Source organism: Mycobacterium senriense (assembly GCF_019668465.1).
In the GTDB taxonomy this organism is placed as follows: domain Bacteria; phylum Actinomycetota; class Actinomycetes; order Mycobacteriales; family Mycobacteriaceae; genus Mycobacterium; species Mycobacterium senriense.
This window is the reverse complement of the sequence record NZ_AP024828.1, coordinates 3,478,589-3,536,259: the sequence shown is the minus strand read 5'-3', so window position 1 is coordinate 3,536,259 and position 57,671 is coordinate 3,478,589. Positions and strand designations below refer to the sequence as shown.

Genomic DNA, 57,671 nt, shown 5'->3' with positions numbered 1-57,671 from the left:
ATCGGGGGCCAGTGGCGCAAGCCCGCCAATCCCCAGCAGCTCGCCGTGATCTCGCCGCACTCCGAAGAGCCGGTCGGGCATGTCCAGGTCGCGGGCCCCGAGGACGTCGACGCAGCCGTCGCCGCCGCACGGCACGCCTTCGACCACGGCCCTTGGCCGCGGATGACCCATGCCGACCGGATGGCCAAGGTCGAACAGCTCGCCGGGATCTACGCCGGCCACGCCGACGAGATGGCCGATCTCATCACCGACGAGATGGGGTCGCCACGCAGCTTCAGCCGGATGGGCCAGGGGGCGGCCGCCGCGGCGCTGATCCACCTCTCGCTGGCCGCCGCCCGCGAGTTCCCGTGGGAGGAACGCCGCCAGGGTGTGCTCGGCGAGGTCCATCTGCGCAGGGCCCCGGTCGGGGTGGTCGGGGCGATTGTGCCGTGGAACGTGCCGCAATTTCTGATCATGCCCAAGCTGATCCCGGCGCTGATCGCGGGCTGCACGGTCATCATCAAGCCCGCACCCGAAACGCCGTTGGACGCTTTGTGGTTGGCCGAGATGATCGAGCAGATCGGGCTGCCCGAAGGCGTGGTGTCGGTGCTGCCCGGCGGCCCCGAGATCGGTGAGGCGCTGGTCCGCCATCCCGGGGTGGACAAGGTCGCGTTCACCGGTTCCAGCGCCGTCGGCCGCCGCATCGCCGCCCTGTGCGGCGAGCAGCTGAAACGGGTGAGTTTGGAGCTGGGCGGCAAGTCCGCGGCGATCATCCTCGACGACGCCGACATCGCCAAGACGGTGGCCGGATTGAAGTCCGCGGGGTTGATGAACAACGGCCAGGCCTGCGTCGCACAGACCCGGATCCTGGTCAGCGACCGCAAGCATGACGAGGTGGTCGACGCGCTGGCCGACATGATGTCGGGGCTGAACGTCGGCGACCCGGCCGACGAGTCGACGGACATCGGACCGCTTGTGGCCCAACGACAACAGCGCCGGGTTCAGGATTACATCAAGTCGGGCCGCAGCGAAGGCGCGCGCGTTGTGCTCGGTGGTGAACGGAGCCCGTCCGAGCGCGGCTGGTATGTGCAGCCGACGCTGTTCGCCGGTGCCACCAACGACATGCGCATCGCCCGGGAGGAGATTTTCGGTCCGGTGCTGACGGTGCTGCGCTACCGCGACGAGGACGACGCGATCCGGATCGCCAACGAGACCGACTACGGTCTGGCCGGTTCGGTGTGGACCGCCGACATCGAACACGGCCTGGACGTCGCGGCCGCCGTCCGCACCGGAACCTACGGCATCAACATGTACACCCTGGACATCGGCGCACCGTTCGGCGGCTTCAAGCAGTCCGGCATCGGCCGTGAATTCGGGCCCGAGGGCCTGCACGAGTACGTCGAGCTGCAGACGCTGGTATGCAAGGGTCAGCTGCCGCCGCTATAGGTTCTGCGGTTGTCGGGCACGGCGTCAACTACGCGGTAGGCGGCCGAGCATGTGCGGATTGTTGGATGCCGCAACGCATTTGAGCTTCAATGCTTTGCCGCGGTGATCGGTGCCGCATCAAGCTAGTTGTTTGCCGGTGGTGGTTGGGGTTGGAAGGGTTCGTACCACCACCAGCTGGCGCGCTCGCCGGTAGGTCCCGGGCAAGGCGCCACCGTGGGCGGGGGTTGAGTTGGTGGGCGCGCCAGCGATCCCGGGCTCAGTGATCGGCCGGCGGTGTCGGTGACGATGAGAGAACTCGCGGCACCGCTGATGGTGATGACACCACGATGGTGCGACCGGTGATGGTAGGGACAGAGGAGCACCAGGTTGGCCAACTCCGTGGGGCCGCCGTCTTCCCAGTGCCGGATGTGATGGGCGTGTAGACCGCGGACGGCACCACAGCCCGGCACCGCGCACGTGCGGTCGCGATGCTCCAGCGCGCGGCGAAGCCGCCGGTTGATCAGCCGCGTCGCCCGGCCGGCACCGATGACCTGGCCGTGGCGTTCAAACCAGACTTCACAGGTGGCATCACAGGTCAGGTATCGGCGTTCGGCATCGGTCAGCAGCGGACCCAGATGCAGTGCTGCGGCACGCTTTTTAACGTCGAGGTGCACCACCACGGTGGTGTGCTGCCCGTGTGGCCGGCGGGCCGCCTCGACGTCCCACCCGGCCTCGACCAGGCGCATGAACGCCTCGACAGTGCCCGGCATCGGCGGCAGCTGTTCGCAGGCGCGGTCGCCATTGTCGCGATCGCGCTTCCATTCGGAGATCAGCGCATCACGATGAGATGCCAACGCCGCGTCGAACTTCGCCGCATCGGAATGCGAAAGTTTGATCCGCCAACAGCTGCCTTCATCGTCGGAGGTCTTGGTGATCGAGGCCTCCGGTTCAGGCCGATCTGACCGAGATTTCGGTTCGGGTCGCGGTTCCAGCTTGACCGCGGTGCGCAGCTGGTTAACCGTCGCGACCGCGGCGAGCTCTGCGTAATGCTCATCGGATCCATCGCCCGCCCGCGCCGCGATCACCCCGACCTGATCGGCCGAAAGCCGACCCTCCCGCATGCCCGCCGCGCAGCGCGGGAACTCCTGTAGCCGGCTCGCGATGGTGGCGATCGTGTGCGCGTTCGCCGGCGAGCAGCCGGTCTTCCAGGCCACCAACGCCGGCAGCGACCGCGCGCCGGTGACGCCGCAGAGCTCGTCGCGATCGATCTCGGCCACAATTTCCACGATGCGCCCATCGATTGCGTTGCGCTGACCGGTCAACTCCGCCAACTCCTCGAACAACGCCTCAAGGCGCTCGCCAGGATTCACCAGCACGGCGCCAGCGGATGCGGTCGAAGACATGACGTCATCATCGCAGCCACCACCGACAAAAACGGCCTCCCTCGATCCCCGTCCCAAAGGTGGTGTGCGCAAATCGAGCTTCAGACACTGATATGCAGCGGATAGCTACCGCCCTATGAGATCTCCGGCTCCCACCGCGGGTCGCGGCCAAGCCGTGCCAAAAGCTTTGCCTGCGCATCGGTCTCGTCGCCGACCGGAACCGGCGCACCGAACATCCCGGACGCGGCCAAGGCCTGCGCACCTTCCGGAAGGCCGGCGCAGAACAGCTCACACCAGGCGGGGCCCAGGCCGTCATCGGCGCCCACCGCGCGGGCGAGGTCCCAGGTGTGAACCAGGACATCACGGGTCAGGTTCGGCATCAGCCGGTACTCGGCGAGTTGTGCCGCTCGACCCAATTCAAACGCCGTTGCCAGCGAGTCATAGGTTAATTGCCATCGCATCTGCGGATCGCCACTTGGCCGCTCGGGCTTCAGTTTTAAGGGGCGCAACAGAAGTACGTCATGAAAACCGATCACGTGCTCGAGCACCGCGCGTGCATCCCAAGCGTCGCACGGGGATTGACGGTCCCATTTGCCGTCCGCCGCCCTGACCGCCTCGCCGAACCGTCGGCACACCGCCAAATGGAGTTCGCCTACGTCATCCATCGTGCGGAGTTTCGGGCACTTGCAAGGTCAGCTCGACCGGGCAGCACAGCGCGCCATGCTGATTGGTCACCTGGATTTCGACGTCGACCAGGCAGCGCGGCGGGTCCACCGAGGTGTCCCGGCGCTTCGCCACGGCCCGGCCCCGGCCGATCATCGTGTCGCCGGCATACACCGATCCGGCCAGCCGCATGGACCGGCGCACCACGCGCGACCTCGGACCGGCCCAGTCCGTCGCGACGCGATCGGCGAAACCGGCCAGGTGCATCGTGTTGACGTAGATCGTCGGATTCCCCTGAGCCGCAGCGTATTCCGGATCGAAATGGCCGGGGAAATAGTCCCATGTCGCTCCGGCGTTCTCCACCACCCGCTGGTAGCTGATGTGGTCGACGACTTCGGGTAGCTCGACCGGAACGGTGATCTGACTCCAGTCCAGGCCGTCGCCGCTCACGAAGAGGCCCCCGGAGTGAAGCGGAACAGGGTATTGCGGCAGGTGGCCACCACGGTCCCGTCCTGGCGACGAAAGGTCTCCAGCGTCTCGACGAAATGACCGACGCCCAGCCGCGTCCGCTTTTCCGGTGACACGGAGACCAGCTCGTCGACGACGGTCAACACGTCGCCCTCGACGATGGGCGGGCCGAACTCAACCTCGTTGGCCGCGTTGATGAATGTGGCACCGGGCAGCGGTACTTGCAGGGCGATCAACGAAGCCGTCCCGCGACCCCCGGGTTGCCACGGCGGCGTGATCAGCCAGCCCATCAACAACGCCGGCGGCGCCAGCAGGCCTCCCCACTGTTGCCCGGCGAACTCTGAATCCCAATACGAGCGATTGCCGTCCCGGACCATCGCGGCGAACAACTGGATGCGGGCGGCGCTGACCGCGGTCGCAGCGGTGCGGGGCTCGCCTTTCGTGCCGACCATCCGCAGCGCATCTTCGTAGCTGCCGAAGGCCAGCCGCTGCCTGAAATCCTGATCCACGTATCGGTGTCGCTCACATGACGAGCGGGTGCCGGCTCGGGACCGAATCCCATTCCAGCACGCGGGAAGTGAAGTACCAGCCACCGCGCTCGTAGATCAGCTTGTCCTTGAAGGTGCCGGTGGCCCGCAGCGCGATGTCGCCGAACATACTGGCGAACAAGACGGCGACACAACGCTGGACCGCATCGACCCCGTCGACTTTGATCTCGTGATCAACGGTGATCATGCGCTGTCCATCACCGCCATCGAAAGCCGCGCTCAGATCGTCGAACACCTCGCCGTCGCGGGTGTAGCTGGCGCCGGAATGGCGGAAGGTCGCGATCCAGCGCTTGCGGTTGCCGTCGGAATAGGCCCGATTGTGCCGAGCACTCAGGTCCAGGATGGCAGCGCGCCCGGTGACGGCTTGGAGCATTTGCTGTTCCTGATAAGTCATGGTCATCGCTTTCCAGCCTCTCTCGGAAATGACTGCCAGCAATCGGCTGATGGAACACTAAGGCAACTCAACGACTATTACGTGACATTAACGGAACCTAACGGCTAACGATATACCCCTCATTTTCCCGATCCCACGTTCCCGGATTGACCCCCCGTTCGCGCAATAGGTCTTTGCGGATCCGGCCGATCACATTCTTGGGGAGTTCGCTCACGGTCTCCACGAACCGCGGCACGCAGAAGTAGGGCATGCGCGCCGCGCAGAAGTCAAGGAGTTCCGCGAAATCCAAAGTGGCGCCCGGCTGCAACGTGATGACCACCAGGACGTCGTCCTCTCCCAGGTCGCTGGGCACGCCGATCGCGGCGGCCTCCGCCACGGCGGGATGGCGCATGACAACCCTCTCCAATTCGACCGAAGAGATGTTTTCGCCGCGGCGGCGCAACGCATCCTTGCTTCGATCCACATATGTCAGATTCTGATCGCGATCGAGCCGCCCGAGATCGCCGGTGCGAAACCATTCCGGATGCGGCATTATCTGCGAATCCGCGCCGACGTAACCCTCGCTCATCACGTGCGGATGCCTGGGCCGGCAGGCGATCTCACCCACGGTGTCGGCGGGCAGTGGGTTTCCTGATTCGTCGAGGATGCGCACCTCGAAATCGGGATTCGGCCGCCCCGACGTCCCGGGAACCCCGTCGTCGGCCAGCGCCTTGACCGCGATGGGAAACGCCTCGGTGAGCCCGTACATCGTGACGATCCGGCAGCCGTAACGCTTTTCGATCTCGCGGTATGAGTCCGCATCGATCGGCGCGGCGGAGATGAACCGCAACGGCAGCCGTGCGTCGCCCGGATCCGCGGGCAAATTCCGCAGCATCGACACCATCGCGCCGGCGCCGGCGAATCCGATCGCACCGCGGCCACGTATGTCGTCCCACACCTCACCGGGATGAAAAGCCTTGGCCAGCACCGTCGTTGCGCCAACCAGCATGGGCGCCAATATGCTGGGTGCCGCGCTGAGGTGAAACAGCGGCATCGCCGTCCACAGCACCTCGCCCTCCCGAAATTCCCAGGCCGAAGCGACGGTCGCGGCCACCGAAAACAGGTAGTGCCAGGTCGTGGCGACCGCTTTGGACGGGCCGGTGGTGCCCGACGTGTAGAACAAGCAGCCGAGGTCGCCCGGCGCTCCGGGACCGTCGCCCGGCGCGCGGTTCGTGTCCTGACCCAGCGCCGCGGTCAGTGAATCATCCTGCACCACAATGCTCGTCAGGGAGTCCGCTGCGTCGGCGACCTCGGCCGCGCGGGGGCGGCGCTCGGCGTCGGTCAGCATCACCTTGGCCTGCGACAGCCGCAGGGCGTGCAGCAGGAAGTCGCCCTTGTTCGCGGCGTTGATCGCCGCGCTCACCGCCCCGATCCGCGCGGCGCCCAGCCAGAAGTACACCCATTCCGGGCAGGTGCCGGTGAACAACGCGACGCGATCACCGGCTCCGACACCCAAGTCGGTCAACAGGTTCGCCGCCGCGCAGGAACGCTGGCGCATCTGCTCGAACGTCACATCGACTCCGTCGATCGACATCATCACCCGATCGGGGCACTGCTGCGCGCGCCGATCGAGTACTGCCGGCACGGTGAAACGCTCGACGCCGTAATCGGAGGGCCGCGCGGGCCCGTTGCGGTCAGCGCACATCAGGCGGGTTGGCTGTGATCAAGCTTTGGCGGCCGCCGGGTCGGGCTCGCCGTCGGCGCTGTAACCGAAGTCCGAGGGCGACGGCTCCTGCCCGGGGTAGAAGCGGTGCGCCCACCGGCGCAGGGCCGCGTAGTCGTGCGCCTCCTCGGGAGCCAGGTTCGGTTTTTCCAGGTATTTCATGTTCTCCCAGGTGAAGAAGTCCTGTTTGATGACCTCTTGCTGCAGGGCGAGGAACCGGGCGGCACGGCCGGTGGGCACGTCACCGCTGTCGCCCGGTTCACGTACGGACGCCTGGGTGTAGAAGTAGTCGGTGTAGTCCTCGTCGACCGGCGTCTGGCCGGTGACCTGCACGGTGGCCACCAGCTCGCTGGGAAAGCGCACCACGCCCAGGCCCAGTGAGTAGTTGTCGTAGATGATCTTGGCGTCGACCGGGCCGTTGGGGGTCAGCCACGTCTGCGCCCGGCCGCCACCGAAATGGGCGTTGACGGTGGCGTGTAGGTGATAGCCGGCCACCTCGAACGACGCCGTGGTGGCCGGATTGGCGGCCTTGTGCACGTACTGAACGTGGTAGGGGTCGGCGGCGTTTTCGATGATCATCTGCGGATGCACCTTGACGCGGTTGAGCATCTGGGTGTGCGGGTGCAGCGGGTAGTACTCGTTGGTTTCCAGTTCCGGCAGCACCGGCGGCTCCCAGTACGGCGCCCGGCCGTGGCGCTCGTGCCAGGCCAGAATGAAGCCGTACCACTCCATGCTCGGATAGGTCCGGATGCGGACGTTGTTCTTGCAGCCGATCTTGCTGTAGGGAATCAGGGCGTTGGTTCCGTCGCCACGCCACTGCCAGCCGTGCCAGGGGCAGACGATGTTTTCGCCTTCCACGGTGCCACCGACCCCGAGGTTGGCGCCCAGGTGCTGGCAGTAGGCCTCCATCACGTGGACCTGGCCCGACGCGGTGCGGAAGAGCACCAACTCCTCGCCGAAGTAGTGCGCACGCTTGACCTGTCCGCGAGCCAGGTCGGTTCCGAAGGCGACGATGAACCAGCCCGTCGGGAAACGGTAGGTCGACAGCGCGATGCCGCCCGGACCGAACTCCCGTTCTGAAGGGTCTGATTCTGGAATCGTATTCGTCACGAGAACTCCGTTTCCCACGCGGCCGGGCGCATTTTGGGCCGCTCTTACCTCACCGCGTTTCGACGACTAAAGTCTATTTTTACTATTTTAGACATTGAACGTCAACGCGACGCCGGCCGGCGGTCGCGAGGTGCCTGAGCCAATGGGGGTTCGCATGACGGCCGCTGCGGTGGACCTTTCCGACTTCGCCTTATGGCGTAACGGTTTTCCCGACGAGTTGTTCGCCGACCTGCGGCGCACCATGCCACTTTTCAAGCACGATCTGACACCGGGTGTCGCCGACACCGTCCAGCGCCAGTTCTGGGTGGCTACCAAACACCGGCACGCGGTCCGCTTGCACCGCGACACCGAGTCATTCACCGCGGCCGACGGCCCACTGATTCAGCCGGTCGCCATGTTCTCGTCGTTCCCGACGATCATCACGCTGGACCCGCCGGACCTGAACAAGCGCCGCAAACTGATCTCCAACGCCTTCAACCCGCGTGCGATCGCCAAGCTGGAGAACGGCATCCGGGCGCGCGCGGCGCGGATGATCGACGGCCTGCTGGCCGAGGGTGGTGGGGACTGGATCGAGGACGTCGCCGACGCGTTACCGATGTCGGTGATCGGCGACATCATCGGCATCCCGGAGGAGGACCGGCCGCGAATCTTCGACATCTTCGACCGCATCCTCAAGGCGCTTGCGCCCGAGGCGGGCCCGAGCGGGCAGGTGGAACTCGAGCTGTTCGGCTCGGTCTTCGAATACGCGATGGAGCTCACCGCCGAAAAGCGGCGCGATCCCACAGACGACATCTGGAGCACGCTGGCCTCCGCGGTGATCACCGGTGACGACGGTGAACAGTTCAGCCTGCCCGAGAACGAACTCGAGTTCTTCTTTTTCGTGCTCGCATTCGCCGGCAGCGACACCACCAAGAACGCACTGGCCATCGGGCTGCAGGCGTTCGTCGCCAATCCCGAGCAGATCGACCGCTATCGCGCGGACGAAGCGCTGCGGCCCGGCGCGGTCGAGGAGGTGCTGCGCTGGGCGTCGCCGGTGGCGTACTGGACGCGCACCGCGAAGGTCGACCTCGAGATGGACGGCCAGCGCATCGCCAAGGGCGATCGCGTCGTGTCGACGCTGCGTTCGGCCAACCGCGACGAGGAGGTTTTCGAATCCCCGTTCACCTTCGACATCGGCCGCCAGCCCAATCCCCACGTGGCGTTCGGGGGCGGCGGACCACATCACTGCCTGGGCGCGATGCTGGCCCGCGCCGAACTCCGCGCGGTCCTCGACGAGCTGTTTTTGCGCTGCGATGACATCGAGATCGGCCCGGCGAAGGTGGCCCATCCGAACCTGACCACCAACATGTCGATCTATGACGAGATGGCCATCTCGCTGACCGAGCGGCGCTGAGTCAGTCCTGCAGACGCAACGCGGCCTTGGGACATTGGTCCACTGCGGCGCGCACGTCGATTTCCAGGCGCGGCGGCACGGGGCCGTCCGCGATCTGCACCACGTCTTCGTCACCCAGTTCGAACACTTCCGCCGCGAGCGATTCGCAGAAGCCGTTGGCCTCACACAAGTTCTCGTCGACCGTTACTCGCATCAGATGCCCTCCACTTCTCTAGAGTCCCTTGGGTCGGGTCCCGATCACCCCGCCGGTCGCGAGGCGGGTCAGTTCTTCGTCGGTCAGCCCGCACCGATCGCGCAGGATCTCTTCATTGTGCTCGCCCAGCCTGGGCGGCGGCCGCAGCAGCCACTGGTCCTGACCGGCGAGCCGAGCGAACGGCGGGCAGGGGTACAGGCCGAGGCCGGTACTCGCATGGTGCAATGACTCGAAAAAGCCGCGCTCGCGCAGTTGCGGATTGTCGGTGACCAGCGACGGTGACACCACCGGGGCCGCGGGAACGCCCGCGCCAGCCAACCGCTCCACGGTCAGATCAAGTGGCTGCCCGGCGAACCAGTCCGCCAGCCGTCCATCGATGTCGTCGCCTCGACCGTGCCGCCCGGCGACGGTGGAGAATTCGTCATCGCCGCACCACGCCGGTCGATCCATCACGTCCACCAGCGCCCGCCACTGCGCGTCGTCGCGAACGGTGATCGCGATCCAGTCGTCGGACCCGGCGCAGCGGTAGATGTTCTGGATCGCCGCGCTGTGACCGCGGTTGCCGCGACGGCTCAGCGTCACCCCGAAGACCTCGGACTCGATCGCCTGAATCGCGGTGGCGTTGAGCACGGTTTCGAGCATCGGCAGTTCGACCAGCTGGCCCGTTCCGGTGCGTTCGGCGAAGTTCAGCGCGGCCAGTACGGCGAACGCGGCGTGCACACCGGCCAGCGGATCGCAGGCCCCGCGCGGTGTCACCGGCGGCGCGTCGGGCAGGCCGGTCACCCAGGCCAGGCCGGCGATCTGTTCCATGGTGGGAGCGAAGCCGACGCGTTCCCGCCATGGCCCCTCGACACCGAACGCGGGCATCCGGGCGAACACCAGTTTCGGGTTGACCTCGCGCAGCACGTCGTCGGTGAGCCCGAATTGCTCCATCACCCGCGGCGAGAAGTTCTCGATCACGACGTCGGCGCCGGCGACCAACTCGGTGAACAGACGGCGGCCGTGCTCGGAGCCCAAATCCAGTGTGACCGAACGCTTGTTGGTGTTCATCGCGTGGAACACCCAGCCGTACTCCCACCAGTCGTCCACGTCGGTGCGCATCCCGCCCGAGTATCGGATGCCATCGGGACGCTGGATCGACTCGATCTTGACGACGTCGGCGCCGAAGGCGGCCAGCAGATGGGTCGCGGCCGGCCCAGCCCAGAACGCGGTGAGGTCGACGATGCGGACACCGGCCAACGGCAGCCCGTCCAGTTCCGGCTCGGCGGCGGATTCCACACGGCGCCAAGGGGACTCGTTGTCAGCCTCACCACAATGGGGTGTGTCACCCACGGCTGCGGGCGCACACACCGACATCAGCCAGGGCGGCCGGGGCTGATCGAACCCGGCTGGGTTGCGGGTGAAGACCTCTCGCTCGCGCACGTATTCCAGCTCCCGGATGGTGGAGCCGTTGCCCAGCGCGGCGATCGGCAGCCGGAACAGTTGTCCGAGTTCGACGATTTCGGCGACGGTGCGCTCGGCCAGCCACGGACGGATCTGCTCGCGGATCAAGTCGCGATATTGCCACCGGCCGATCTGAAACCGCAGTTGTTCGATCTCCTCCAGTTGCGGGCATCCGACCATCGCGGCGAAGTCGAGCCACTGCTGACCGGTGACCATGGTGATCCCGACGTAGCCGTCCTTGGCGGGTTCGATCGACGGGACCTCGGTGGTGCGCCGGATCGGTGGGACGTGCAGCAGCTGCGAGTGCAGCCATTCGCTGCTCTGCATCGTGGTCAACGCCTCCAGCATGGACAGGTCCAGGTGCTCGCCGGCGCCGCCCTGCTCGACACGACGGCGCAGCGCCAGGGCGCCGAACGCGGCGAACACGCCGCCCATGTACTCCCCAAGTTCGCCGCCGATGGAGATCGGCGGCCCGGCCGGATCGCCGCGGAAGCCGGGCGAGCCCGCCCACGCCTGCAGGGTGAATTCGGTGGCGGCCCGGTCCGCGTAGGGTCCGGTCCAGCCGAAGTCGGAGATGCTGACGATGATCGCCCGCGGCGAGTGTTCCAGCAACTGTTGTGGGTCGATGCCCAGCGCCGCGGCGCGCGCCCGCCCTGCCGTCACGACGACGACGTCGGCGCCGGCCAGTTCGTCGCGGTAGCGCTGCGAGTCGGGGGCGAAAGTCATGCTGCGCTTGCCCGCGTTGAGGTAACTGAAAAGCGGCGCGCTGCGTTCCTGGGCAAGCGAGGAACCGGTTGCGGTATAGCGCCGCAACCAATCCCCTTGCGGCGGTTCGATTTTATGCACCTGCGCGCCGGCGTCGCGGAGCAGCTTCCCGCAGTAGCTGCCCGCTATCCGGTCACTGATCTCGACGACACGCAAGTCGTGTAGCGGTGTCGGCCGGCTTTCGGACCGCTCGCTCAATTGCACCCGCCCTTCCGATCGACATGCGACCAGAGAAGCTATTTATATCATTACTGCTAAAATAGCTAAGCCAGCGAGTTGCATTTGTTTCGAGGATCGGATGACCGCCTTGGGAATTGGCCCCGACGCCCGGCGCCGGTTGTCGGCGCCGCGGATCGCCGAAATCGTAGCCGACGAGTTGCGCCGTCAGATCATCGACGGCGAGCTCGCGGACGGTGATCTCTTGCCACGCCAAGAGGTGCTCGTCGAACAGTTCAACGTGAGTTTGGTCTCGCTGCGCGAGGCCTTGCGGATTCTGGAAACCGAGGGGCTGGTTTCGGTGCGGCGGGGCAACCGTGGTGGCGCCGTCGTGCACGCCCCGGCAAAGTCCAGCGCCGCCTACATGCTCGGCTTGCTGCTGCAGAGCGAGGCCGTCGAGGCCGCCGATCTCGGCATGGCGTTGCAGGAACTCGAGCCCGCCTGCGCCGCGTTGGCCGCCCGCCGGCCCGACCGGGCGGAGACGCTGATACCGGAGCTCACCCGAATCAACGAGGCGATGGCCGAAAACCTGGACGACGGACGGCTTTTCACAGAGATCGGGCGCGAATTCCACGATCAGGTCGTCCGCGGCTGCGGCAATCACACGATCATTGCGGTGGTGGGCAGCCTGGAGACGCTGTGGACCAGTCACGAACGACAGTGGGCCGACGAGAGCGCATCCCGTGGCACCTACCCCTCACTCACTCAGCGCCGCGCAGCGCTCAGCACACACGTCAAGCTGACCGAGACGATCGCCGAGGGCAACGTCGACCGGGCGCGTCGCATCGCGGGTCGCCATCTGGCCGACACGCAGACCTATGTCCTCTCCGGCCAGCACGACCAACGCATCTATGCGCTCTCCCCGCAGGCGTTGTCGCGGCCGCGGGATATCCGGCACCCCTGACGAGCGGCCTGCAACGGTCATGCGAACCGCATTGGTCACCGGCGGCAGCGGCGGGATCGGAAAAGGGTGCGCGCGCAAGCTGGTTGAGCGTGGCTACGACGTGGTGCTCTCGGCGCGCCGCGAGGCCCCGCTACGCGCCGCCGCCGAGGAGATCGGCGCCCGTCACATCGTGGCCGACGCGTCCGACCCCAGCGGATTCCCCGCTGCGATAAGCAGATTGGAGACGATCGACCTGGTCGTTCACGCGGCCGGTGCCCTCGGGGGGACCTACGCGCGCAAGCAGACCTTCGAGCAGTGGCAGGCCATCATGTCGGCCAACCTGGATTCGTGCTTCGTGGTGACGTCCGCGGTGCTGCCGAAAATGACGGCGGGCTCGCGCCTGGTGTTCATCTCGTCGTCGGCGGCGCACGAGCCGATGCCCGCCCGCACCGCCTACTCCGCGTCCAAGGCCGGCATGAACGCGTTCGCGCGCGCCCTGGCGCTCGAAGTCGACCGCGACGGCATCAGCGTGCACATCGTCACGCCCGGGCCGGTGGCCACCGAAATGCTGCAGGACGTCCCGTTCGAGATGTACGCAATCGCAGTGTCCGACGTCGCCGAGGCGGTTGCCTGGCTGGACACCGTCGATCCGTCGGTCGATCTGCCGGAGATCCGGTTGTCCGCGGTGGAGCGCGGTCCCTTCGCGCGACCGCCGGTGGTGCCGACCGAGGCGCGGCGCCGCGCGCAACGAGGTTGAGGTCTACGCCGCCGGGAAGGCCTTGATCACCGATTCGCCGAACTCGTGCAGGGAATCGGGGGCCGCGAAGTCGGCGAACCACACGTAGAACCGCTCGACCCGCTGGGCGGCCAGACCGCGGAAGTGCCCGATCAGCTCGTCGGCGTCGCCGCAGACCAGCCCGGACCCGAGGTTGCCGAACCGACGGGTGCTCACCTCGCGCACGGTGTCGGGGTCGGCGCCCGACCGCACGAAACCGACCATCTGCTGAATCGACATCCGGGCCGTTCCCGCGGCCGGGGCGAGCTTCGGCAGCCTGTCGAGCTGGTTCGCCGGCAGATTCCACCAATCCGCGTATCTGCGAACGAGTTCCATCATCAGGGGCCCACTTCCACCCAGGACCAGCGGTATCGGGTAGGACCGGCGCGGAGCCTGCGGGGCCGGACCGGATTGGTCGTCATCGTCGCCCCAGTACCGCCTGATCAGTTCCAGGTGGCGACCGAGTTCTTCGACCCTTGCCCGCGGATCTTGTTGGCCGACATCGAATCTCGCGAACTCCGCGGGCCACGATCCCGCCCCGAGTCCCAACTCGAACCTGCCCTCGGACGCCTCGGACAACGTGACGGCCTGTTTCGCGAGCACGGCAGGATGCCGAAATGCGTCACACAGCACCAGGTGACCGATCCGCAGCCGCTCGGTCTTGGCCGCTACCCAGGTCGCAACGCCCACTGCCTCCCAGATGCTTTCGTCGGGCAGCCCGGGCGCCTCGAGGTGATCGATGAAGGCGATCCCGTCGAAGCCGCTGGCCTCGGCGTGACCTGCCCGGTCCGCGATGTCGCCCACCGACAATCGGACCTGCGGCAGGAACAGATACCACTCGGCCATGCGCCACCTCAACGTCGGGTTCCCGTGCGATTGACGGCACGGCTAGTTTATTATCTTTACTATGTTAGAGGTCTTATGGGCGTCGGGCTGAACTCGGAGCAGCTGTCGCTGCGCGACACCGTACGCGACATATTACGTACGGAGTGCCCACCCGACGCCGCACGTCAAGCGATCACCGATCCGGAGCGCTGGCGCGCCCTGTGGAAGACGGTCGTCGACCTCGGCTGGACCGAGCTGGCCACCCCCGGGGCCGGCGACTACGGACCGGTCGAGCTGGCCGTGGTCCTCGAGGAATGCGGTGCGGCCATCGCGCCAATTCCGTTGCTGGGCAGCGTCGGTCTGGCCGCCGGCCTGCTGCGCAACACCGGGCTCGACTCCGTGCTGACCGACATCGCCGGCGGCGCGGTGGCCACCCTGGCCGTCCACGCCCAGGGATCCCGACTGCCGGGGGCGCCGATGACATTGCGCCAGGGACGCCTGCGCGGCAGGGCCGTCGCCGTCCCCAACGTGTCGCGCGCCGAGCTCGTCGTCACCCTGGCCCGCGCCGACGACGGTGACACCGTGGCCGCCGTCGCCCGGTGCGGCGACGGGGTCACCGCGGTGCCGACGGCCGAATCCACCGATCCCGCTCAGCCGTTGGCAGGCGTCGAGATCGACGCGGAGCCCATCGCGGTTGCACCGGTCGACCTCGAATCGGCATTCGTGGCGCCCTGGGTGGCCTCGGCCGCCGACCTCCTCGGCGTGGCGAGCGCGGCGCTGCACCGCTCGGTCGAGTACGCGAAATCCCGACGCCAGTTCGGCCAGCCGATCGGCGCGTTCCAGGGCGTCAAGCACGCGCTGGCCGACAACTACGTCAGCGTCGAGCGTGCCCGCTCCCTGACCTATGCGGCGGCGGCCCGGCTCGCCGACCCAACCGCACCCCCGGCGCATCTGTGGACCGCCGCGGCGCTGGCCAAGGCGGCGGCCAACGACGCGGCGACCGGCTGTGCGCGGACCGCGGTCCAGGTGCACGGCGCCCTCGGGCAGACCTGGGAGCACGACGCCCACCTTTATGTGCGGCGCGCCTGGCAGGGCGCGGCCATGCTGGGCGACAGCCGGTCGGTGTATTACGAGGTGGGCCGCCGATTCTGCGGGGGTGCCGCGTGAGCCGCACCGGCGACGATGCAGAGCGCCGCGATGTCGGGGCACCTCCCGCTTGCGGGGGAGAGGAGCGGTGCCCATGAGCCCCGTGGTGGAGGATTTCGGCGCGTGGTTGGCGGAGTTTCTGCCCGACGACTACTACGCGAACTATCGGCAATACCGCTGGGATCTGGCATTGCGGCGCGATTACCAGCGGGCCTGTTTCGAAGCCGGATGGATACAGCCGACCTGGCCGCGCGAACACGGCGGCCGATCGCTGGGCCTACGCGACGCCATGGAGGTCCGGATCGAGGCGGCGCTGCGCTCAGCACCCAAGCTGCCCAACATTCAGGGTCCTGGCGTCGCCGCACCCGGCATCCGTCAGTTCGGCACGGCGGCCCAGGTCGAGCGTCTGCTCGTTCCGTTGCTGCGCGGCGACGAGTGGTGGGCGCTGGGCATGTCCGAACCCGAGGCCGGGTCGGATTTCGCCGGCCTGCGCACCCGCGCGGTGCGCGACGGCGACGTATTCCGGGTCAACGGCCACAAGATCTGGACCACCCAGGCGCACCTGTCGCGGTGGTGCACCCTGTACGCCCGCACCGATCCGGAAGCCCCGAAACACCGCGGCATCTCCTGCCTCATCCTCGATCTGCACTCCCCCGGGGTCAGGATCGAGCCCATCCGGATGGCGTCGATCTCCGACGAAACGTTCTGCGAGGTCTTCCTCGACGACGTCGAGGTGCCGGCCGAAAACCTGCTGGGTCCGCTCAACGGCGGCTGGAATGTCGCCCTGTCGTCGCTGCACCATGAGCGCCAGATGATCTGGATCATGAACTGGGTCGAGATCAAACGCGGGCTCGCCTCGGTGCGCGAGGCCGACGCCGCGGACTCGAGCCAGGACGTGTATGCCGAACTCGGTTCGCTACTGGCCGACGCCGAAGCGTTGCGGGCCACCGGATATCGCGCTCTGGGCAATGAGCTCGCGGGACGGCCCAGCCCGGAAGCCGACACCATGAAGCTGCTCGGATCGCTTACCTTGCAGCGTGTTTGGGAACTGAGTGCGGCCGCCGCAGGCCCGGATTCGGCCACCGATCCGGATCTACTGTTCGAACGCCAGGACGCGCTGGCCGCAACGATCTACGGCGGAACCTCGGAGGTTCAGCGCAACATCATCGCCGAGCGGCTGCTCGGGTTGCCGAAGGGATGACGACAATGGATTACGACCTCGGCGACGACGCCGGACGACTGCGCGGCCATCTGCGCGAGCTGGTTGCCAACCACATCCCCGCCGACTTTCTAGGTGCCTGCACCGAGAACCCGCAGGACCTCGCCACCACCGAGACGTTCTGCAAACTGCTGGCCGCCGAGGGGCTGCTGGCGCTGGCGTGGCCGAAAGAGCATGGCGGCGGCGGCGGTTCGGTCTGGCAGCAGACGGTGCTGCGCGAGGAGATGTGGGCCCAGCACGAGCCGCGCGGCCCGCAGTACATGGGGATCAACTGGGTCGGGCCCGCGCTGATGCGGTACGGGACGGCCGAACAGAAGGCCAAGCACCTGGCGGCCATCGCCTCGGGAGACGTGATCTGGTGCCAGGGCTTTTCCGAGCCGGAGGCAGGCACCGACCTGGTGTCGTTGCGTACCCGCGCCGTCGCCGACAGTGACGGATGGCGCATCACCGGCCAGAAGGTGTGGACGTCGTACGCGCTGATGGCATCCTGGTGCGTCCTGGCGGCGTGCACCGACCCCGATGCTCCAAAACATAAGCGGCTCACCCTGTTTCTGATCCCGATGGACCGGGCCGGCTTCACCGTCCGGCCGATCCCGTCGATGCTGGGACCGCACCACCTCAACGAGATGTTCCTCGACGACGTGCAGGCGTTCCCCGGTGATGTGCTCGGCGAGGTCGGCGACGGGTGGCGGGTGATGCGCGAAGCCCTGGCCTTCGAGCGGGTGGGCATCGCCCGCTACGCGCGCTGTGAATCGCTGCTCGAACGCATGCGCGCCCAGCTCGGCGACGACTGGGATCAGCTGCCCGAAACGATCCGCACCCGGTGGGTACGGGCGCTCGTCGACCTACGGGTCGCCCGGCTGCTGGCCTATCGCGCGGTCTCACTGCAGGACGACCCGGCGGCGGGAGCGGCCGCCAGTGCCGCGCGCATCATCACTACGACGTGCGACCAACTCGTCGCGGAGTTGCTGTTCGACGTGCTGGGCCCGACGGCGCTGGACAGCGGAACCTCCGCGGCACTGCACGGAGCCATCGAAGACCATTGGCGTTACGCGCAAGCGGCGACCGTGGCATCGGGCACCATCGAGGTGCAACGCATGCTGGTGGCACGAGACGTATTGGGAGAACACAGATGAACACCGATCTACCCCAAGACATCAGCGACTTCGCCGCCGTCGCCGCCAAGCGACTGACCCGCTTGGGCGGACCGCCGGCCGCGCTGCGCGCCGAGACCGACGACGCCATCCGGGATGCCGCGCGCGCCGCTTTGAACGACGTCGGCGCATTCGACCTCGACGTCCGCTCGGCGCCGGATGACCTGCTGGCCGCGGCGGTGCTGTGTCAGGCCGCCGGCGCCACCGTGCTCCCCTACCCGCTGGTGGAGGAGCTGCTCGCGATCGACGGCGCGCGCCTGGCCCTGGTCAATCCGAAAGCCCCGCGCATCGATCACGGCGACCTGGCCGGTGACTGGGTCGCCGCGGACCTGGATGGCAACCGGTACCGGCCGCAGCCGGGCGCGCGTACCGGCGCCAAGCTGGGGCCGTTCCTGGTCCCGGCCACGTTGAGCGCGCCCGAGGGAACCGTGCCCGCCGCCGACGTTAATCTTCATCTCGTGCTGGGATCGTGGCGGATTCTGGGAGCGGTGCAGCAGTCGTTGCGGATTGTCACCGAGCACGTGCGCGCCCGGATTCAGTTCGGCAAGCCGCTCGCGGACTTTCAGGCGGTCAGATTCGCCGTCGCCGATGCGGCCGTCGGGGTCCGCGGACTGCACGAACTCGCGAAGTACACCATCTGCCGCCCGGATTCGCTTCCGGCGCAGATTCATTCGGCCGATGCCCTGATTCTGCGGCTCAAGGCCGCCGACACGGCACGACAGGTGATGCGCTCGTCCCACCAGTTGCTCGGAGCGCTGGGCTTCTGCGACGAGTCCGACGTCAGCGTGCTCGACCGGCACACCCAACCGCTGATGCGGCTGCCGCTGGGCACCGAGGAGTTCGCCTTGCGCCTGATGCCCTGCGTGACCGACGGGTCGTTCGAGACACTGTTCAGTGAGCCGGTATCGGCATGACCGAATCCCCCGCGGCCGCGGTGACGCCGAATCCGTTCGACGAGGGAGTCCCCTTCGGGATCAAACTGCAGCAGCTGGCCGAAGATCGGCGCGACGACCCGGGCGTCACCATTGTCGCGCTCGATGGCACCGCGGAGCCGCTGACTTTCGGCGAACTCGATGCTCGCGCCAACCAGTGGGGACGGGCTCTGGCTGCCAGGGGGGCCCAAACGGGTTCATTTGTCGCGCTTGCTATCCCGAATTCCAGACATCTTGTGCTTGCCACGCTGGGGTGCTGGAAGATCGGCGCGGTTCCGGTCCCCATGCACTGGGATCTGCCCGAGTGGGAGCGCGATCGGGTGCGGGCGGTGATCGATCCCGCCGTCGTCGTCGACGAACAGACCCGCTGGGAACTCGACGCCCGCGCGGCCGCCGAGTCCGCTGACGCCCTACCGGTCGCCGTCTCGCCCACCGCCAACGGAATCTGCAGCAGCGGGTCCACCGGCGTGCCCAAGGTGATCCTCAACCTGGCGCCGTCGCTGTGGATCCCGCAACAGGGCGAACCTTTCCTGTCGAACTGGACGCCGGTGGCCCAGCCGCAAACCATCATGGTGCCCGCGCCGATGTATCACACCAACGGCTTCGCCACCTTCCTGATGATGCTGGGCGGCGACCATCTGGTCATCCTCGAAAAGTTCGACGCGGCACTGGTTCTCGATGTCATCGAACGTTTTCGGATCACCAACTTCACCGCAACGCCCACCATGCTGGCGCGCATCGCGGCCCGGCCCGACGTGCGCGAGCGGGACCTGTCCAGCATCGTGTTCGTCCTGCAGGGCGCCGCGGTGATGCCGCCGTCGCTGCTGCATACCTGGTTCGAATTGCTCAGCCCCGAGCAGATGGTGACGGCATACGGCATGACCGAAAACCTCGGGCTCACGGCGTTGCGCGGCGACGAGTGGCTCGCGCACCCGGGCAGTGTGGGCCGCGGCTTCCGTGACACCGAGATCAGGATCCTGGACGCCGACAAACGACCGCTGGGGCCCGGCGAGGACGGGGACATCTACCTGCGGGCGCCGATGAGCGCGGGCTACCGCTACCTGGGTGGGGCGCCCGCGCTGCCGTCGACCGAGGACGGCTTCCGCTCGGCCGGCGACATCGGCCACCTCGACGAGGACGGCTTCCTCTACATCGTCGATCGCCGTGTCGACATGATCGTCACCGGGGGCGCCAACGTCTTTCCGGCCGAAGTCGAGTCCGCACTCGCAGGCCACCCCGGCATCGCGGACGTCGTCGTGATCGGGCTGGCCGATAAGCAATGGGGACGCCGGGTGCACGCGGTCATCCAGCGCGCCGAAACCGACGGCGCCGCGCCGCTGTCCGAGCAGCAGGTGATCGAGTACGCGAAGAGTCGCCTCGCCCCGTACAAGGCGCCCAAGACCGTCGAGTTCGTCGACGCGATTCCGCGGACCGCGGCGACCAAGGTCAACCGCTCGGCGATGATCGAGGCCCGGGGCGGCTGACGCGCGAAGGTTTGTCGGAGCCGCGCCCTATAGTCGAATGTATGTTCGAAGCGACGACGGGCCGTGCATCGCCACCAGAGGTGATCGCTCGGTTTGACGCCAAGTTCGCGCGTCTATGCCCGGCCGCCACCCCGGAGTCCGTGGCCTTGCTGGATCGGATCTGTTCGTCGTCGCGCGCGGAGAACCAAGCCGCCGGTGAGCGGCTGGTGGCAATTGGCGAACTCGACATGCTGCGGCTGCGCCAATACGGGGAGCGCGAGACCTGGGTGACCGACACGTGGGATTCCATATCCGCAGAGATCGCCGCCGCGCTGGGAATCAGCCAGGCGCTGGCGTCGAGTTTTCTGAACTATTCGCGCGCCATGCGCAACCGGCTGCCAAAAGTGGGCTCCGCGTTGGTCTCCGGTGACATCAGTTATTCGACGTTCCAGACGATCGTGTTCCGCACCGACTTGATCGACGATGCCGATGTGATCGCCGCGGTCGACGCCACGCTCGCGCTACGAGTGAAACGGTGGCCGACGATGACGCGCGGGCGACTGGCCGCTGCGGTGGATCGGGTGGTTGCCCGGGCAGACCGCGACGCGGTCCGGCGACGCCGCGAACACCAGGCGGGTCGCGAATTCTCGATCTGGGACGGCGGCGAAGGCCTGTCAGAGGTTCAGGCGACACTATTCACCACCGATGCCCGCGCTGTGGACGCTCGGCTGAATGCGTTGGCCGGCACTGTTTGTGGAGGTGATCCGCGAACTCTGCAGCAGCGTCGCGCCGATGCGATGGGGGCATTGGCGGCCGGAGCCGAACGGTTGCAGTGTCGCTGCGGGCAGCCGACATGTTCCGCTGGCGCGCGCTCGGTGCCCAGCCCGGTCGTGATCCACGTGGTGGCCAACCAATCCACCGTTGACGGCGCCTCGCCAGATCCCGGTTCGATCATCGGTACCGACGTGCTCGTCCCTGCGGAGTTGGTTGCGCAACTTGCCGACTCGTCGAGACTGCGACCCCTGGTGCATCCCGGGGACGCACCGCCGGAGCGCGGGTACATCGCTTCACAGGCGCTGGCCGACTTCGTGCGCTGCCGCGACTTGACGTGCCGCTTCCCCGGGTGCGACCGCCCCGCAACCGAAGCGGATCTCGACCATACGATCCCGCACTCTCAGGGCGGCGCGACGCACGCGTCCAACCTGAAATGTCTTTGCCGCCAACATCATCTGATCAAGACGTTCTGGGGATGGCAGGACCAGCAACTGTCGGACGGGACGGTAATCTGGCGCTCCCCGTCGGGACACACTCATGTGACTACCCCAGGCAGCGCGCTGCTGTTTCCGTCCTTGTGTGCGCCCACCGGTGAGATAGCCCGGCCTCGGCGGCCCGACCGCCGCACCGATCGTGCCGCGATGATGCCGCAACGGCGGCGAACCCGCGCCAACAGCCGCGCGAAATACATCGCCGGCGAACGCCGGCATAACCGCGCAGCCCGCATCGCCTGCGAAACGAGTCGGGCGGCAGCACCCCTCATCACCACGGGTCATCCGCCCGACCCGGAACCACCGCCCTTCTAGTTCCTGCAATGTGGGGCCGCCAGTCGCGGTAACCTCATTCTCATAGCGCGACCAGCGCGCTATGGAAGGGGACCAACCGCTCATGGCCGATCCCAGCGACGACGTGGAGATCACCCGTGGCGACCGCTTCATCAAGACCGCCGTGGCGATACTGGGCGAGACCGGCCGCACCGACTTCACCGTGCAAGAGGTGGTCGCGCGCTCCAAGACGTCGCTGCGCGCCTTCTACCAACACTTCAGCAGCAAGGATGCACTGCTGCTGGCACTCTTCGACCGAACCATCGCCCAATCGGTGCAGGCGTGGCGCGCCGAAACCACGGGGCTGGACAGCACCTCGGCGCTGAAGTTGCTGATCGACCGGCTCAGCCAGCAACCGGAGTCGAGCACCCAGGACAGCCTCAACCGGGCTTTGACGCTCTACAACCAGCACCTGGCCGAGACCCGGCCCCGCGAATACGCCCGGGTGCTCTCTCCCCTGCACGGCCTGATCCGCGACATCGTCGGGCAGGGCATCACCGAGGGAGTCTTCAGCCCCGGCCTGGACGTCGGCGCGGCGGCCGCCATCGTCATGCAGACGATGATGGGTGCGCAGCGATTGCATTGGCTCGGTTCGGAATTGAACGGATCGCCGGTCGATGCCGGCCAGCTCTATGACTTCTGCAGCCGCGCCCTGGGCATCCGCGACGCCGACGAACAATCGGCCGCCCCGTCGCTGGCCGAGCTGTTCGCTCAGATCGGCATGCGCCCCGGCACCCGCAACGGCGAATTCGCCATGACCATGCCGGTCAGCCCCGCGGTGGTCAACACGTCAGGCGCGCTGCAGGGCGGCCTGATCGCCACGCTCGTCGACGTGGCGGGCGGACAATTCGGGCTGGACTACCTGCGACCAGGCACCACCATGACCACCGCGGACCTGTTCATCCGCTACCTGCGGCCGGTCCGCCAGGGCTCGGCCTTCGCGGTGCCCACGATGCTGCGATCCGGGCGACGAGCGATGGTGATGCAGGTGGACATCTACGGCGACGGCGACGATGAACTGCTCGCGACGGCCACCGTCAACTTCGCCGTGATCGAGGGGACCACACCGAAGCTCCCCAGCTGGCCGGACGAGTGAGCCCATCCGGGGACGCAGATCCGGTACACCTGATTGCGCATAAGTGGTAACGTCGTTACCACACAGCGAGAACTGAGACTTCTGTAAGGAGATCGCCATGCCCTCTCGCGAACTGCCCTTCCCGGTGTTCGACGCAGACAACCACATGTACGAGCCGCAGGAAGCGCTGACCAAGTACCTTCCGGACAAGCGCAAGAACGTCATCGACTACGTGCAGGTTCGCGGTCGCACCAAAATCGTTGTGCGCGGCCACATCAGCGAGTACATCCCCAACCCCACCTTCGAGAAGGTCGCCAAGCCGGGAGCCCAGGAGGACTACTTCCGCAACGGTGCGCAGGGCAAGACCTACCGCGAGATCCTCGGGGAGCCGATGAAGGCCATCCCCGCGTTCCGCGAACCGGGCGCGCGGCTGGAGGTCATGGATGAGCTCGGCATCGACTACGCGCTGATGTTCCCGACGCTGGCCAGCCTGGTCGAGGAGCGCATGAAGGACGACCCGGAGATGACCCACGACGTCATCCACGCGCTCAACGAGTGGATGCACGAGCAGTGGACGTTCAACTACCAGGACCGCATCTTCGCCACCCCGGTGATCACGCTGCCGATCGTCGATCGCGCGCTGGAAGAACTCCAGTGGTGCCTGGAACGCGGCGCCCGCACCGTGCTGGTCCGCCCGGCACCGGTGCCCGGATACAAGGGCAGCCGATCCTTCGGGCTCGAGGAGTTCGACCCGTTCTGGCAGGCCTGCATCGAGGCCGAGATTCCGGTCTCGATGCACGCTTCGGACAGCGGTTACTCCGAATTCGCGAACGTGTGGGAGCCCGGCGACGAGTTCCTCCCGTTCAAGCCGACGCCCTTCCGCAGCTTCGCGATGGGCCACCGGCCGATCCTGGACGCGATGGGCGCGCTGGTGTGCCACGGCGCCCTGTCGCGCAACCCCGAGCTGCGGATCCTGTCCATCGAGAACGGCGCCGACTGGGTACCGGACCTGTTCAAGGGCCTCAAGGGCGTCTACAAGAAGATGCCCCAGTCGTTCAGCGAAGACCCGATCGAAGCGTTCAAGCGGTGCGTCTACATCACTCCGTTCTGGGAGGACCGGTTCACCGAGATCGTCAACATGGTCGGCACCGACCGGGTGATGTTCGGCTCCGACTGGCCCCACCCGGAAGGCCTGAAAGATCCGATCTCGTTCGTCGACGAGCTCACCGATTTCTCCGAATCCGACATCGCCAAGATCATGGGCGGCAACCTGATGAAGCTAATGAAGGTGTCCGCGCCGGCCAAGAAGCCGGTCTCGGCCTGATCGCTTGAACTCTGCCTGACGGCGGTTCGGTGTAGCCGGACCGCCGGAGGGTATTCGTTCGGCATGAGCGTTGACGAGTCGCGCAAGACGCCGGATGGAGCCCAGACAAGCGCGGCATCGCATGGCGGGAAGCCGGTCAGTATCGACGACGACGTCGCGTTTCTCAGCGAGCAGATCGAGGCGCTCCGACAACTCGGACAGCGCGACGACGATATCGACGACGAAGAGGTCTATGACCTGAGCATCAGGTGGGGTACCGCTCTTGCGGGACGGCTGCCGCGCGTGGCGTATTACGATTCGCTGGGCCAACTCGGCGACGAGGATCAGCGGCGGCTCCGATCGCTGTGCGACCAACTTCGCGAGTTGTCGCCGCTGATAGAGCGATTCGACCTGGCTCGGCCGCGGCTTCCAGGATCGACGGACGGTCAGGCTAGCGGGAGGCGTCGTCCCCGGAAGCGTCCGAGTCGTTTGCTGCGTAGGTGAGAAAGTCGGTGTCGCGCAGTCTGATCGCGGTCCGCGGCTTGGGGCAGTCCGGGTTGCGGCAGGTCAGCGCAACCATGTAGGCGTCGGCGTCCTCGTTCAAGAACAGGTAACCGAGGTAGAGGGCGTCGCCGACGGCGAAATCCGTTGCGCCGCAGGCTTCACAGTGCCCGCCCTTCGCCTCGATCTGTTCGAGCACGCGATGATGGGCCACCGTGTCCAAGCTGATCAGCTCGGGTCGTACCCCCACTCCCTCGGTCGCCGTATCGGTCATCTCAGATTTCCACGTCCTTGTCGTAGTACACGCGATCCTCGCGCCAGCCGCCGGTACCCATGCCGATCCCTGCGTAGTCCTCGACGAATTCGATCTGGTTGATCCACTTGGCCATTTTGAAACCCACCTGGGTTTCCACCCGTAGCCGCAATGGTGCACCGTGCTGGATCGGCAGCGGCGCGCCGTTCATTTCATAAGCGAGCAGGGTCTGCGGCTTGTCGGCGAACTCGAGGTCGAGCACCTCATAGAACTGGCCCCCGCCGTGCGACGCCGGCTCGTCGGTGCTGTTGTCCTGCATCGTCAAAAAGCAGATGTAGCGCGCCTGCGGCAGCGGCCGCACCAGGTCCACCAGCTGATGCAGATGAACTCCGGTCCATTGGCCGATGCTGGTCCAGCCCTGGACGCAATTGTGCATCACACATTGCGTTTCGGACTCGGCCAGCGCGCGCAGCGCACCGAGGTCCAGGATCACGGGGTTCTCCACCAACCCGCCGACCCGCAGCCGCCAGTCCACGAAGTTGTGCACCGCCATAACCTTGTATTCCGTGCTGGTGGGCGGCTTTCCGTTGACGCGGTGATGCTTGGAGATTTTGCGCGCCGGATAGTTCTGCCGCGAGTTCAGCGGACGCAGCAGCAGCCGGCGCGCCGCGGTGACCACCGCGCCCAGCACGCGCTGCACCGACCGAGGGTTGCGCAGACTCCAGACCGTCGCCGCGACGTGGACGGCGATGATCGCCGCAATGATCAGCAACGAGATTGTGGTCGCCCAGTACGTGTTACGGACGGCACCGAAAATCATGGACGCGGTGAGTCTCCCCCAGCCCCAGAAGAAAATCATCGATAGATGAATCACTATGAAGACCAAAAACGCGACGAGGCCCAAGAAGTGCAGGCTTCGGGCCCATTGCCGGCCGCCCCACATTTGGACATACCACGGGAACCGCGCCTCGATTGCCGGAGACTGTGCGGCCCCGGTGAGGATCTGAAACGGCGCCAGAACAAAGACGACCCCGGCGTAGGTCAGCTTCTGCATGGCGTCCAACGGCTCACCGGGCAACACCGGCGGCAAATTGAACGTCAGATAGGTGACGACGTCGTCCCACGCTTCGGGGAAGATCGACCACGAAGCGGGCCAGTAGCGATGCCACTGGCCGGTGGCGAACAACAGGATGTAGTACGATAGGCCGAGCAGAATCCAGCCGATGACCACGAAGAAGTGCCAGTGGCGGCCCACGCCGAGCTGCGCGCGGCCGGGCAACGAAATGAACGGGCTGTAATCCTCCTCCTCATCCAGGGTGTCGTAGATCCTGTCGCGCGGCATCACCTTTCGGGTGAAGCGCGCCCACTCGGTGCCCGGCTTGCTGTCGTCGTGCCAATACAACTTCGGGTGGGTGGCCAGAATCTCGATGCCGCTGCGCAGAATCAGCGTCACGAACAAGACGTTCAGCCAATGGTCGATGCGCAGCCACACCGGATAGTCCAACACTGTCATGCCAGCGCTCCGTCAGTCGTACCACTGTTGGCGTCGCGGGTAGGCCACGTTGATGCCCGACAGCACCGTCGTGTGCACGACGATAAACGCCGCCGCGCAAGCCATCCCCAATGTCCCCGGTGCGAAGTCCCATCGGGCGGTCATCGTGGCCAGGCCGGGCAGGCCAACCCAGCGAGTGACCAGATACAGGGCGAGAAATGCCGAGCAGACCAAACTGCCGAGGTACCAACCCGCCTGGGGCACACCAGGTTTGATGCCGGCCACCATGGCGCTCGCTGCGGTCAGGCACGCGGCCGCCAACACCAGCGCATAGGCGATGAAATAGCGGGGCAGGTCGGGCTCGGCGGCCAGCATGTAGACGTGCACCCCCACCAGCCCGGTCAACAGCCCCCCGCCCAACGCGGTCACGGTGCGCGGCAGGTTGAACGCCACCCATCCGTTCAAGGTCAGCACAGGTGAGGACAGGAAACGCCGCCACAGCGCCCTCGTCCGTCGCGCCACGAGATCTGCCACGACTGCGAGGTACCCGCCCCGCACGCCCGCAAACGGGCTGCTCGGCGGTTTGGCGGGCCTCGATTTTCGCAGTCGCCAATTACATTTATCGGTGAATTTGCCGACACTAACGAGACCGGTATCAACCGTTTCAATACGCATGCAAGAACGATTGCTAATCTGAACAACTACGTGTGCAAATAGGTCAGCCCATTTGACCCGGATTTTCGACTCGGCCCCGGTGCGGGCCGCCCGGCGGCTGCTAGGAGGAACGGCCAGATGGTGGCCGAAAAAGACTGGGACAGAACCGTCGGCGCGGCAGACGACGTACGCCGCGTCTTCGAGAATGTCCCCGCGTTGTTGGTCGGGCTCGAGGGGCCCGACCACCGATTTGTCGCGGTCAATGCGGCTTACCGCACACTCAGTCCGCCGATTGACTCCATCGGGCTATTTGTGCGCGACGTCTATCCCGAGCTGGAGAGCCAGGAAATCCTGCACATGTTCGACCGGGTATATCAAACCGGCGAGCCGCAGTCGGGCACGGAATGGCGGGTGCAGGCCGATTTCGAGGGCGAGGGACGAGCGCAGGAACACTTCTTCGACTTCATCGTCACGGCGCGGCGCGCAAAGGACGGCTCGATCGAGGGCGTCCAGCTGGCCTTCGTCGACGTCACCAGCCGGGTGCAGACGCGGATGGCCGCCGAAGCACGCCTCAAGGAGATGTCCGAGCGGTACCGCAACGTCCGCGATTCCGCCACTGTCATGCAGCAGGCGCTACTGGCACCATCGGTGCCCATCATCCCCGGCGCGGACGTGACCGCGCAGTATCTCGTCGCCGCCGAGGACACCGCGGCCGGTGGTGACTGGTTCGACGCGATACCCCTCGGGGACCGGCTGGTGCTCGTCGTCGGGGACGTCGTCGGCCACGGCGTCGAAGCGGCCGCGGTGATGTCGCAGCTGCGCACCGCGCTGCGGATGCAGGTCGTCGCGGGATATCCGATCGCCGAGGCGCTCGAGGCGGTCGACCGCTTCCGCAAGCACGTCCCCGGCTCGAACACGGCCACCATCTGCGTCGGCTCGCTCGACTTCGGCACCGGCGAATTCCGGTACTGCACCGCCGGACACCCGCCGCCGCTTCTGGTGACCGCGGATGCCACCGCACGCTATCTCGAGCCCTCCGGCGGCGGTCCGCTCGGCAGCGGCACCGGCTTTCCGGTGCGCGCCGAATTCCTCGATGTGGGCGACTCGATCCTGCTGTACACCGACGGCCTGATCGAACGACCCGGCCGGCCGCTGGGCGCCAGCACCGCCGAATTCGCCGAGCTGACCGCGAACATCGTCGGCGGCGAGCGCGGCTTCGTCATCGAGTCATCGGTGCGGCCGATCGACCGAATCTGCTCGGAGACACTCGAATTGCTGCTGCGCTCGACGGGCTACAGCGACGACGTGACACTCCTTGCGGCGCAACGCCGGACACCGCCCGCGCCCCTACACCTGACGCTGGACGCGACCATCCGGGCCGCACGCACGGTACGCACCCGCCTGCGGCAGTGGCTGTCGGAGCTCGGCGCCGACGCCGACGACATCTCCGATGTGGTGCACGCGATCTCGGAGTTCGTCGAGAACGCGGTCGAGCACGGTTATGCCGCCGAGGTGCCCGACGGCGTTGTGGTCGAGGCGGCGCTGTCCGGCGACGGCAACCTGCACGTCTCGGTGACCGACCGCGGACGGTGGAAGGACCACCGCGAGGGCGAGACGGGCCGCGGCCGCGGCCTCGCCATGGCCGAGGCCCTGGTGTCGGAGGCGCACGTCAGTCACGGCGCCGAAGGCACGACCGCCAGTGTGACGCACCAACTCTCGCGGCCGGCGAATTTCGTCACCGACTCGGTCGTCAGCCGGGCGGCCGATCGGCGGACGGCCAACGCAGAATTCGTCTCCGAGGTCAGCGAGCCGGGCCGCATCGTGGTCAGTGGCGACGTCGACTCCAACACCGCCTCCATCCTGGACCGTCAGATCGCGGTCGAAAGCCGTTCCGGCGTCGCGCCGTTGACGGTCGATCTCACCGCCGTCACCCAGCTCGGATCGGCGGGCGTCAGCGCGCTGGCCGCCGCCCGCGAGCGGTCGCTCCGACAGGGCAGCGAGTACGTGCTGGTGGCCCCACCGGGTAGCCCGGCGCACCACGTGCTGTCGCTGGTGCAGATCCCGGTGGTCAGCGGCCTGGCCGAGAACGTCGTCGCCGAGGGTTAGGCCCGGTCGGCTCGCTCGCCGTGCCGTACCTGATTGAACGGAACCCCACGATCGGCGGCGTACTCCCGCGGGAAGCCCAGCACCCGCTCGCCGATCACGTTGCGCGCCATCTCCGTTGTGCCGCCGCCGATGGCGACCGTCTGCCGGGATAGATACCGCAGGCCCGTTTCGAGTCCGGCGCCCTGCTCCCCCACCACCCCGGCGCTTCCCGCGATCGCGAGCGCCGTGTCGACGCCGGTGGTCGTGGTCTCGGAGTGGAACAGCCTGATGAGCGTGCCGGCGGCGGGCGGCAGAGCGCCGTCTCTGACGCTGCGGTACACGTGGCCGATCAGTTGCTCGGCCACCGCGCGGTGCACCAGGGCGCGACCGGCCATCTCACGCACGCGCTCGTCGTCGGCTTGCCCCGTCTTCTCCGCAAGCGCCACGTAATCGACCGGAATCGCGTTGCCGCCCTCGCTGCCGCTGCCGCTGGCGAATTCGGACCCCTGCCCCACCGCCCGGCGTTCGTGGTACAGCTGCCGGGACGCCACCGCCCAACCGCCGTTGACCTCGCCGACAACGGCGTCATCTCCGACGTCGACACCGTCGAGGAACTCCTCGCAGAATTCGGTGGAACCGCTCAGCATGGTGATGTGCCGCAACGTGATTCCCGGATGCGCGATGGGTACCAGGAACATCGTCAGGCCCTCGTGCTTGGGCACGTCCCAGTTGGTGCGGGCCAGACACAGGCCATAATCGGCGGCGAACGCGCTCGTGCTCCAGGTCTTGGCGCCGTTGATGATCCAACGGTCGCCGCGCTTCTCGGCGCGGGTGAGGACACCGGCCAGGTCCGATCCACCACTGGGCTCACTCAACAACTGCACCAGCACTTCCTCACCGCGCAGCGCAGCGGCGATGTGTTGCTTCTTCTGGTCTTCGCTACCGGTGTCGAGCAGGGTGGCGCAGCAGATGGTGAATGTCGGTGTGTTGAGAATCAACGGCATCTCATAGTCGAGGGATTCGACGTCGAAGGCCTTCTGGTATTCGTAGTCCAGGCCGAGGCCGCCGTACTCGCGGGGGAAGCAGATACCGGCGAATCCGCCGTCATACAAACGCTTTTGCAGTTCTCTGGCCCTCAGCCAGGATCGTTCCTCGTCACGTGGCGCGGCGGGCGGGGCCTCACTGTCGATGGCAGGCATGTTGTCCGCCAGCCATGCCCTGGCCCGGGCGGCGAACTCCGCAACGGACTCGGTCGACGTCATCTTCCTCATTTCGCCGAACGCCCCGCCTTCTCAAACTCGTACACGCGCAGATTATGCTCTTCCGGGGTCCCAAACATGCCGCGGTACAACGTGATCCGGCGAAGGTACAGGTGCAGGTCGTGCTCCCAGGTGACCCCGATGCCACCGTGCATCTGGACACACGCCTGGACGATCTGACCCGCCATCTCGCCCACGTAGGACTTGGCGATGCTGGCGGACAGATTCGCTTCCGGCGCGCGGGCGGCCACGTCGGCGACCGCCGCCGAGGTGGTGGCGCGACAGGCTTCCAGCCAGAGCTTCATGTCGGCGAACTTGTGCTTGAGCGCCTGATACGACGCCAGCGGGCGACCGAAGGTGTGCCGGTCCAGCGCCCACCGCACGGTGAGGTCGAACACCGTCTGCAGGGCACCGACCACCTCGGCGCACTGCAGCACCTGGGCGATCTGGCTTTGTCGATCGACGAGCGCAGCCGTCTCGCCGGCGCTGCCGACGGCCGCCGACCGTGGCACCACGACGCCGTCGAAGTGCACCCGGCCGTATTGCTTGACCAGATCGACCGACTGCTGGGGCTCGATCCGGACCCCCGGCGCGTCCGTCGGGATCAGGAACTGACGAATCTCGGCGCCCGCGCCGCAGCGCGCCACCACCAGCAGCAGCGCACTCTGGGCGGCCGCCTCGACGCGGTCCTTGACGCCGTCGATGCGGTAACCGGAATCGGTTTCGGTGGCCGTGACCGACGGATCCAGCGGTGCCCAGCCACGGCCGGGCTCACAGACCGCCCACGACGCCACGGATTCACCCGCTACCAGCGCCTCGATGGCGTCGACGTGCTCGTCGGAGTTTGTGCACTCGACAAGTCCGGCCAGCACGGTGCTGACCGGGTACAGCGGTCCGGGCGCCACCGTCTTGCCGAGTTGCTCGGCGACCATCGCGAGATCGGCGAAGCCGTTCTCCGACACGCTTCCGCCGCCCAACTCCTCCGGCACGAGCAGGCCCGTCCAGCCGAGCTCCGCAGCCCGCTGCCACCACGCGGGATCGAATGACGTGCCCGCGGCGTGCAGCTCCCGCACCCGGCGCAGCGGCGCTTCCTTTTCCAGGAACGCCTGGGTGGTCGAGGTGAAAAGGATCTTTTCGGGAGAGTCGAGGGTGGTCATAGTGCCGAGGGGATCCTTCTTGACATTCGATCGCTGCGGCTGCAACGGAATCGGTTTGAGTGTTTGATCATCCGCCCGATCGGTCCTCGGTTGGCTGCCGATTCCGATGTTAGCAACGCTCGATACGGTAAGAGATACCGGAGTTCAGTCGGTAAAAGTAAGTCACGACGGTTGGCGGGGGTCCGGCAAACACGATCGTGCTACATCGCGAACACACGGCGCAGCGCCTGCGCGTGCAACGCCCGATTCTCCTGGGAAACAATCCAATCGGGGACCATCGAGTCGAAGCCGTTGAAGGTCGCGGCGATCACGTGCAATTCGGTGTGGACGTACGCGTGCAACAGCCGGATGGCGTAGTCGACGGCCTCGTCCCGGCACGGATCGATCTCGGAGCAGCTGACGAACGTGGGCGGCAGGCCCTCGAGATTGGCCCGGTGCGCGGGGACGTGCTGACCGTTGGCGCGGGCGTCGCCGAGATAGTGGTTCCACGCCCGGCTCACGGCCGGACCGTTGAGACCCGGGGTGCGCTGGAATTCCCGACGCGACGGCGTGGCATCGGAATCGAGCATCGGCTGGTGCAGGATCTGCATCAGGATCGCCGGACCTTCCTGGTCGAACATGCGTTGGGTCCGACCCGCGACCAGCGCCGCGCCCGCGTCGCGGCCCATTACCGCGATGCGGCTTGCGTCGGCGTCCAGCTCCGCGCTGTTCTCGACGGCGTAACGGAAGGCCGCCTCGACATCGTCGAGCGCCGCGGGACACGGATTTTCGGGGGCCAGTCGGTAGTCCACGGAAACCACCAGACAATCACCGTCACGGGCCAGCTCCACGCAGTGCGCGTGGTCGGTCTCCAGGTTCCCGGTGACGAACCCGCCGCCGTGCGCGTACACCACCAGGGGCGCGGAGGATTCGGTGCGGCCACGATACAAACGCAGGCCCAGCTGCCGGCCCTCCGGACCGGCGATGGATCGTGAATCGACGGAGACGCCAGTGGTATCGGCCGCCGCGGCGCGCTGCGCGGCCAGCAGGTTGGCGTGTTCGCGCTCGGCCGGCAGTGTCTCGGCGCGGAATTCGAAGGCGCCCAACTCCACGGCGGCGTCGCGCAGCACCGGATCGATGCGGCTGAGACCGTGCGGCCGGGCCAGGTTCGTCTGTGTCATATCAACTCATTTTCGGGCTCGTCGTGCGTGCTCATCGGCGGTCCCGGAAGGTCGGCCTTACCGTAAACCACCTTCAAGGTAGACCTGCGCTTTTAAGTGGCGACGCACCAGGTGCTCGGGGCAGCGGTGGAAATGGGAGCCGTATCGAGTGGGCCTTCGCCCACGCCGCGAATGCTTCGCCGGTCGGCCCGGCGAGCACAAGCCATTGGGCTTCGTTGCTATTTATACTATGATAGCTATTTTCCGCTCGGTATACCCGCCGGGATTTCGCGGGCACTCGTCATCCGGTCCGCGTGAACCGCCTTTGTTTCAGGAGGAGCGCTGATGACGCTCAGCACTGGCCCGAACGGTCAACCCGTCGCACCCTTGCTCGATCTCACCGGTGAAACCAGCCCCTACCCGTTTTTTCAACACATGCGTCACACCGACCCGGTGTGGCACGGTTCCCTGGGCGATAACACCCAGTTGCCGGAGGAGCTGCGACCCAGTGACGAGTGGGTCCTGTTCGATTACAACGGTGTATCCCAAGCCTTTCGCGACGACCGGATCTTCACGTCGGCCGCCTACGACAAGACGATCGGGTTGGTGATGGGACACACCATCCTGGCGATGGGCGGCCGGGAACACCACGATCACCGCAACCTGGTGGCCAAGGCGTTCCGTGCGACCGCGTTGCAACGCTGGGAGCCGTCGGTCATCGATCCGGTCTGTGATCGACTGGTCGACGAGGTCAAGAACGACGGTCAAGCCGATCTGGTGAAGGCGGTGACTTTCGAATTTCCCACCCGGATCATCTCGACGCTGCTTGGTCTGCCCGCCGAGGACCTCGACCTCTTCCGGCGACTGTCCCTCGATCTGATCTCGATCCCGACCGACATCGAGGCGGGATTGAATGCCGCCACAGAGCTCTACGATTATTTCCTCAAACAGGTCGAGCAGCGCAGGCGCAAGCTCACCGATGACATCATCGGGGACCTGGTCGCCGCAGAGATCGACGGTGAGAAACTCACCGACGAAGCCATCATCTCCTTCTTGCGGTTGCTGCTCCCGGCCGGCCTGGAGACCACCTACCGCTCATCGGGCAATCTGCTGTACCTGCTGCTGACCCACCCCGAGCAGCTCGCGATGGTCAACCAGGACCGGTCACTGATACCGATGGCGATCGAGGAGGGTCTGCGGTTCGAAACGCCACTGACCACGGTCATGCGGACCACAACCGAAGAAGTCGAAATCGGCGGTAAGACAATCCCTGCCGACGCTCAGATCGATATGTGTATGGGCTCAGCCAACCGTGACGAGTCCCGCTGGACCAATCCCAACACTTTCGACATCCGCCGGCCGCGGCAATCCCACATCGCCTTCGCCGGCGGGATCCACATGTGCCTCGGCATGCACCTGGCCCGGCTGGAAACCCGGGTCATGTTGAACAGCCTCTTAGACCGCGTCGATAATCTGGCATTCATGCCCGACGACGGAACCGGCGAGGAATCCAAGATCGTCGGGCTCACCTTCCGGTCGCCGAACAAGCTTCCGGTGACGTTCGCCCCCGCCGCATGAGAAGCCGCGCAGCGATCCTGCACGACGTCGGCGGGCCATGGTCCGTCGAGGAATTCGAGCTCGATCCCCCCCAGGCCGGCGAGGTCCTGGTGCAGATGGCGGCGGCCGGCTTGTGCCACTCCGACGACCACATCCTCAAAGGTGACATGTCGGCGCCCAACGAGGTGATGCGATCGATGGGGCTGCCGACCATGTTTCCGACGATCGGTGGCCACGAGGGCTCCGGCGTGGTGCGCGAGGTCGGCCCGGGTGTCACCGACTTCGAGCCGGGTGACCACGTGGTGATGTCGTTCGTGGCCGTGTGCGGCCAATGCCGTTGGTGCGCCAGCGGAATCGAGTACCTGTGTGACGTCGGCATCGGCACCATGATCCCGGGGATGCCGACGGACGGCACGTTCCGCCACCACACCGCCGACGGCCGCAGCCTTGGTCACATCGCCAAGATCGGCGCATTCGCCGAACACACTGTGGTATCGACGAATTCACTGGTGAAGATCGAGCAACACCTGCCACTGACATCGAGCGCTCTGCTGTCCTGCGCCATCCCAACAGGTTACGGTTCCGTCGCCAACCGGTCCAACATGCGCGCGGGCGACACGGTCGTGGTGATCGGCGTCGGCGGGATCGGCACGGGCGCGATTCAGGGGGCCCGCATCAACGGCGCCGCGCAGATCGTCGCGGTGGATCCGGTTGACTTCAAACAGAAGTCGGCGCTGCAGTTCGGCGCGACACACAGCGCCGCGACAATCGACGAGGCGCTGGATCTGGTGCGCGGCCTGACCTACGGCGTGATGGCCGACGCGGTGGTGGTCTCGCCCTCGTTGATCACCCCGGAAGACGTCCGCGATGCCGTGAAGCTCACCCGTAAGGGCGGCACCTGCGTGCTCACCGGCATGACGTCGCAGTTGACCCGGTCGGTGAAGATCGACCTGCAGGATTTCATCCTGATGAACAAGACGTTGGCCGGCACCATATTCGGCTCGTGCAACCCGAAGGCGGACATCTCCCGGCTGGCCAGGCTTTATGAGACGGGCCAACTTCAGCTCGACGAGATGATCACCAAGCGCTATCGCCTCGACGAGGTCAACGACGCCTACGACGACCTGCTCAACGGCAAAATCGTCCGGGGCATCATCGATTTCGGGATCGCATGAAAGCTTCGCCTACATCTTGATCGCGGGGATCAGCCTGCTGAGATTCCAGACCCGGTCTCTTCGCGCCGACAGGCAGGAGATCGCCAGTGCGACAGCCGTTATCCCGACCAGCACGATGATGGCCTGCCATAGTCGAGCGTCGATGCCGCCGAGTATCAGCTGCCGGAGTCCGTTGACGCCATAGGTCATCGGATCGAAGCGGTGCAGGACCTGGAATGGCCGTGACGTGGTTTCCACGGGGTACATGCCGCCTGCACTGACGAGCTGCAGCATGAGCAGGGCCATGATCAGCACCCGGCCCACCGCTGGACCAACGAGCGCATTGATCGCCTGCGTCGCGGCTACGAACGCGCCGGAAATCAGCACCATGAAGCCCAGCATCGCCACCGGGTGCACGGCGTGCATACCGAGGGCGAACCGGACCACGCAGTAGAGAACGACGGCTTGGAACACCGCGATCGCGGCGGCAGGTAGGTAGCTGGCGAGCACCACGCGGAGCGCGAGCACCTCCGCGGCGATCGCGCGAGTCTGCAAGGGCCGCAGCACCATCCACAGCACCAGGGCGCCGAAGAACAACGCGAGCGTGAGAAAGAACGGAGCCATCCCGGTGCCGAAGTTGGGCGCGGCGTTCTCGTGTGAAGCCTCGAGTTGCACCGGACCACCGATGGTGTCGGCGACCGCATCCTTTTGCTGGGTCGTCCAGTTGGGTACCTGCTTGGCCCCCTCGGCGAGTTTGGTCGCCAGCTCGGCCGATCCCGTCTTGAGTTGTCGTGCGCCGTCGTCGAGTTTGGCGATGCCGCCCGCCAATTCGGCGTTGCCGGTGGCGACTTGCTGGGCTCCGTCGCGCAGTTGGGTGAGCTTGTTCGTCAGGTCCTGGCCCTTGCTGCCAACCTGGTCGAGCGCCGACGCGAGCGGACTGCCTGGGTTGCGCAACCCCGATGTCATGGCGATCGCCGCGTTTTGCGCGTCGGTGAGCTGCTGGCGGATCTGGGGTGTGAACTGATGACCCCGAAGCTGATCTTGGACGCCGCGCAGGTTATTTGCCAGCGGATCCTGTCGTGCCGAGAGCTGATCGATCACCGATGAAAGCGAGTTTGCGGCCGCATCCTGCGCCGTGGCGATGGTACCGATCTGGTCGTTGACCTGCGCAAGCGCGGTTGCGCCCTGTTGCAGTTGCTGCGTGCTGCCGCCGATTTGCGACACCGCCTTGGTCACCGCGAGCAGCGGGTCGGTGGCCTGGTTGATGCCGTCTGACAGCTGCTTGGCGCCGGCGGCCAGAGTTGCCGAGCCGGACCGCGCGGTGTCCAGACCGGCCGCCAGCTGACCGGCGCCGTCATCGAGTTGAGCGGCACCGTCTGCGGCCTGCTTGATACCCGATCCCGACGAAACCACCACCGACAGCATCTGATTGACGGCCTGCCCCGAGATCCGGCTGGACACGGCGTTCAGTACCTGGCCGATCGCGGTACGCCCGATACTCGTGGAGATGTAGTTGTTGGCGTCGTTGTAGACAGCGATCAGGTTGGCCTTCTTGGGTTGCCCGGTCACCGGCGAAGCGATCGCCGCGCTGAAGTCCGGCGGCAACTCGACCATGAAGTAGTACTTGCCGTGGTCGACTCCGTTGCGTGCCTCCGCTAAGTCCACGACGTGCCAGTCCAGCCCGCCGTCCGCGGTCAGGCTTTTGGCGATCTCCGCGCCGGCGTTGAACTGCTGCCCGGATACGACGGCGCCGCGGTCGGAGTTGACCAGCGCCACCGGCATCTTGTTGGTGTGGCCGAAGGGATCCCAGAACGCCCACAGGTACAGCGCCCCATATACCAGGGGCAGCAGCATCAGCACGACGATGGCCACGCGTGTCAACCGGCTGCGGCCGAAACGTTTGATCTCCGAGCCAAAGGCTAGTCCAGCCAGCATCGTCAGTCCTCTCCGGTCAGGATGCGGTGATCGTGAAGTTCGTGGTCGGGCGCGTCCGCGCCGAGTGGGTTGGTCACCCCGACGACGACGGTGCGCTGTTTCGCAATCACGCCCAGTCGGTCGACCGCGATCGCCCGTCGGGAATTGTCACGAACCTGCTCGAGGTCGCCGACCACCAGGATCGGACGGTTCGATAGCAACGCCAGCGTGATTCGCAGCAAAAACAGTTCCAGGTCTGACAATTCGACGATGTACGTGTCGTGGGACGGCGGGCTCATCTCGCCGAAAACCTCGGTCAGCTCGGCCTGGCCGGCTTGCAGCGGCACAGGTGAGTACCACGGCGCCAGCCATCGGCGTTGCTCGGCGAGAACGGTCTCCACCGTCACCGATTCCTCCAGCTCGTCGATGTCTTCGAAGGCGGCGATCGAGCAGTGCCGGCGGATCGCGCGCGGGGTGGTTTGACCGAGGACGGTCAGCGTGCCGTGGCTCGGCTTGAAACGTCCGGCGAGTGTCAGCAGCAGCGTGGTCTGCCCCGGTCCGCCGGGCATCCGAATCGCGTGAAAACCCGGTGGGAGCGCGAGATCGATATCCGAGAAGAGGGCGCCGTGTTCGCCGTCGACGCCTAAACCGCGGGCGGTGATGATCGGGGCCGCGGCGTCGGGCCCGTCATTTGCATCCATGGCGAGGCTCTCCCTGATCGGCGGAAACCGGGACCGATTCCAGCACCGCGGTGATCAGCTGCGCGAGCAGGTCGGGGTTGATGGTCCCGGGACGCAGGACCTCTTCCATCGCGATGCCGAGGTTGATCGTGACGACGAGCTGGGCGAGGTCGGCCAACTCGCGATCGGGCGCCACGGAGGGGGTCGATTTGACGATCTGCACCGCTTGGTCGGCGGCGGCGGCGCGGCGGCGTTCGATGAGGCCCGCACGCAGCTGGGGATCACGCTGGGCGCGCAGCCAGTATTCGACGAACAGCACGTAAAAGTCGGAATGGTCGCGAACTGAGTCGAGCCATGAGCGGCTCAATTCACGTGCGGCTGCACCTGTGTCGCCACCGCTGCTGTCCAGCACCGTGGCGATCTGCTCGCCGCGGAGCTCGAACTCGCGGTCGAGCAGCGCCAGGAACAGTCCGTCCTTGGATTCGAAGTTCGAGTAGACGGCACCTTTTGTGAAACCCGCGGACTGGCCGATCGCGTCGATGGTGGCGCCGGCGAACCCTTCGGCGGCGAAAACCTTCGACGCCGCGTCCAGGATCCGGTCACGAACCTCGCCGCGGGTGGGGCGGGTTCGATGCGGCTTGACGGGCGACATGGCCACAGCATACTCGACGGTATCGACTGGATACTAGCTAGTATCGAGGGCTGGCAGCAGATGGCCGACATTGAGCTGGTTATCCGCGGCGGGACGGTGTTCGACGGAGCCGGCTCGTCCACGCCGCAGGCGAATTCGCGCCCGGGTTTGTCTAGACGAGCTTGGCCATCGTGTGATCCCACAATTCACGCGCGAGGATGGGATCGCTGGCCGCCCGGTTGGCTTTGGCGGCCTTGCCTTTCGCGTAGTACTCGCCGGCGGCCCAGTCGACACCGGGCACGCTGGTCGCCAGCCAGACCAGCTGATCGGCGCCGTGATCGGCGGTCTTGATCATTCGGCTGACGGGTGTGCGTTGCACGGTGGTCAGGAACCGCGAACCGGACGAGTGACCGATGTTGGTGTTGACGAAGCCTGGGTGGACCACCGCGGCCGCAAGGCCCTCGGCGGAAAAACGCCGGTGTAATTCCTTGGTGAACAAGATGTTTGCCAGCTTCGCCAATGCATAGGCGGTGCTGGGCCGGCGCCGGTCGGTTGCGTCGAAGTCGGCGAGCGTGACTTTGCGCAGCAGCCGCTGCGACGAACTGGATGTATTGACAATCGTGGCCCGCGAACCGACCAGCACGTCCAGCAACAGCGTGGTGAGCAGAAACGGCGCCAGGTAGTTGACCTGAAGGGTGATCTCGTGGCCGTCGGCCGTCCGCCGCGGTTTGGAGAACACTCCCCCGGCATTGTTGCCCAGCACGTCGATGCGCGGATACTCGGACCGGATCTTGTCCGCCAGGGCCCGCACCTGGGACAGGTCGGCGAAGTCGGCGACAAAATAGTCGGCATCGAGCTCCGCGGCCACGGCCGCGGTCTTGCGCTCCGAGCGTCCCACCAGCACCACGTTGTCGCCGCCGCGGCTGATCCGGCGGGCCGCTGCCGCGCCGATGCCGTCGCTGGCACCGGTGATGACCACCGTCCTACCCGCCATTGCCTCGACCTCCACGGGGAGTGTAGCGAGGACCCCGCTCGAAGGGCGCCGCCGCACTCAGGTCAGCGAGTAGTGCACCGGCAGGTGCTTGAGGCCGCCGACGAAAGTGGTGGCAGTCAACCCCGGATCACCGGTCAGCTCAATCGATTTGAGCCTCGGCAATAGCTCGGAAAAGAAACTGCCGACTTCCATGCGGGCCAGCGCCGCACCCATGCAGAAGTGCACGCCATAGCCGAAGGCCAGGTGCTTGTTGGGGTCACGTCCGACGTCGAAGCGGAACGGATCGCCGAAGACCTCCTCGTCGCGGTTGGCCGAAACATAGGACAGCAGGACCGAATCCCCGGCGGCGATCGGCACCCCGCGCACCGTGGTGTCCTCGGCGGCGGTCCGCATGAACGCCTTGACCGGGGTGACCCAGCGGATCATCTCCTCGGTCGCCAGCGGCATCAGGTCGAGGTCGCCGCGCAGGCGCTCGAGCTGATCCGGATTCTCGATGAGCGCTTGCAGCCCCCCGGAGATGGTCGCGCTGGTGGTGTCGTGACCGGCGGTGGCCACGATCAGGTAGTACGAAACCGTGTCGATGTCGGACAGCGGTTCGCCGTCGACGGTGGCGTTGGCGATCGCCGAGGCCAGGTCCTCGGTCGGGTGCTCACGGCGCGCGGCGGTCACGCCGTTGAAGTACTGGAACATGTCGAGCAGCGCGGGCAGCTGATCCTCGTTCGAATCCCCCCGCCTGAATTCGCTGTCTTCGCTTCCGAACAGCTCCTGGGTGAGTTTGAGCATGCGAGGAAAGTCGGCTTCCGGGATGCCCAGCAGCGACATGATCACGAACAGTGGGTAGTTCACCGCGACCTGCTGGACGAAGTCGCATTCGGGCCCGACCGCCAACATCTTGTCTACATAGACCTTGGCCAGCTCGTCGACGCGCATCTTCAACGCGCGCATCGCCTTTGGGCGAAACCAGTCCGAGCCGATCGCCCGCACCACCCGGTGCTGTGGATCATCCAGATGGATCAGCGTGCGCACACCGGCGGCGGCCTGCATCTCGTCGCCCTCGGTGGTGGTCAGCACCGGGCGGGGCCAGTTGGTGAACAACATGTTCTCGCGCTCGATGTCCATGATGTCTGCGTGCTTGGTGATCGCCCAGAACGGCCGGTAGTTCGGAACGTCCACCCAGGACACCGGGGCGTTGGCGCGCAGGTGCGTCAGCGCCGCGTGCAACCGCTGTTCGTCGGTGTACGCCAACGGGTCCGCCAATAGCTTCGCGGCCCCGTCCATCGTGGTTGCGCTCACTGCTGAGACTCCTCGATTTGGGACGCCCCGTCGACCTCAGGACCGGCGGCGTCAGACATGCGGGTAACTTTACAGTAAGCAATCCAGTATGTGACCCCACAGATATGGTCGCGCGACGAATCTCCATGAGGTAGGACATAGGCATGCCGAAAGCCCAGGATTGGGGCGAAACGCTCGAGGATCTCGAGCGGCGCCGTCAGCACGCGCGGGACATGGGCGGCCCGGAGCGGCTCGACAAGCACCGCAACAAGGGCAAGATCGATGCCCGCGCGCGAATCGAGTACCTCGTTGATCCGGGCACATTCCGAGAGCTCGGCACCCTGGTCGGTGGCGAGATCGCTGCCGACGGCCTGATCGTCGGCTCCGGCTCGATCAACGGTGCGCCGGTGATGCTGGGCGCCGAGGACTTCACCACCATGGCGGGCAGCATCGGGCCCGGCGGCAACTCCAAGCGATACCGAATCGCCGAACTGGCGCTGCGCGACAAGATCCCGCTGGTGATGCTGCTCGAAGGCGCCGGCTTTCGTCCCGGCGGCGGGCACTACGGCCGCACCCCCACCGATCTACTGGTCCAGGCGCAGTGCTCGGGCCGCGTCCCGACCGTCGGTGCCGTATTCGGGCCGTCGGCCGGACACGGCGCTCTGGTGGCCCCGGTCTGCGACTTCCGGATCATGAGCAGGCAGGGCGCGATCTTCACCGCCGGGCCACCCGTCGTCAAAGAGTCCACCGGAGAAGACATTTCGAAGGAGGACCTCGGTGGGCCGGATGTCGCGTTGCCCAGCGGGGTGATCCACAATGTCGCCGAAGACGACGCGGCCGTCCTCGACGACGTCAGGCGCTACCTGTCCTACTTTCCATCAAGCGCATGGTCGTACCCCGCATCGTTGCCGCAGGACGAGGACGCCGAGCCACGTGCGACGCCGGAGCTGCTCGACATCGTGTCCCGCGACAACCGCCGCGTTTACGACATGCGCGCCGTGCTCGACGTGGTCTTCGACCGGCCCGACTGGTTCGAGGTGCAGCCGCAGTACGGCAAGGCGATCATTTGCGCGCTGGCCCATCTCGGTGGTCACCCGGTCGCGGTGGTGGCCAACCAGCCTCTGGTGCTCGCCGGCTCCATCGACGCCGCGGCCGCCGATAAGGCGGCGCACTTCATCATGGTGGCCGACTCGTTCCACCTGCCCCTGATCTTCCTCGCCGACAATCCCGGCATGCTGCCCGGCAGCCGCTCCGAGCGCAGCGGTGTGCTGCGCGCCGGCGCAAGAATGTTCGCCGCTCAAACCACGGCCACCACGGTGAAGCTGCACGTGACGCTGCGCAAGGCATACGGGTTCGGCTCCATGGTCATGTCCCTGCTGGGTTTCGACAGCCAGTCCGCGACCTTCGCCTACCCCGGCGCGACGATGGGTGCCATGAGCGCCGCCGCGTTGGGCCGGGCGACGCATGCCGGCGAGGACGTCACCGCGAAGTTGCGTGAGGCCGAGTTGCAGGCGTCCTATCGTTCTGCCGAACACATGGGGTTCGACGAACTCATCGATCCCCGTGAAACGCGTGACGCCCTGCTCGCGTCCTTGAAGCGCGGCCTGTCCAGCAGACAGGCCGCCGCCGAACCGGTCACCCGGACCGTCATCATGCCGTGAGTGGCGCGCCGACCGGCTAAACCTGATCCGCGGCGCGGTAGGCCGCGACGATCGGCTCGAGCTCGTCGGGTGTGGCGCCGTGCATGATGACCGCGTCGGCCCCGTAGTCGAATTCCTTGCGGACGCGATCCACGCACTGCTGCGCCGACCCGGTGGCCGAGGGCTCCAGCCATTCGTCGGGAATCAGCGTCGCGATGTGCTCGATCTGCTCGGCCGTGCCCTTGTGATCAATCCCGCCCGCGATCGAGGTGACCACCGCATCCTCGCGGAACCGTTGCAGCACAGCGGGATCCCAGTTATTGGTGTTGACCAGCAGGTCGCCGTAGCCTTGCAAGTAGGTGGCCAGACGCGCCACGGTCTTCTTCAGCCGCAGTTCTTCGGGTAGGTGGTCGCCGACGGTGGCGAAGCACGACCACACCCGCACGCTGTCCGGGTCGCGGCCGGCCTTCTCCGCCGCCGACTTCACGGTGTTGACGCTGCGCTGCAACGTCTCGGGCGTGAAATAGGTGTGCAGGATGACATCGTCGAACACGCGCCCCCCGAGCGCGAGCGTGTTCGGCCCGAAGGCCACCAGCGCCAGCCGAATGTCCTCGTTGAAGTCGGGGTCGAGGAAAAGGATAGGGTACTTGCCCATCGGGCCGTCGTGGTTGAAAATCAGCTCGCCGTGCCACAGCCGGCGCATCACCTGGGCCCAGTCCTCCATCTGCGCCGTCGTCACCGCCGGGATGCCGAAGGCCCCGTAGATCGCGGCGATGCCGCGGCCGATGCCCAACGTGAACCGGCCGCCCGACAGGCGATGCATCGTGGTCGCCCACGACCCGGTGATCAGGGGATGACGGGTGTTGTGATTGGTTGCGGCGGTGGCGATTTGCATCCGGTTGGTCACCGCGCATGCCGCCCCGACCAGAGACGACGCCTCTTTGACATTCCACCGCTCGGAGATGAAGCCGGTGCCGAAGCCCAGTTCCTCGCCGCGCCGGGCCTCATCCATCAATGTTGCCGGGCCCGCACCGCCGGCCCCGGCCAGCAGGTAGAAACCCAGTTCATCGAGCGCTCGGTCACTCAATTCCAAACCCCTTGCTGGTAGCCACAGTTCCAAACCTCGGTTATCTTGCCGCCGACGACGCGGAACACCTCGATGCTCGCGATGTTGGTCTCGGTGCCGTCCTCGGTGGTGATCGTCGAGTCGTAGACGATCGCCACGTGCTCGCCATCGTCGCCCTCGATGACGATGTTGAGGTCGAAGTGCAACGAGCTGACCAGCTCCCACATGTCCACCACTCGCTGCACCGCTTCGGCGTGAGTCAGCGTGCGCACCCCACCGACCTCGTGCCGAATCACGTTGTCGGCCAAAAGTTCATCGGCCAGGTCGATGTTGCGTTCGTTCCACACGACGAGGTTGTAGAGCTCGACCACCGTTCGCGCGGTCCAGGTGGGTGCCATCAGTCGGGCACCGCGGCTTTTCGCGCGGCGACGTCGCGCAGGAATCGGTCGGTGATCCGCTGCACGCGCCGCGAGAAGATGTGTCCGACGTGGCTGCCGTCGTACCAGTACAGTTGGCCGCCCCAGCGTTCCTGCAACGCGTCGGCGGGCTCGCGCATCGCCATCCGGTCGTGCCACGCCCCGACGATCAGCCGGTGATCCGGCGGCGGGGACGGGGTGACGGCCAGCGGATCGATCACCGAGGTCAGCTGGGTCACCACGGGCGATTCCAGTAACTCGCGGAATCCCTCGCGCGATGAGCCCCACCGCTGCAGGTGGCGCGCGATCATCGCGTTGAGCCCGAGGATCGGCGTGTAGAGGGCGACCGCGTCGATCTGCTTCTCCAGGTGGGAAACCAGCGCGGCCACCGGACTGCCCATCGAAATCCCGGCCACCACAACGGCGGTGGCGTGCGGCTGCACCCAGCGCACGACCGCGCGCACCTCGGAGATCACGCGCATCATGCCGGCCACATTGCCCAGCGGATCCATGTCGGGATAGACCGGCCATTGGCGCCGCCGGCACCCGTGGCCGGGTTGCACCGGCAGCGCGACATTGAAACCCAACTTGTGATGGATGTGTCCGATCCGGGACAACAACAGGTCTTCAGTGCCGCCCTGCCCGGCACCGTGCACCCAGACCAGCCAGGGCCTCGGCTCGTCACGGTGCCGGCACAGATGCACCACCGCCCGTGCCGGACCGCCCAGGCCGTCGGCCTCCACCGTGGCCGGCAACGCCGGGTCGTGCTCGAAGGCCATCCGTTCATACGCCAGACCCGGGATGCTGCGCTTCCGTATCGAGGTCGCCCGCAACGGTTTCGGGTCCGCGTGCGCCCGGTCGATGCCCAGCGAGGAGAGTTCCTCGGCGGCCGCGGTGCATGCGTCCAGTGGCCGCATCGGGACTGGGCTTCCGCCCAGCAGCGAAAAGGCGCTCAGCACCAGTTCGTCGAGCATGGCCTCGCCGAACTGACGCGCACCGCGTGGCGATAGCGGGGCCCATCCGGTCGACTCCTGCAGGCCGGCCACCGTCCGCGGTGCCAGCATTCCTAATTCACGGACCACATCTCTGGCCAGGCCCAGCCCACTCATCGCCGTCGCCATGTCGCTCACCTTCGCCAGCTATGCCAGTTTGAAACCGGTGTATCCGCCGGCCGCGACTTCGTCGCAGCGGCGCCGGTATTCCGGTATTCCGCCGGTATAACCCATGTACATCCGTTTCTTACCGGGCACGTTTCCGCCGTTGTACCAGGAGTTGCACGACGGGTGAACCAACACCGTCGGCGCAACCAGCGCGGTGGCGTGATCGATCCACTCCCGCTGAGCGGTGCTCAACGCCTCAATGGTGCGAATGTCGTTGGCGCGCAGATACGCAATGCAGTCACCGATCCACTCAACATGCTGTTCGAGAGCGGCCACGAAGTTCGTGGCCGCGCTCGGGCTGCCCGGTCCTTGCACCGTGAACAGGTTCGGGAAGCCGGCGATTGCGAGGCCCAGATACGATAGCGGCCCTTCGGTGGCCCAGAATTCGCCCAGCGACATTCCGTCACGACCGCGCACGTCGATCCGGCTCAGCGCACCGGTCATGGCGTCGAACCCCGTGGCGTAAACGATGATGTCGAGTTCGTGCACCCGGTCCTCGGTGCGGATGCCGATTGGTGTGACCTCGCGGATCGGCGACTTGCGCAGATCGACTAGGGTGACGTTGTCCCGGTTGAATGTCTCGTAGTAACCCTGGTCGATGATCGGTCGCTTGCACGCAAAGGGATGTACCGGCACCAACGACGCCGCGGTGTCCGGGTCTTTGACGATCCGGGCCACAGCTTCGCCGTACAGTGTGGCGGCCATCCGGTTGGCCTCGATGTCGAAAAAGATGTCGCCCCAGTTCAATGCCCCCATCACGCCGTTCTCTTCGATGGCACGCAGCTGTTCCTCGCGGGTCGCGGACTTCAACGGCGGGCTGCCGAGCATCTCGAGCAGGACGGAGAAGGCGCTCAAGCGGGCTGCCCCGATCGGGTGGGCCCGCTGAGCCGCCCGGATGTCGCCGTAGCGGGCCTTCATGTCGTCGAGTTCGCCCGGTTCGAAGCGGTGCACCCGCCAGGGCAGGGTGTATGCGGGCGAGCGCTGAAACACCGAGAGGTGCAGCGCTTCTCGGGCAACCACCGGGATGAGCTGAACGCCGGTCGAGCCGGTGCCGATGACGCCGACGCGCTTGCCGGTGAGGTCGACGCCGCCCTCGGGCCATCGGCTGGTGAACAGTGAGGTCCCGGTGAAGGTGTCCATTCCGGAGATGTCGGGTTCGAGCGGCACCGACAGGATGCCGGAGGCGGCGACGACGAATGGCACCCGGAACGCATCGCCGGCTTCGGTGCCCACCAGCCACACGCCGGCTTCTTCGTCGAACGTCATCGCGACGACCTTGGTGCCGAATTGGATGTCGCGCCGGAGGTCGAGCCGGTCGGCCACGAAATTCAGGTAGGCCTCGATCTCGGGTTGGGCCGGCATCGACTCGGTCCAAACCCACTCCTGCTGAATATCCTCGGAGAAGCTGTAGGAGTATTCGATGCTCTCGATATCGCACCGCGCACCCGGGTACCGGTTGAAAAGCCAGGTGCCACCGACGTTTCCGGCCATCTCCAGCACTCGGGTGCGGATCCCGAGTTGCCGTAGCCGATGCAGCATGTACAACCCGGAGAATCCCGCACCGATGACGAGCACATCGAAGGAGTTATCAGCTTCAGCCATCTTCACCACCGGTGATTTTCAGGATGGTTCGGGCGAGGTACAGGCTCTTGATCCGCCACGAACCATCCCGCCTCTCCCTTGCCGCTTACGGACCTGTCTGCTGAAATCTATACTGTAACGGGCTTAGTATCTATCCGGAATCGAGAGGCTTTTCGTGAAAGTCCCATTCACCTGGAAAGTCACCGGCTGGTTCATGGTCGGGTGGTCTCCGGAGTTTCCCGTCGGCGAGGTTCGGCCGCTGCACTATTTCGGTGAGGATCTGGTGGCCTACCGGGATGAGCACGGTGAGCTGCGCGTCTTGGAAGCACATTGCAAACACCTGGGCGCGCACATCGGGCACGGCGGCAAAGTGGTCGGCGACTGCGTCGAGTGCCCGTTCCACGGCTGGCGCTGGGGTCCGGACGGCACCAACCGATACATCCCCTACCAGCCGGACCGGCCCAACCGCGGGTTGCGCCTCAAGGTGTATCCCGTGCAGGAGCAGTACGACTGCGTCTTCATCTGGCACCACCCCCACGGCAAGGAGCCGCAGTGGGAGATGCCCGACATCTTCGGTAAGTTCCCGCAGTTCGAGACGAACCCGGCGGCGTATTACCGGGCCTATCCGGAGTTTTCCCGGCGCGCGCAGCGCGAGCCGGTGCATCCGCAGATCGTCGCCGAGAACGCCCCCGACAGCGCGCATTTCGAGTACGTGCATCACGCTACCGTGACGCCCAAGGTGCTGGACTGGAAGATCGTCGACCAGGAATGGCAGTTCGTCGCGGGCTGGCCGGACGCGCGCAGCGACAACCCCGAGGACCTCGCGTTGCGGTTCCACAGCCACCTGTTCGGCCTCGGCGGAGCAATCAGCGTCTTCGAGGGCGCGCAGAATCATCGGCTGATCTTCACCTGCACACCGGTCGACGACGAGTGCTCGGACCTGTTCTACTCGATCTGGTGGCCGCGGGTCCCCGGCGATACCGCGGACGTTCCGGAAGGCAAATTGCGCGACGTCATCGAGAAACAATTCCTGTCCACCGTGTTCGACGATCTGCAGATCTGGCGCTACCAGAAGTACGTGGAACACCCCGCGTTGTCGAAAGTTGACGCGAAAGGCTATATGGCGCTGCGGAAGTGGGCGACACAGTTCTATGACGTCGCCCCGGTGGGCGCCCCCGCATGACGGACCGACTGGCCGGTCTGGCCGCACCCGAACACACCGCGATCGTCACCCAGGAGTGCCAGGGCGCGGTGATGGGTCCCGACGCGGGGCTGGCGATGCTCGCCGAGGAGGCCCGCCGCGAGGCGCTGCCCAACATCGCGCGTCTACTGCCCGCGGCCCGCGCGGCCGGAGTGCGGGTCGTGCACTGCCTGGTGCAGCGGCGACCCGACGGGCTCGGCTCCAACCACAACGCGAAGATCTTCGCGTTGGGCGGCGGCAACAGGGTGGACATCACACCCGGCACGCCGGGTGCCGAGCTGCTGCCCGAATTGGGGCCGGAGCCTTCGGATTTGGTGTTGCGCCGGTGGCACGGCGTGGGCCCGATGGGCGGCACGGACCTGGACTCGGTGCTGCGCAATCTCGGGGTGTCGACCATCGTCGTGGTGGGTGTTTCGCTGAACATCGCGATTCCCAACCTCGTCATGGATGCCGTCAATGCCGCCTACCGGGTGGTCGTCCCCCGCGACGCGGTGGCCGGCATACCCGCCGACTATGGTGCAGCGATGATCGCCAACACCCTGTCGCTGCTGGCCACGATCACCAGCACCGACGAGCTGCTCCGGGCCTGGGACGCAGGAATGCGATGACCGAAACTGCGCCGGAAATTCGAGGCGGATTCCCCGACGTCAGACCCGTCGAGGACGCGCCCGCGGAACTGGGCCCGTTCGTCGCCGCGCTGCGCCGGCTGCAGGACCTGACCGTGTCGACCAAGCCCGACCCCGCGCTGTGGGCCGCTGCGACCACCCACCTGGAGAACGCCTGCGCGCTGCTGGACGGCCACCAAGTGCCCGAGACCGAGGCGGTGGCCGGCCGGGTGCTGAGCCTGCCGGGGTTGGCCCATCCGCTGATACCGCCCTGGATGGTGACCGAGTCCGGTCCCGACGGCGTACGGATGACCGGTCATTTCAGCACCGCCCACATCGGTGGGAACCGTGCCGTGCACGGCGGCATGATCCCGCTGTTCTACGACTGGCTGTTCGGCATGGTCGTGACGACCGCGGACATCCGGCCGACGCGCACGGCCTACCTGCACGTCGACTTCCGCAGCATCACCCCCATTGACCAGCCGCTCACCGCCCACGGCCGCATCGCCAGTGTCGACGGCAGGAAGGTTTTCATTGACGCTACTATGATAGCCGCCGATGGAACCTTGCTCAGCCAAGCCAACGGCCTGATGGTTCGTTTGTTACCCCACCAGCCGTGAGAGGCACGATGTCCGACACCACAACAACATTCACGGTTCCGGCCGTCGCGAAGGCCCTCGCCGCCGCGATCCCCGATCGGGAGCTGCTCATCCAGGGGGACCAGCGCCTCACCTACCGGCAGGTGATCGAGCGCTCCAACCGGTTGGCCGCGTACCTGCACGCGCAGGGATTGGGTTGCCACACCGAGCGCTCGGCGCTGGGCGGCCACGAGGTAGGCCAAGACCTGCTGGGACTGTACGCCTACAACGGGAACGAATTCGTCGAAGCGTTGCTGGGCAGCTTCGAGGCGCGGGTCGCCCCCTTCAACGTCAACTTCCGCTACGTGAAGAGCGAGCTGCAATACCTGCTGGCGGATGCCGGGGCGACCGCGCTGCTCTACCACGCCGCGTTCGCGCCGCGGGTGGCCGAGATCCTGCCGGATCTGCCACAGCTACGCGTGCTCATCCAGATCGCCGACGACTCGGGCAACGACTTGCTTGACGGCGCAGTCGATTACGAGGCCGCCCTGGCGTCGGTGTCCCCGGAGCCGCCGCCGGTTCAGCACTCCGCCGACGACTTGTACGTGCTGTACACCGGTGGCACGACGGGCATGCCGAAGGGCGTGTTGTGGCGCCAGCACGACATATTCATGACGTCCTTTGGCGGCCGGAATCTGATGACCGGCGAGCCGTCCAGCTCCCTTGAGGAGATCGTCGAACGCGCCGCGTCGGGCCCGGGCACCAAGCTGATGATTCTGCCCCCGCTGATCCATGGCGCCGCCCAGTGGAGTGTGATGACCGCGATCACGACGGGGCAGTCCGTCGTCTTTCCGACGGTGGTCGATCACCTGGACGCCGACGACGTGGTGCGCACCATCGAGCGGGAAAGAGTCATGGTGGTCACCGTGGTGGGCGATGCGATGGCGCGCCCCTTGGTCGCCGCGATCGAGAAGGGGATCGCCGACGTGTCGTCGCTGGCGGTCGTCGCCAACGGCGGTGCGCTGCTGACCCCGTACGTCAAGCAACGCTTGATAGAAGCGCTGCCGAACGCCGTTGTGGTCGATGGCGTCGGCTCGTCGGAGACCGGGGCGCAGATGCACCACATGTCGACGTCGGGAGCGGTGGCCACCGGCACGTTCAACGCCGGGCCGGACACCTTCGTGGCGGCCGAGGACTTGACGGCAATCCTGGAGCCGGGCCACGAGGGGATGGGCTGGCTGGCGCAGCGAGGCTACGTTCCGCTCGGCTACAAGGGCGATGCGGCCAAGACGGCCAAGACATTTCCGGTGATCGACGGCGTCCGGTACGCCGTCCCCGGTGACCGCGCGCGCCACGGCGCCGACGGCTCCATCGAATTGCTGGGCCGGGATTCGGTGACCATCAACTCCGGCGGCGAGAAGATCTTCGTCGAGGAGGTCGAGACGGCCCTCGCGTCGCATCCCGCGGTGGCCGACGTGGTGGTCGCCGGTCGGCCGAGCGAGCGGTGGGGCCAGGAGGTCGTCGCCGTGGTGGCGCTCGCACCGGGAGCCGGCGCCGAGTCCGAAGAACTGGTGGCGCACGCCGCGCAGACCCTGGCGCGCTACAAACTGCCCAAAGCGATCGTGTTCCGTTCGATCATCGAGCGGAGTCCGTCGGGTAAGGCCGACTACCGGTGGGCGCGCGAGCAGGCGGTCAGCGGCTGACCGGGTACGCGGGCCGGTTGGCTACGGCCGGGAAACTGACCGACTCGCGCTGAGCCGGCGGCCGTTGCGGGCCTTCGCTATTCGCATCATCACGTCGGCGCCCAGCCACAATGACCGGCCGAACGGCGGCGCCGCGTTCGGGAGTGTGCTCATGAATCACCTTCGGTGTCCGCACCGGCGAGCTGTCTCGCGTGGTCATGCCCATATTGCCTACTGTAATAATTACAGTACGATCTTACGAAGTAAGTGTTCGATCGTGCTGGGATCAAGATGCTGGAGATCAGGTGACGACCAACGTTCACACCGCCGCCGGTGCCGGCGACGAGACCGTCAGCCTGCGTGACCCCTACCCGTTCTTTGCCCGCAAGCGGCGGGAGGCCGGCGTGTTCGCGGGCACGGTGATGGACTACTCCAAGACGCCGGAGTCCCTGCTGCCCAAGCAGGAGTTCTCGGCGATGTCGTTCGACGCGGTCAACACGGTGTTCAGGGACGGCCGGGTGTTCAGTTCCAAGCCGTACGACAAGACCATCGGCCTGTTCATGGGGCCGACGATTCTGGCGATGGAGGGCAAGAAGCACCGCGAGCACCGCAACCTGGTCTCCGCGGCGTTCAAGTCCAAAGCGCTGGCCCGCTGGGAGCCCACCATCGTGCGGCCGATCTGCAATGGCCTGATCGACGAGTTCATCGAGACCGGGCGCGCCGACCTGATCCGGGACTTCACCTTCGAGTTCCCCACCCGCGTCATCTCCAGGCTGCTGGGACTGCCGGCCGACGACCTGCCGATGTTCCGCAAGCGCGCCGTCCAATTGATCAGCTACCACGTCAACTACGAAGGCGCCTTCGAGGCGTCGACCGCGCTCAAGGACTATTTCCTCGAACAGATCGAACAGCGCAGGTCCAAGCCCACCGAGGACATCATCGGCGACCTGGTCACCGCGGAGATCGACGGCGAAAAGCTCACCGACGAAGCCATTTACTCGTTCCTGCGGTTGCTGCTGCCCGCCGGCCTGGAGACCACCTACCGCTCGTCGGGAAACCTGCTGTATCTGTTGCTCACCCATCCGGAGCAGTTCGCCGCGGTGCAGGCCGACCGCGAGTTGCTGGCGCCGGCCATCGAGGAAGGGCTGCGCTACGAGACACCGCTGACCGTCGTGCAACGCTTCACGACCGAAGACACCCAGGTGGAAGGTGTGAAGATTCCGGCTCGTTCGGTGATCGGAGTGTGCATCGGTTCGGCGAACCGCGACGAACGACGCTGGGAACGCTCCGAAGGGTTCGACATCTTCCGCAAGCACGTGCCCCACATCTCGTTCGCCGCCGGTGAGCACACCTGCCTGGGTCTGCATCTGGCGCGGCTGGAAACGCGCGTCGCGATGGAATGCCTACTGGACCGGCTGACCAATGTCACCTTGCTGACCGACGATGACCCACACATCCACGGTCAGCCGTTCCGGTCGCCGAATGCGCTTCCGGTGACGTTCGACGCGAAGTAGGGTCGGCGAAATGGTCAAAGTCATGACGGGCTTTCGGGTCCTGGAACTTGCGCAGTTCACCTTCGTTCCTGCGGCGGGAGCCATCCTGGCCGACTGGGGAGCGGACGTCATCAAAGTCGAACACCCGGCGCGCGGCGACACCCAGCGCGGTTTCCTGAATATGGGTGGCATTCAAGTCGATCCGGAACGACACCCGCTGATGGAACATCCCAACCGCGGCAAACGCAGCGTCGGGATCGACGTCTCCACGCCGGGCGGGCAGGAAGTGATCTACGAGCTGGCCAAGACCGCGGATGTGTTCCTCACCAACTACATGCCCGCGCAGCGCCAGAAGCACAAGTTCGACGTGGAGCACATTCGCGCGGTGAACCCGAACATCGTGTACGCGCGCGGCTCGGCCTACGGCGACAAAGGGGCCGAGCGTGACACCGGCGGCTATGACGGCACGGCGTTCTGGACGCGCAGCGGCATCGGGTACGCCCTGACCCCCGAGGAGCTGGGCGGCGCACTGGGGCAAGGCATTCCCGCATTCGGCGATTCGATCGGCGGCATGTTCATCGCCGGCGGCATCTCGGCCGCGCTGCTGCATCGCGAGCGCACCGGCGAGGCCGTCGAACTGGACGTGTCGCTGCTGAGCACGGCCTGGTGGGCGGCGGGCGCCAGCGTAACGCAGGGCATGGAGACCGGCGAGGTCATGCGCACGCCCATGCCGGGTTCGGGTGCGCCCTCGGTGAATCCGTTCATGGGCAACTACGAAACCTCCGACGGCGGCACCATCAACCTGTGCATCATCAGCCCGACCGGGCTGATCCGCGACACGTTCGAACACCTGGGCATTCCCGAGGCGGCCGACGATCCCCGCTTTTCCGACGTGCTCCCGTTGATCCAGAACGCCGACGCCGCCGCCGATTTGATTTCAAAGGCTTTTGCCGGCAAGCCTTTTGACTACTGGCGACAGCACCTCAAGACCATGAAGGGTCAGTGGGCGCCGTTCCAGAGCCTCATCGACCTGGTGCACGACGAGCAGGCGATCGCCAACGACATGATCGCCGAGGTCGAGCTCGCCGGCGGTGGCAAGCCGTTCCGCGTGGTCCGCGGCCCCGTTCAGTTCAACCACGAACCGTTGACCACGACGCGGGCGCCGCAGGCCAGCGAGCACACCGAGCTGGTCCTGATGGAGCTCGGCATGGACTGGGACCGGATCGAGCAACTCAAGGATGCGGGAGCCATTGCGTGACCCCCAATAACGATGTGGCCATCATCGGCGTGGGTTTACACCCGTTCGGGCGCTTCGAGGGCAAGTCGGCGATGCAGATGGGCGTCGACGCCATTCTCGCCGCGGTCGCCGACGCCGGTATCGGTTGGCGGGACGTCCAGTTCGCCACCGGCGGGAGCTGGACGGTGGCCAACCCGGACGCGATCGTCGGCATGGTCGGCCTGACCGGCATCCCGTTCACCAACGTGTTCAACGCATGCGCGACCGCCGCCAGCGCCGCCAAGGCATGCGCCGACGGCATCCGGCTGGGCGACTACGACATCGGGATCGCCATCGGACTGGACAAACACCCGCGCGGCGCATTCACCGAGGACCCCGCGCTGGTCGGAATGCCGCGGTGGTACGCCGAGAACGGGCAATATCTGACGACCCAGTTCTTCGGCATGAAGGCCAACCGCTACCTCCACGATCACGGCATCTCCCAGCAGACCCTGGCCAAGGTCGCCGCCAAAAACTTCCGCAACGGGGCCATCAACCCCAACGCATTTCGCCGCAAGCCGATCTCCGAAGAAGACATCCTGAACTCGACGATGCTGAATTATCCGCTGACCCAATACATGTTCTGCGCGCCCGACGAAGGCGCTGCCGCGGTGATCATGTGCCGAGCGGACATCGCGCACCGCTATACCTCCAAGCCCGTCTATCTGCGGGCGGTGGAGGTGCGTACCCGCCGCTACGGGGCCTACGAGGTCAACACCACCTGCGCGCCGGTCGAAGAAGACATGGCCCCAACGGTTTACGCCGCGCGGACCGCGTTCGAGAAGGCCGGCGTCGCGCCCGACGATGTCGACGTGATCCAGTTGCAGGACACCGACGCCGGTGCCGAGATCATCCACATGGCCGAGTGCGGGTTCTGCGAGCACGGCGATCAGGAGAAGCTACTGGCCGACGGCGCCACCGAGATCAACGGCGCGATGCCGGTCAACACCGACGGCGGGCTGATCGCCAATGGCGAGCCCATCGGCGCCTCCGGCCTGCGGCAGATCCACGAGATCGTGCGCCAACTCCGCGGTGAAGCGGGCGAGCGGCAGGTGCCCGGGAGCCCGAAGGTGGGATTCACCCAGCTGTACGGCGCACCGGGCACCGCCGCGGCGACCATCCTCACGACCTGAGTTGCGTCGAGTGTGAACCCTTGGCTTTCAGTGTGATTCCTGGGCGACGACACGCCGACGAACCCCGCCGTCAGCTCACACCGAAAGCCATGGATTCACACTCGTGTTCGCCGGCCGACCCGAACACGCCTGCGCCGGCATGCGCTCCCCCGCGCTAGGACGCTTTCTGCGCGACCGGCGCGTACGCGGGCTTGCCCAGGCCCAGCACGTACTGCGCGATCATGTTGCGAAACACCTCGAGTGTGCCGCCATAGATCCCGACCAGCGGGGCGAACCGGTACACGTACTCCGCGGCCCCGTTGTCGGCGGCACCGTCGGTGCCGAAGGGCAGCGTGGCCGCGGTGCCGAGGATGTCCATCAGGTCCGGGGAGATGTCACGCATCGTCTGCGCCAGGGCGACGCGCCCGAAGATGCTGGGGGCGCTCAGCGACGCCTCCATCCGCGCGGCGCTGCGCCCCAGGCGATATGCCACCGCCGTGTCGTCAATCAGCCTGCGCCCGTTTGGATCCCGCTCCGCGACTCTGGCCGCGGCCTTGTCCAGGGCATCGGCCATGAAACCGGCCTGGTGCATCATGATCGACACGTCCTGCAGCCCGTCCGGGGCGGCGACCACCGCGCCGTGCTCGGTGTTGAGGGGTTCACGCAGCACCGTCCAGCCCGCATTCACGTCACCCAGGCGGTACTTGTCGTCGACGCGAACGTCGCTGTAGTAAACGATGTTGGTGCGGTCACCGTCGACGGTGCGGATGCCCTGGATCTCGATGCCCGGGGAGTCCAGCGGGACCAGGAACATGGTCAGGCTCTTGTGCTTCTGGGCGTCCGGGTCGGTGTTGGTGATGAGGAAGACGTACTGGCAGTTGTGCGCTCCGGTGGTGAACATCTTGGAACCGTTGATTACCCAGCTCGACCCATCCGCTTCCCGCACCGCGCGGGTCTTGCAGGTGGCGATGTCGGACCCGCCTTCGGGTTCGGTGTAGCCCAGGCACAGCCGGACGTGCCCGCTGAAAACGCCCGGCAGCACTTCGTCCCGCAACTCGGCCGAGCCGAATCTCGCCACCGAACGGGCCACCATGGCGGTGGTACCCCAGGTCACCCAGGGTACGTGTGCGCGCCGCTTCTCCAGCTCCCAGATGCGGCGACGCAGCCGGCTGAAGCCGCCGTCGGCCTCAGGCTTCCATTCGCGCTCAAGGTAACCGGCGGCACCCAACGCCAGATGCACCGCTTCGTCGAAGTTGTCACCCGTCTCCCGGTCCCGGCGCTTGACGTCTTCCGTCACATGCGTGCGCAGGAAATCGCGCGCTTCGGAGAGGAAGCGCTGATCGTCGTCGGACAGCGTGACCCGTGAGAAGTCCACTTAGGCGCCCCTTCCACTTTCGCGGGCGGCGACCAGCTCGCCGATGTACTTGGCGCTGGCGCCGGGATCATCACCGGCCAGTGCCCAACCGCGGGCGCGCACCAGATACGCGGTCGCGGCGGCCTCCGCCGAAACACCGAGTCCGCCTTGGATATGCACCGCCATGGTCGCGGCCTTCGCCGCCTCCTCAGCCATGAACACGAACGCCGAGGGCGCCAGCTCCGGTCGCTCCTGCGGCTCGTTGTCCAAAAACCAGGCCGCGCGCCGCGCCAGGTTGCGGCCGCCCTGCACGGTGATCGCGATGTTGGCCAGCGGATGAGAGATGCCCTGCAGCGTCGAGATCGGCACACCCAGCGTGTAGCGGGACTTGGCGAACTCGGCCGCGATGGTCATGGTCTCCTCCACCAGGCCCACCAGCGCCGAGGCGCTCAGCACGCGCCACTCATCCAGCGCCCGTTGATATTGCGCCAATGCGCCGGATCCGCTGGCCAGCACGGTGCGGGTGTCGGCGGTCGCGGGGTCCACCCAGGCCATCGGCAACCGGCCGATGTTGTCCACCTTGGTCGGGCGCGTTCCGAAGGTCAGCGCGACGACGTCGTCGCCGTCGCGAACGATGATCTGGTCGGCAATCGACCCGGTGGGCAGGAGCCGGGCACCGGCCGCGCTGTCGTGCTGCGGATCGAATGCGGCGAGTCGCTTGCCGTGGACGACGTCGGGTTCGGCCGCGCCGAGCCGCGCCAGCAGCCGTGCGGTGCAGACCTGGTCGATCCACGGTACCGGCGCCAGCGACCGCCCGATCTCCTCGGCCACCAGCGTCAGGTCGACCATCGTCGCACCGTCTCCGCCCGCGGATTCCGGGACGGCCATCGTCGTTGCACCCATGGCGCACAACCGTTCCCACAGGTTCTTGTCGAAGCCGGTTTCCTCGGCGGCGCGCACGGTTTCGATCGAACAATGCGTCTTGAAGAAATCGCGGTAGGCGGCCTGCAGCGCCTCGTGATCCGACGTCAGGCTGTAGTCGAGCCTGCGTAGTTCATAGCGGTCCATCCTCAGCCTTCCTCCTGGCCACCGAAGAAGAATTCTTGGGCATTGTTGTAGAGATAGTTGTCGAGCACGTCGGCGGGCAAGTCGAGCGCGGCAGCTTCGGGAACGACGCGGTGCATTTTCAGCACCGGCCAGTCGGAAGCAAAGATGACCTTGTTCGGCCCGCGGGTCCGCATGTAGTGCAACAGGCTGTCCGGCAACCGCTTCGGCGACCACGCCGACGTCATCAACCGCAGGTTTTCGTATTTGATCAACAGCCTGATCGCGACGTCCCACCACGGGTCCGCGCCGTGAATCATGCACAGCTTCAATTCCGGGAATCGCACGCAGACCCGGTCCAGATGGATCGGATTCTGCACCTCGCCGGGGATGGGAGGCCCGGGGATGCCGGTGTTGATACACAGCGGCAGCTCGAGCTCGGCGCACTTGGTGTACAGCGGGTAATAGACGGCGTCGCTGGGCGGGTACTGACCATCGCCCCAAAAGCTCGGTCCCACAGCGGCATAGGCGACAGGCAGGTCTTTGACGACGGCCGATAGTTCGCGCAGGGACGGCATCGGGCGCAGCAGGTTCGCCCCGCCCATCGCCAGGGCGAAACGATTCGGCTTCTCCTCGACGAATTTGCGCGCGGTCACCGACGGCTTGG

Annotated in this window: 52 protein-coding genes (2 of these 52 running past the window's edge); 24 read left to right on the top strand and 28 right to left on the bottom strand. The window is 66.4% G+C overall.

From position 1 onward, the window contains the following. Window positions 1–1,425: the 3' portion of an aldehyde dehydrogenase gene (locus MTY59_RS16965; protein WP_221042183.1), read on the top strand. 42 nt of this gene lie to the left of the window's left edge; only the last 1,425 of its 1,467 coding nucleotides appear in the window; its start codon lies off the left edge, out of view; it ends in the stop codon at window positions 1,423–1,425. 122 nt (window positions 1,426–1,547) lie between these two features. Here the strand turns inward: MTY59_RS16965 and MTY59_RS16960 are convergent, their stop codons facing one another. From MTY59_RS16960 to MTY59_RS16930, 7 genes are all read right to left on the bottom strand, one after another. Further along, complete coding sequence (locus MTY59_RS16960) at window positions 1,548–2,807, bottom strand: HNH endonuclease signature motif containing protein (RefSeq protein ID WP_221042182.1); 1,260 nt, start codon at window positions 2,805–2,807, stop codon at window positions 1,548–1,550. Window positions 2,808–2,920: 113 nt separating this feature from the next. After that, window positions 2,921–3,451: a maleylpyruvate isomerase family mycothiol-dependent enzyme gene (locus tag MTY59_RS16955; RefSeq protein WP_221042181.1), complete on the bottom strand. Its 531-nt coding sequence runs from the start codon at window positions 3,449–3,451 to the stop codon at window positions 2,921–2,923. After that, a complete protein-coding gene (locus MTY59_RS16950; protein WP_221042180.1) occupies window positions 3,444–3,899 on the bottom strand; it encodes a MaoC/PaaZ C-terminal domain-containing protein in 456 nt (151 codons plus the stop codon). Before MTY59_RS16950 ends, MTY59_RS16955 begins: the two co-directional genes overlap by 8 nt. After that, window positions 3,896–4,426, bottom strand: coding sequence for an FAS1-like dehydratase domain-containing protein (locus MTY59_RS16945; RefSeq protein ID WP_221042179.1), 531 nt, complete (start codon window positions 4,424–4,426; stop codon window positions 3,896–3,898). Before MTY59_RS16945 ends, MTY59_RS16950 begins: the two co-directional genes overlap by 4 nt. 13 nt (window positions 4,427–4,439) lie before the next feature. After that, a complete protein-coding gene (locus tag MTY59_RS16940) occupies window positions 4,440–4,865 on the bottom strand; it encodes a nuclear transport factor 2 family protein (protein ID WP_221046485.1) in 426 nt (141 codons plus the stop codon). A gap of 91 nt (window positions 4,866–4,956) precedes the next feature. Beyond that, window positions 4,957–6,543 (bottom strand): AMP-binding protein, encoded by a 1,587-nt coding sequence (locus tag MTY59_RS16935; RefSeq protein ID WP_221042178.1) that lies wholly within the window; start codon window positions 6,541–6,543, stop codon window positions 4,957–4,959. 18 nt (window positions 6,544–6,561) lie between these two features. Further along, entirely contained in the window at window positions 6,562–7,671 is a 1,110-nt protein-coding gene (locus MTY59_RS16930) for an aromatic ring-hydroxylating oxygenase subunit alpha (RefSeq protein ID WP_221042177.1), read from the bottom strand. 94 nt (window positions 7,672–7,765) lie between these two features. Here MTY59_RS16930 and MTY59_RS16925 point away from each other — a divergent pair, with 94 nt between their 5' ends. After that, window positions 7,766–9,064 (top strand): cytochrome P450, encoded by a 1,299-nt coding sequence (locus MTY59_RS16925; RefSeq protein ID WP_415822357.1) that lies wholly within the window; start codon window positions 7,766–7,768, stop codon window positions 9,062–9,064. A gap of 1 nt (window position 9,065) precedes the next feature. Here MTY59_RS16925 and MTY59_RS16920 read toward each other — a convergent pair whose 3' ends face one another. Both MTY59_RS16920 and MTY59_RS16915 read right to left on the bottom strand, forming a co-directional pair. After that, on the bottom strand, window positions 9,066–9,257 hold the full coding sequence (locus tag MTY59_RS16920; protein WP_085289185.1) for a ferredoxin: 192 nt from the start codon (window positions 9,255–9,257) through the stop codon (window positions 9,066–9,068). A gap of 18 nt (window positions 9,258–9,275) precedes the next feature. Next, the gene (locus MTY59_RS16915; RefSeq protein WP_221042175.1) at window positions 9,276–11,669 is read right to left on the bottom strand and encodes a CaiB/BaiF CoA-transferase family protein; all 2,394 of its coding nucleotides are present in this window, start codon (window positions 11,667–11,669) and stop codon (window positions 9,276–9,278) included. Window positions 11,670–11,763: 94 nt separating this feature from the next. Between MTY59_RS16915 and MTY59_RS16910 the strand changes: the two genes are divergently transcribed. Beyond that, window positions 11,764–12,585 (top strand): FadR/GntR family transcriptional regulator, encoded by an 822-nt coding sequence (locus tag MTY59_RS16910; protein WP_221042174.1) that lies wholly within the window; start codon window positions 11,764–11,766, stop codon window positions 12,583–12,585. A gap of 19 nt (window positions 12,586–12,604) precedes the next feature. After that, the gene (locus tag MTY59_RS16905; RefSeq protein WP_221042173.1) at window positions 12,605–13,321 is read left to right on the top strand and encodes an SDR family oxidoreductase; all 717 of its coding nucleotides are present in this window, start codon (window positions 12,605–12,607) and stop codon (window positions 13,319–13,321) included. A gap of 3 nt (window positions 13,322–13,324) precedes the next feature. Here MTY59_RS16905 and MTY59_RS16900 read toward each other — a convergent pair whose 3' ends face one another. Further along, entirely contained in the window at window positions 13,325–14,185 is an 861-nt protein-coding gene (locus tag MTY59_RS16900) for an LLM class flavin-dependent oxidoreductase (protein ID WP_221042172.1), read from the bottom strand. A 75-nt stretch (window positions 14,186–14,260) separates the two neighbouring features. On the opposite strand from MTY59_RS16900, the gene MTY59_RS16895 reads away from it, so the two are divergent. From MTY59_RS16895 to MTY59_RS16855, 9 genes are all read left to right on the top strand, one after another. Then, on the top strand, window positions 14,261–15,331 hold the full coding sequence (locus MTY59_RS16895) for an acyl-CoA dehydrogenase family protein (protein ID WP_221042171.1): 1,071 nt from the start codon (window positions 14,261–14,263) through the stop codon (window positions 15,329–15,331). A 73-nt stretch (window positions 15,332–15,404) separates the two neighbouring features. Continuing rightward, on the top strand, window positions 15,405–16,511 hold the full coding sequence (locus tag MTY59_RS16890) for an acyl-CoA dehydrogenase family protein (protein WP_221042170.1): 1,107 nt from the start codon (window positions 15,405–15,407) through the stop codon (window positions 16,509–16,511). Continuing rightward, complete coding sequence (locus MTY59_RS16885; RefSeq protein ID WP_221042169.1) at window positions 16,508–17,665, top strand: acyl-CoA dehydrogenase family protein; 1,158 nt, start codon at window positions 16,508–16,510, stop codon at window positions 17,663–17,665. The genes MTY59_RS16890 and MTY59_RS16885 overlap by 4 nt, the downstream gene beginning before the upstream one ends. Next, entirely contained in the window at window positions 17,662–18,597 is a 936-nt protein-coding gene (locus MTY59_RS16880) for an acyl-CoA dehydrogenase family protein (RefSeq protein WP_221042168.1), read from the top strand. The genes MTY59_RS16885 and MTY59_RS16880 overlap by 4 nt, the downstream gene beginning before the upstream one ends. Beyond that, window positions 18,594–20,099, top strand: a complete 1,506-nt coding sequence (locus MTY59_RS16875; protein ID WP_221042167.1) for a class I adenylate-forming enzyme family protein — start codon at window positions 18,594–18,596, stop codon at window positions 20,097–20,099. Before MTY59_RS16880 ends, MTY59_RS16875 begins: the two co-directional genes overlap by 4 nt. Before the next feature lie 41 nt (window positions 20,100–20,140). Then, window positions 20,141–21,658: an HNH endonuclease signature motif containing protein gene (locus MTY59_RS16870; RefSeq protein WP_221042166.1), complete on the top strand. Its 1,518-nt coding sequence runs from the start codon at window positions 20,141–20,143 to the stop codon at window positions 21,656–21,658. An 82-nt stretch (window positions 21,659–21,740) separates the two neighbouring features. Next, entirely contained in the window at window positions 21,741–22,772 is a 1,032-nt protein-coding gene (locus MTY59_RS16865) for a hotdog fold thioesterase (RefSeq protein ID WP_221042165.1), read from the top strand. Between the two features lie 97 nt (window positions 22,773–22,869). Continuing rightward, window positions 22,870–24,075: an amidohydrolase family protein gene (locus tag MTY59_RS16860; RefSeq protein WP_221042164.1), complete on the top strand. Its 1,206-nt coding sequence runs from the start codon at window positions 22,870–22,872 to the stop codon at window positions 24,073–24,075. 63 nt (window positions 24,076–24,138) lie between these two features. After that, window positions 24,139–24,558, top strand: coding sequence for a hypothetical protein (locus MTY59_RS16855; RefSeq protein WP_250160580.1), 420 nt, complete (start codon window positions 24,139–24,141; stop codon window positions 24,556–24,558). On the opposite strand, the gene MTY59_RS16850 is transcribed toward MTY59_RS16855, so the two are convergent. The 3 genes from MTY59_RS16850 to MTY59_RS16840 are packed head-to-tail and all read right to left on the bottom strand — an operon-like array spanning window position 24,506 to window position 26,834. Further along, a complete protein-coding gene (locus tag MTY59_RS16850) occupies window positions 24,506–24,829 on the bottom strand; it encodes a hypothetical protein (RefSeq protein ID WP_221042163.1) in 324 nt (107 codons plus the stop codon). The genes MTY59_RS16855 and MTY59_RS16850 overlap by 53 nt on opposite strands. Before the next feature lies 1 nt (window position 24,830). Further along, window positions 24,831–26,321 (bottom strand): molybdopterin-dependent oxidoreductase, encoded by a 1,491-nt coding sequence (locus tag MTY59_RS16845; RefSeq protein WP_221042162.1) that lies wholly within the window; start codon window positions 26,319–26,321, stop codon window positions 24,831–24,833. A gap of 12 nt (window positions 26,322–26,333) precedes the next feature. After that, window positions 26,334–26,834: an oxidoreductase gene (locus tag MTY59_RS16840; protein ID WP_221042161.1), complete on the bottom strand. Its 501-nt coding sequence runs from the start codon at window positions 26,832–26,834 to the stop codon at window positions 26,334–26,336. A gap of 258 nt (window positions 26,835–27,092) precedes the next feature. Here MTY59_RS16840 and MTY59_RS16835 point away from each other — a divergent pair, with 258 nt between their 5' ends. Beyond that, a complete protein-coding gene (locus tag MTY59_RS16835; RefSeq protein ID WP_221042160.1) occupies window positions 27,093–29,060 on the top strand; it encodes a SpoIIE family protein phosphatase in 1,968 nt (655 codons plus the stop codon). Here MTY59_RS16835 and MTY59_RS16830 read toward each other — a convergent pair. From MTY59_RS16830 to MTY59_RS16820, 3 genes are all read right to left on the bottom strand, one after another. Then, entirely contained in the window at window positions 29,057–30,301 is a 1,245-nt protein-coding gene (locus tag MTY59_RS16830; RefSeq protein WP_221042159.1) for an acyl-CoA dehydrogenase family protein, read from the bottom strand. The two genes, MTY59_RS16835 and MTY59_RS16830, sit on opposite strands and share 4 nt — an antisense overlap. Window positions 30,302–30,306: 5 nt before the next feature. Then, entirely contained in the window at window positions 30,307–31,455 is a 1,149-nt protein-coding gene (locus MTY59_RS16825; protein ID WP_221042158.1) for an acyl-CoA dehydrogenase family protein, read from the bottom strand. Between the two features lie 200 nt (window positions 31,456–31,655). Beyond that, window positions 31,656–32,615, bottom strand: a complete 960-nt coding sequence (locus MTY59_RS16820) for an alpha/beta hydrolase (RefSeq protein ID WP_221042157.1) — start codon at window positions 32,613–32,615, stop codon at window positions 31,656–31,658. A 324-nt stretch (window positions 32,616–32,939) separates the two neighbouring features. On the opposite strand from MTY59_RS16820, the gene MTY59_RS16815 reads away from it, so the two are divergent. Beyond that, window positions 32,940–34,172 carry a cytochrome P450 gene (locus MTY59_RS16815; protein WP_221042156.1) on the top strand — a complete coding sequence of 411 codons (1,233 nt, stop codon included), beginning with the start codon at window positions 32,940–32,942 and terminating at the stop codon, window positions 34,170–34,172. Beyond that, window positions 34,169–35,326 (top strand): Zn-dependent alcohol dehydrogenase, encoded by a 1,158-nt coding sequence (locus tag MTY59_RS16810; protein WP_221042155.1) that lies wholly within the window; start codon window positions 34,169–34,171, stop codon window positions 35,324–35,326. Before MTY59_RS16815 ends, MTY59_RS16810 begins: the two co-directional genes overlap by 4 nt. Before the next feature lie 9 nt (window positions 35,327–35,335). Here MTY59_RS16810 and MTY59_RS16805 read toward each other — a convergent pair whose 3' ends face one another. The 5 genes from MTY59_RS16805 to MTY59_RS16785 form a co-directional block, all read right to left on the bottom strand. Further along, window positions 35,336–37,240 (bottom strand): YhgE/Pip domain-containing protein, encoded by a 1,905-nt coding sequence (locus MTY59_RS16805; RefSeq protein WP_221042154.1) that lies wholly within the window; start codon window positions 37,238–37,240, stop codon window positions 35,336–35,338. A 2-nt stretch (window positions 37,241–37,242) separates the two neighbouring features. Then, window positions 37,243–37,920, bottom strand: a complete 678-nt coding sequence (locus MTY59_RS16800) for a hypothetical protein (protein WP_221042153.1) — start codon at window positions 37,918–37,920, stop codon at window positions 37,243–37,245. After that, the gene (locus MTY59_RS16795) at window positions 37,907–38,551 is read right to left on the bottom strand and encodes a TetR/AcrR family transcriptional regulator (RefSeq protein WP_221042152.1); all 645 of its coding nucleotides are present in this window, start codon (window positions 38,549–38,551) and stop codon (window positions 37,907–37,909) included. Before MTY59_RS16795 ends, MTY59_RS16800 begins: the two co-directional genes overlap by 14 nt. Before the next feature lie 151 nt (window positions 38,552–38,702). Next, entirely contained in the window at window positions 38,703–39,524 is an 822-nt protein-coding gene (locus MTY59_RS16790; protein ID WP_221046483.1) for an SDR family NAD(P)-dependent oxidoreductase, read from the bottom strand. A 57-nt stretch (window positions 39,525–39,581) separates the two neighbouring features. Then, complete coding sequence (locus MTY59_RS16785) at window positions 39,582–40,802, bottom strand: cytochrome P450 (RefSeq protein WP_221046482.1); 1,221 nt, start codon at window positions 40,800–40,802, stop codon at window positions 39,582–39,584. Window positions 40,803–40,960: 158 nt separating this feature from the next. On the opposite strand from MTY59_RS16785, the gene MTY59_RS16780 reads away from it, so the two are divergent. Further along, entirely contained in the window at window positions 40,961–42,457 is a 1,497-nt protein-coding gene (locus tag MTY59_RS16780; protein ID WP_221042151.1) for an acyl-CoA carboxylase subunit beta, read from the top strand. A 16-nt stretch (window positions 42,458–42,473) separates the two neighbouring features. Here MTY59_RS16780 and MTY59_RS16775 read toward each other — a convergent pair whose 3' ends face one another. From MTY59_RS16775 to MTY59_RS16760, 4 genes are read right to left on the bottom strand one after another with little or no spacing between them, the layout of a single operon-like run. Next, window positions 42,474–43,523, bottom strand: a complete 1,050-nt coding sequence (locus MTY59_RS16775) for a TIGR03857 family LLM class F420-dependent oxidoreductase (protein WP_221042150.1) — start codon at window positions 43,521–43,523, stop codon at window positions 42,474–42,476. After that, the gene (locus MTY59_RS16770; protein WP_221042149.1) at window positions 43,520–43,900 is read right to left on the bottom strand and encodes a nuclear transport factor 2 family protein; all 381 of its coding nucleotides are present in this window, start codon (window positions 43,898–43,900) and stop codon (window positions 43,520–43,522) included. Before MTY59_RS16770 ends, MTY59_RS16775 begins: the two co-directional genes overlap by 4 nt. Beyond that, the gene (locus MTY59_RS16765; RefSeq protein WP_221042148.1) at window positions 43,900–45,039 is read right to left on the bottom strand and encodes a PHB depolymerase family esterase; all 1,140 of its coding nucleotides are present in this window, start codon (window positions 45,037–45,039) and stop codon (window positions 43,900–43,902) included. The genes MTY59_RS16770 and MTY59_RS16765 overlap by 1 nt, the downstream gene beginning before the upstream one ends. A gap of 18 nt (window positions 45,040–45,057) precedes the next feature. Then, window positions 45,058–46,680: a flavin-containing monooxygenase gene (locus tag MTY59_RS16760; RefSeq protein WP_221042147.1), complete on the bottom strand. Its 1,623-nt coding sequence runs from the start codon at window positions 46,678–46,680 to the stop codon at window positions 45,058–45,060. A 154-nt stretch (window positions 46,681–46,834) separates the two neighbouring features. Here MTY59_RS16760 and MTY59_RS16755 point away from each other — a divergent pair, with 154 nt between their 5' ends. The 7 genes from MTY59_RS16755 to MTY59_RS16725 all read left to right on the top strand — a co-directional run bounded on the left by MTY59_RS16755 (window position 46,835) and on the right by MTY59_RS16725 (window position 54,627). After that, on the top strand, window positions 46,835–47,842 hold the full coding sequence (locus MTY59_RS16755) for a Rieske 2Fe-2S domain-containing protein (RefSeq protein WP_221042146.1): 1,008 nt from the start codon (window positions 46,835–46,837) through the stop codon (window positions 47,840–47,842). After that, the gene (locus MTY59_RS16750; protein ID WP_221042145.1) at window positions 47,839–48,468 is read left to right on the top strand and encodes a cysteine hydrolase family protein; all 630 of its coding nucleotides are present in this window, start codon (window positions 47,839–47,841) and stop codon (window positions 48,466–48,468) included. The genes MTY59_RS16755 and MTY59_RS16750 overlap by 4 nt, the downstream gene beginning before the upstream one ends. Beyond that, a complete protein-coding gene (locus MTY59_RS16745; RefSeq protein ID WP_221042144.1) occupies window positions 48,465–49,085 on the top strand; it encodes a PaaI family thioesterase in 621 nt (206 codons plus the stop codon). Before MTY59_RS16750 ends, MTY59_RS16745 begins: the two co-directional genes overlap by 4 nt. Before the next feature lie 8 nt (window positions 49,086–49,093). Further along, window positions 49,094–50,746, top strand: coding sequence for an acyl-CoA synthetase (locus tag MTY59_RS16740; protein ID WP_221042143.1), 1,653 nt, complete (start codon window positions 49,094–49,096; stop codon window positions 50,744–50,746). Window positions 50,747–51,030: 284 nt separating this feature from the next. Next, entirely contained in the window at window positions 51,031–52,239 is a 1,209-nt protein-coding gene (locus MTY59_RS16735) for a cytochrome P450 (protein ID WP_221042142.1), read from the top strand. A gap of 22 nt (window positions 52,240–52,261) precedes the next feature. Beyond that, complete coding sequence (locus MTY59_RS16730) at window positions 52,262–53,476, top strand: CaiB/BaiF CoA transferase family protein (RefSeq protein ID WP_221046481.1); 1,215 nt, start codon at window positions 52,262–52,264, stop codon at window positions 53,474–53,476. After that, complete coding sequence (locus tag MTY59_RS16725) at window positions 53,473–54,627, top strand: thiolase family protein (protein ID WP_221042141.1); 1,155 nt, start codon at window positions 53,473–53,475, stop codon at window positions 54,625–54,627. Before MTY59_RS16730 ends, MTY59_RS16725 begins: the two co-directional genes overlap by 4 nt. Before the next feature lie 154 nt (window positions 54,628–54,781). Here the strand turns inward: MTY59_RS16725 and MTY59_RS16720 are convergent, their stop codons facing one another. The 3 genes in view from MTY59_RS16720 to MTY59_RS16710 are tightly spaced (at most 2 nt apart) and all read right to left on the bottom strand, a layout consistent with a single transcriptional unit that may run on beyond the window. Then, window positions 54,782–55,981, bottom strand: coding sequence for an acyl-CoA dehydrogenase family protein (locus tag MTY59_RS16720; RefSeq protein WP_221042140.1), 1,200 nt, complete (start codon window positions 55,979–55,981; stop codon window positions 54,782–54,784). Beyond that, a complete protein-coding gene (locus MTY59_RS16715) occupies window positions 55,982–57,028 on the bottom strand; it encodes an acyl-CoA dehydrogenase family protein (RefSeq protein WP_221042139.1) in 1,047 nt (348 codons plus the stop codon). Between the two features lie 2 nt (window positions 57,029–57,030). Beyond that, a protein-coding gene (locus MTY59_RS16710) for an amidohydrolase family protein (protein WP_221042138.1) crosses the window boundary here: on the bottom strand, window positions 57,031–57,671 show its 3' portion. It continues 190 nt past the right edge of the window; the window shows 641 of its 831 coding nt (coding positions 191–831); its start codon lies off the right edge, out of view; its stop codon occupies window positions 57,031–57,033.

Bases quoted from the DNA above. Each gene is read 5' to 3' on its own strand.
- MTY59_RS16805 (WP_221042154.1), bottom strand. From the start codon at position 37,240: ATGCTGGCTGGACTAGCCTTTGGCTCGGAGATCAAACGTTTCGGCCGC.
- MTY59_RS16850 (WP_221042163.1), bottom strand. From the start codon at position 24,829: ATGACCGATACGGCGACCGAGGGAGTGGGGGTACGACCCGAGCTGATC.
- MTY59_RS16865 (WP_221042165.1), top strand. From the start codon at position 21,741: ATGGCCGATCCCAGCGACGACGTGGAGATCACCCGTGGCGACCGCTTC.
- MTY59_RS16940 (WP_221046485.1), bottom strand. From the start codon at position 4,865: ATGACCATGACTTATCAGGAACAGCAAATGCTCCAAGCCGTCACCGGG.
- MTY59_RS16750 (WP_221042145.1), top strand. From the start codon at position 47,839: ATGACGGACCGACTGGCCGGTCTGGCCGCACCCGAACACACCGCGATC.
- MTY59_RS16875 (WP_221042167.1), top strand. From the start codon at position 18,594: ATGACCGAATCCCCCGCGGCCGCGGTGACGCCGAATCCGTTCGACGAG.
- MTY59_RS16770 (WP_221042149.1), bottom strand. From the start codon at position 43,900: ATGGCACCCACCTGGACCGCGCGAACGGTGGTCGAGCTCTACAACCTC.
- MTY59_RS16715 (WP_221042139.1), bottom strand. From the start codon at position 57,028: ATGGACCGCTATGAACTACGCAGGCTCGACTACAGCCTGACGTCGGAT.
- MTY59_RS16855 (WP_250160580.1), top strand. From the start codon at position 24,139: ATGAGCGTTGACGAGTCGCGCAAGACGCCGGATGGAGCCCAGACAAGC.
- MTY59_RS16935 (WP_221042178.1), bottom strand. From the start codon at position 6,543: ATGTGCGCTGACCGCAACGGGCCCGCGCGGCCCTCCGATTACGGCGTC.
- MTY59_RS16825 (WP_221042158.1), bottom strand. From the start codon at position 31,455: ATGACCACCCTCGACTCTCCCGAAAAGATCCTTTTCACCTCGACCACC.
- MTY59_RS16920 (WP_085289185.1), bottom strand. From the start codon at position 9,257: ATGCGAGTAACGGTCGACGAGAACTTGTGTGAGGCCAACGGCTTCTGC.
- MTY59_RS16870 (WP_221042166.1), top strand. From the start codon at position 20,141: ATGTTCGAAGCGACGACGGGCCGTGCATCGCCACCAGAGGTGATCGCT.
- MTY59_RS16890 (WP_221042170.1), top strand. From the start codon at position 15,405: ATGAGCCCCGTGGTGGAGGATTTCGGCGCGTGGTTGGCGGAGTTTCTG.
- MTY59_RS16800 (WP_221042153.1), bottom strand. From the start codon at position 37,920: ATGGATGCAAATGACGGGCCCGACGCCGCGGCCCCGATCATCACCGCC.
- MTY59_RS16905 (WP_221042173.1), top strand. From the start codon at position 12,605: ATGCGAACCGCATTGGTCACCGGCGGCAGCGGCGGGATCGGAAAAGGG.
- MTY59_RS16740 (WP_221042143.1), top strand. From the start codon at position 49,094: ATGTCCGACACCACAACAACATTCACGGTTCCGGCCGTCGCGAAGGCC.
- MTY59_RS16810 (WP_221042155.1), top strand. From the start codon at position 34,169: ATGAGAAGCCGCGCAGCGATCCTGCACGACGTCGGCGGGCCATGGTCC.
- MTY59_RS16835 (WP_221042160.1), top strand. From the start codon at position 27,093: ATGGTGGCCGAAAAAGACTGGGACAGAACCGTCGGCGCGGCAGACGAC.
- MTY59_RS16795 (WP_221042152.1), bottom strand. From the start codon at position 38,551: ATGTCGCCCGTCAAGCCGCATCGAACCCGCCCCACCCGCGGCGAGGTT.
- MTY59_RS16815 (WP_221042156.1), top strand. From the start codon at position 32,940: ATGACGCTCAGCACTGGCCCGAACGGTCAACCCGTCGCACCCTTGCTC.
- MTY59_RS16885 (WP_221042169.1), top strand. From the start codon at position 16,508: ATGACGACAATGGATTACGACCTCGGCGACGACGCCGGACGACTGCGC.
- MTY59_RS16765 (WP_221042148.1), bottom strand. From the start codon at position 45,039: ATGGCGACGGCGATGAGTGGGCTGGGCCTGGCCAGAGATGTGGTCCGT.
- MTY59_RS16880 (WP_221042168.1), top strand. From the start codon at position 17,662: ATGAACACCGATCTACCCCAAGACATCAGCGACTTCGCCGCCGTCGCC.
- MTY59_RS16910 (WP_221042174.1), top strand. From the start codon at position 11,764: ATGACCGCCTTGGGAATTGGCCCCGACGCCCGGCGCCGGTTGTCGGCG.
- MTY59_RS16955 (WP_221042181.1), bottom strand. From the start codon at position 3,451: ATGGATGACGTAGGCGAACTCCATTTGGCGGTGTGCCGACGGTTCGGC.
- MTY59_RS16830 (WP_221042159.1), bottom strand. From the start codon at position 30,301: ATGACGTCGACCGAGTCCGTTGCGGAGTTCGCCGCCCGGGCCAGGGCA.
- MTY59_RS16820 (WP_221042157.1), bottom strand. From the start codon at position 32,615: ATGACACAGACGAACCTGGCCCGGCCGCACGGTCTCAGCCGCATCGAT.
- MTY59_RS16745 (WP_221042144.1), top strand. From the start codon at position 48,465: ATGACCGAAACTGCGCCGGAAATTCGAGGCGGATTCCCCGACGTCAGA.
- MTY59_RS16760 (WP_221042147.1), bottom strand. From the start codon at position 46,680: ATGGCTGAAGCTGATAACTCCTTCGATGTGCTCGTCATCGGTGCGGGA.
- MTY59_RS16785 (WP_221046482.1), bottom strand. From the start codon at position 40,802: ATGGACGGGGCCGCGAAGCTATTGGCGGACCCGTTGGCGTACACCGAC.
- MTY59_RS16780 (WP_221042151.1), top strand. From the start codon at position 40,961: ATGCCGAAAGCCCAGGATTGGGGCGAAACGCTCGAGGATCTCGAGCGG.
- MTY59_RS16900 (WP_221042172.1), bottom strand. From the start codon at position 14,185: ATGGCCGAGTGGTATCTGTTCCTGCCGCAGGTCCGATTGTCGGTGGGC.
- MTY59_RS16845 (WP_221042162.1), bottom strand. From the start codon at position 26,321: ATGACAGTGTTGGACTATCCGGTGTGGCTGCGCATCGACCATTGGCTG.
- MTY59_RS16730 (WP_221046481.1), top strand. From the start codon at position 52,262: ATGACGGGCTTTCGGGTCCTGGAACTTGCGCAGTTCACCTTCGTTCCT.
- MTY59_RS16860 (WP_221042164.1), top strand. From the start codon at position 22,870: ATGCCCTCTCGCGAACTGCCCTTCCCGGTGTTCGACGCAGACAACCAC.
- MTY59_RS16895 (WP_221042171.1), top strand. From the start codon at position 14,261: ATGGGCGTCGGGCTGAACTCGGAGCAGCTGTCGCTGCGCGACACCGTA.
- MTY59_RS16790 (WP_221046483.1), bottom strand. From the start codon at position 39,524: ATGGCGGGTAGGACGGTGGTCATCACCGGTGCCAGCGACGGCATCGGC.
- MTY59_RS16960 (WP_221042182.1), bottom strand. From the start codon at position 2,807: ATGTCTTCGACCGCATCCGCTGGCGCCGTGCTGGTGAATCCTGGCGAG.